Genomic DNA, 57,037 nt, shown 5'->3' with positions numbered 1-57,037 from the left:
CGATCTGGAGCGCGGCCTCGTAGGCGGTCTTGGCACGGTCGACCACGGCGGCGTTCGCCTGGTAGCCGCGCTGGGCCATGATGAGGTCCGCCATCTGCGTCCCGAGGTCGATGTCGGGCATCCGCACGTAGCCCTCGGCGTTCGCGAGCGGGTTGGACGGGTCGTAGGTGACGCGCCCCGCGGCACTGCCGAACGCGGCGCCCTTGACGTACGCGCCGGAGGTGCCGGCGCCCTCCTGGACCTCGACGTAGCGGGCCTGGAACGCGGTGTCGTCCATGGACTTGACGGTGTTGACGTTGGCGATGTTGTCGGAGATGGCGTCGAGCCACTTGCGGTGCACGGTCATGCCGGTGCTCGCGATGCCGATCGCGTCGAAGGTCGTCATGAGTTCGTCCGCATCGCCGCACGGACCGCGGTCAGCTCGGAGTTCATCGCCTGGGTCGCGAACTGGTACCGGAGGACGGTGTCGATGTTCGAGAGCGTCTCCTCGTCGAGGTTGACGTTGTTCCCGTTCGTGTTCGTCGGCTCGAGGCTCCGCTTGGTGGTCGCCGTCGCCGCCCCGTGGCCCTCGTCCACCGACTTCGCGAGCGCGTCCTCGAACTGGACCTTCTCGGCGTGGTAGTTCGGCGTGTTGATGTTCGCGATGTTGTTCGCGATCGTCCTCTGCCGGAGCGAGAGACCGTCGAGCGCGCTCTGCAGCGCCGAGGTCGTCACGGATTCGAGCATGGCCAGCCGTTCCACGTGCCGACGGCCACCTGCGGGGTGGACGCCTGGGGCGAGGGCCGATCCGTGGCCGGGGACGAGCGATCCGTGCTCAGAGTGCGCTATCGGCCTCGGGTGCGCGGGGTGTTAGTGGTCGCCCCGAAGTGGGGACAGCTGTCGCGGGGCGGGGGTGCGGCGCGGGGCGGGGCGGTGCGGGGCGGCGCGGTGCGGCGCGGCGACATCCTCGCCGAGAAACGACGTCGCCCCAGGCAGGAGATGTCGCCTCATGCACATGCAGACGATGCATCGGCATGGAGCGACATGTTCGCCGAAATCCGACGTCGCTCCTGGCGGAAGATGTCGCTCGATGCGCGGTCATCAAGCGGCCACCGCACGGAACGCACCGGCACGGCACCACCGCCGCGATGGCACCACCACTCGCATGCACTTGCATGGAGCGACATCTTTGCCGAGAAACGACGTCGCCTCCGGCGCGAAATGTCGCTCGATACGTAGTCATGATGCGGCAACCGCATGCATCCGCATGGAGCGACATCTTCGCCGAGAAACGACGTCGTTCCCGGCAGAAGATGTCGCTCGATGCGTGGTCATGAAGCGACAGGCACACGGGACACACCTGCGCGACGAGAACTACGCCGCAGCAGCCCCCGCCGCCCCCGCAGCAGCCGCAGCCGCCGCCCCCGCAGCAGCCGCAACGTCAGCGCACTCAGCCCGTCACGTCGAGGTACACCGACCGCGACGGCCCGCGGGACTCCTCGACACTGCGGACGGCGCCGAGGTGTCCGAGCACGGCGCGGCGGGCCTCGTCGACGCGGACGATCGCGTCCCGCTGCGCGGCCAGCAGCCGGGCGGCTCGTCCCGCGAGCGATCGCGGGAGCGGACCGAGTCCGGCAGGTGGGGACCACCGGACGGGAGGCGCGGGAGACGCCGCCACGGGCCTCCCGTCCGTCGCACGGCTGTTCGCGACCGCGTCCCGGGCCGCGACCGGGGCGATGCCTGCGGCGGCCTCGAGCTCGGCGAGGGCCGCCTGCCACGCGGCGAGGGTCTCCCCCGCGTCACGCGACACCGAGCGCTCCGCCCTGGTGTGCACCCTGCTGCTGGTAGCCCGGCGCGGGGATGGTCGCGGCCGCCTCGTGCCACGCGGCGCGGAGGGGCTCGAGGATCCGGATGGTGTCGCGGGTGGCGTTCACGTCCCGGTGCACGTTCGCCGTGACGAGCGACGTGGACGCGTAGTTGTAGATGGCGAGGAGGCCCTCGCCACCGTCCCACAGGTCGATGCGGAGCGTGCTGGAGAGCTCGCCGACGATCGCCTGCGCGTGCATGAGCTGGTCACGGGCGGCGGCCCAGTCGGCCGTCTCCTGCGCGGCGACGGCACGGTGCAGGTCGAGCATCAGCCGGTCGTAGAGCATCGTGACGAGCTGCGCGGGCGTCGCGGACAGCACGGCTTCGGCGTTGTACTGCGCGCGGCGCTGCTCGGCGACGGCAGGAGGCTTGGCGGCGGCGCGGAACGCGGCGGCGCTCGCGAGGTCGAAGGTGTTCATCGTGGTCGGTTCCGTCAACTGCTGGAGGTGGAGAGCCCGGACAGTGCGCTGGTGAGCCAGCTCGACTGGGACTTGAGGGTGGACAAGCTCGTCTCGAGGTTCGTGTAGACGGCCTGCAGCGACGCCTTGCGCGCGGCGAGCCGGTCGTCCCAGTCCGAGATCTGCTTGCTGAGGTCCGTGACGACCGACTGCTGCCCGGTGATCGCCGTGGTGATCGATCCGGTGTACTTGTCGGACATGGCGTTGGCGGCGTCGGCGACGTTCTGCGCGATCCCGGAGAGCATCGACTGCACGCCGGCCGGGTCTGCGGCGAGGGCGGTCTGGAACGCGTTCGAGTCGAACGTGAACGTGCCGTCCTTGTTGATCGACATCCCGATCGACGACGGCGACTTGCCGTTCACCGGGGTGGACATCGCACTCGAGAGCCGCTGCATCGCGGACCGCGTCGTGGCGTCGCCGGTGAGCGTGCCGCTCGTCGTGGTGGTGGCTCCGGTCGTGGAGTCCGTCGACGTCGTGACCGCGGTCGCCGTGCCGTAGTACGACGTGATCGCGTTGAACTGGTCGACGAGTCCGGACGCCACCGCCGCCGCCGCGGTCGTGTTCCGACCGACGGTGACGGTGACCGGGTCCGTGCTCGTCGCGCTCACGGTGATGTTGAGGCCCGGGAGCAGGTCGGTGAACGAGTTCGACTTGCTCGTGATCGTCTGCTGGGCGTCGGTCCCGGCCCAGAGCGTCACCGCGGCGTCGGACGCCTTCGTGACGATGCCGGCGCCGGGTTCCGCGAGCACGTTCGTCGCGGTCCCGGCGTCGACCTGGTCGGCCGTCCCCTGGTAGACCGAGAACGCGCCTGCGGCACCGGTCGTGGTGGACGTGAGCTGCAGTCGGTACTGCTTCGTGCCGTCCGATGCCGTCCCGGACGCCACCTTGACCGCCTTGACGCCCGCGGCGGATCCGTTGATCGCGCTCGCGACGTCGTCGAGGGAGGTCGACGCCGCCGTGACGGCGGTCTTCGTGCCGTCGGCGGCGACGAGGGTGATCGCCGGCGCGGTCGTCCCGTCGGCGTTCGCGGGCCACGTGCTCATCGCGGCGGTGACGCCGATCTGGGCCGCGGCCGTCGAACCGACGGTGAACGAGATCGCACCCGGGGTCGCGGAGACCGTCGCCGTCGCGGACACCGACGGAGCGCTGCTCGACGCGGTCCAGAGGTTGAGCGACGTCTTCGCGGCGGCGGTGGTCGCCTTCGTCGCGAGGTTCTGGATCTGGCCGTTGATCGTCTGGAGGGACGAGATGAAGGACTGGGTCGTGGTGACCTTCGACTTCAGCAGGGTCTGGGGTTGCTGCTCGATGGTCATCAGCGAGTTGATGAGACTCGTGGTGTCGAGTCCGCTGGCGAGTCCGTCGATGGCGAGCGACATCGGGTGCTCCTGTCCTCGTCGGTGTTCGTGAGGGGATGGTCACCGCGCACAGCGCGCGGACGGTGCCGCGCACACCCGGCGCGGGCGGCGCCGCGCGTACCCGGCGCGGACGGCGCCGCTCGCACAGCGCGCGGACGGTGCCGCTCGCACAGCGCGCGGACGGTGCCGCCGCCACCGAGGACACCCGAACGGTTCCCGGTGGCGGCGACGGAGCATCGCGGGGTCGGGGCGGGCCGCGACCGGCCCGCCCCGTCTCCGGCTAGCGGAGGAGCGAGAGGACGCCCTGCGTGCTCTGGTTCGCCTGCGCGAGCATCGACGTGCCGGCCTGGCTGAGGATGTTGTCGCGCGTGTACTTGACCATCTCCTCCGCCATGTCGACGTCGGTGATGCGGGAGCCGGCCGCGGTCAGGTTCTCCTTGGCCACGTTCGTCACGTTGATGGCGTGGTCGAAGCGGTTCTGGATCGCGCCGATCTTGGAACGAGCGGTCGAGACGGCCGTGATCTGGTCGTCGATCGTCTTGATCGCTGCCTGCGCGTGCGCGGCGGAGTCGAACTGCAGACCCGTCGTCGCGGCGGCACCGACGGTTGCGGCGCCGAGGCCCGCACCCGTGATCGTCGTGACGTCGGTGCCGTCCTTGGCCGTGACGAGGATGCCGTTGCCGGCACCGTTCGCGTCGGTCTGGACGGTCACGTCGAAGTTCGCCGAGAAGGTGGCGTCCTTCTTGAGGTCCGCCGCGTAGTCCGCGACGCTCGCGTAGGTGCCGGCGGCACCCATCGAGGTGACCTTGACCGACGTGCCGGCGGTCGCGAAGGTGACGTCGCCGCCGAGCTTCGTGACGTCGGCGACGGCCGAGGAGGTCCCGGTGCTGCCGGTGCCCGAGGTGAGCTTCGCCGCGATCTTGGCCACGTTCGCACCCGAGAGGTCGACCGTGATCTGGCTGTTCGCGTCGCCGTTCGCGCCGACCTGGAAGTTCAGGACGCCGTTCTTGCCGGTGCCGGCGGTGCCGTCGAGCAGGTTGATGCCGTTGAAGTTCGTCGAGCCCGCGATGCGGGTGAGCTCCTTCTGCAGCGAGTCGACCTCGGTCGAGATCGCGGTGCGCGAGTCGGCGTTGTTCGAGTCGTTGCCGGCCTGGACGGCCAGGTCACGCATGCGCTGGAGGATCGAGTGGGTCTCGGTGAGGCCACCTTCAGCGGTCTGCACGACGGAGATGCCGTCCTGTGCGTTGCGGGCTGCGACCGTGAGGCCACCGACCTGCGACTTCAGCCCCTCGGAGATCGACAGGCCGGCCGCGTCGTCGGCAGCACGGTTGATGCGGAGGCCGCTCGAGAGCTTCTCGAGGGACTTCGACAGGTCGTTCTGCGTCGAGTTGAGGTTCCGGTACGTGTTGAGTGCCGAGAGGTTGGTGTTGATGGACATACCCATGATGAATTCCTCCGTGAAGTGTGGGTGTGGTGCGTCTGCCCGTCCGTGGGCTGACAGTGAGGACTCTCGACCGGATGGCCGAGACCGTTAGGAGTTCGCCGAGGTTTTTTCCGGCGATGTGGTCATCCGGCCGCCGCCGCGTTGTGCGGGAGCGGTTCGTGCATGACGCGTGCGATGCCGACCGCGGCGTTCGCGGCGACACGGGCGAGGTAGACGCTCCGGCGGGCGGGGGTGGTCCGAGACTGCGGTTCGACCTCGGCACCGGGCTCGTCGGCGTAGTGCGTGGCGAGTCCGTCGCGGAGCAGGCGCATCGCCTCGGACCGCTGCTGCGACACGGCGGAGTGGGTGATCCCGAGCTCCTCGGCGACCTCGGTGACGGTGCGGTCGCCGAAGTACACCGACTCGACGATGAACCGCATGCGCTCGGGGAGGGCCTCGACCGCAGCGCGGAGGTAGCGCACCCGTTCGGTGGCGAGCAGGTCGTCCCCGGGCAGCGGGAGCTCGGTGGCGAGTGAGTCGTGGACGGTGTCGTCGATGGTGCCGACGGTGCGTGCGGCATCGGTGAGGGCGTCGGCCGCGGTCTGGCGGTCGACGCCGAGCGTGTCGGCGATCTCCTTCACGGACGCGTGCCGGCCGAGCTGGGCGGTGAGCGTCTCCTGGACGGCCATCGTCTCCTTGATGCGCTTCCGCGTGCCTCGGCTGGCCCAGTCCCCGGCGCGCATGTCGTCGGCGAACGCACCCATGATGCGGGTCCGGGCGTAGGCGCCGAACGGGACACCGAGGTCCGGGTCGAACGCGTCCGCGGCGGTGACGAGGGCGAGCGCCCCGACCGATGCGAGGTCGTCACGGGACAGGTGGGTGGCGCGTGCGCAGACCTCGGCGACGAGGTACCCGACGAGCGGGAGGTTCTCGACCACCATCGCGTTGCGTGCCGTGCGCTCCATGTGCCTGTCCCCTGGTCTGGTCCGGTCGGTCGACATCGGCTGTCCGATGCCGTGCTCACCCGTCCGTGGGCGCGACGGATCTCCGGCGCACTGGCACGCCGAGGAGACCCCTCGAAGACCGCCCGGTTCCGTCCGGGCGGTGCATGGGTTGTCCGGAACCGTGAGTCCGGGCCCGGCGGAGGACGTCCCCCGCCTGCACAGGAAATCTATCGAGACGCCGAGTGCTGTACAGCCCCTCATCCGTCCCCAGTCCGGGGGTTCCCGCCGTGGTTCCGGGGCATTCCGCCCCCGAGTGGGGGTCCCCCGTTCGGCGGACCGGCCCGCGTTCGTGCCCCGAACTGGAGGTGTGGAGCACCTTGTCGACGGATGATCGGCCGGGTAGGCGGCCGGGTCGGGATCCCGGCCTAACGGACGGGGCCGGACCGCCGATAGTGCTCCTCGACGACACGAGACGGACGCGGCACCTGCTGCGTCGACGTGGAGGGAGGAGACCTTGGGCGTGAACGAACTGTCTGCCGTGCTGTGGCGGGAGCGCGAGCTGCTCGAGCTCCTGACCTTCAAGCTCGAGGAGGAGCAGCTGCTCCTCACCGCGGGACGCTCGCGCTGGATCGACCACGCGAGCCGCGAGGTCGAGCAGGTCCTCGAGCGCCTCCGCGCCGTCGGGCTCGAGCGCTCGATGGAGTCCGCGGCCATCGCCGAGGAGTGGGGCACCCCGTCGGACGCGCCGCTCCGCGAGATCGTCGCCGCCGCACCCGCCGGGCCGTGGGGCGACATCCTCGGTGCACACCTCCGCGCGATGATCGAGCTCACCACGCAGATCGCGGGCCTCCGCGACGAGAACGACCGGTTCCTCCGTGCCGCCGCCCGCGCGACGCAGGAGACCCTCGCCGGTGCCGTCGGCGACACCGCGACGTACGACGTGCGCGGGACCTCCGGGGTCGGCTCGACCGGCGCCCGCATCTTCGACGGGAACCTCTAGACCATGGTCAGCACCTTCGGCGGACTGAGCGTCGCGTACTCCGGCCTCACCGCAGCGCGGACCGGGCTCGACGTCGTCGGGCAGAACATCGCGAACGCCGGGACCGAGGGCTACACCCGTCAGCGCGTGACCCAGTCGTCGGTGCCCCCGGTCGCACAGACCGGCTGGCTGCACGGCACGAACGCACTCGTCGGGCAGGGTGTCTCCGTGGACGGGATCGCACGCCTGTCGAACATGACCCTCGACGCGCAGGTCCGCGCGTCGTCCGCCGCCTCCGGGTTCGCGACGGCCCGCTCGTCGGCCCTGTCGACCCTCGAGGGGTCCCTGAACGAGCCCGGTGCCAACGGGTTGTCCGCACGACTGGACACGATGTGGGCGGCCTGGACGGGCCTCCAGAACGATCCGTCCGACCCGGCCTCGGCCGGTGTCGTCCTGAGCACCGCCGCACAGGTGGCGACCACCCTGCAGACCGGCTCGCAGGCGATCGACACGCAGTGGACGTCCGCGCGCCGGTCGGTCGACACGTCCGTGTCCGAGCTGAACAGCGCGGCGTCGCAGGTCGCGGACCTCAACGCGCAGATCCGGACGACGAAGGCCGCCGGCGGTTCGGTCAACGAGCTCTCGGACCAGCGCGACGTCCTGACGAAGCAGATCGCGACGCTCTCCGGGGCGACCGTCCGCGACAACGGCGACGGCACGGTCGACGTCGTCGTCGGCGGGAACGCGCTCGTGCGCGGAACGTCTGCCCGGTCGATCGCCGTGTCCGGCGCGGGCCGGCTCGCCGACGCCGCCGGTGCGCCCGTCACGCTCTCCTGGGTCGGGGGTTCCGGGTCGGCGGTCTCGCTCGACGGCGGCAGCATCGCCGGGACCCTCTCCACGATCGCCCCCGCGAACGCCACCGGCACCGGCGGCGCCCTCGCCGAGGCGTCGGCCGGCTACGACCGGGTCGCGACCACCCTCGCCGCCCAGGTGAACGCGCTGCACCGGACCGGGTACACCTCGACCGGGGCCACCGGCGTCGACTTTTTCGGGACCACCCCCGGCGTCCCCGCGGCGCAGGGCCTCACGGTGCTCGCCACCGACGGGTCCGGGCTCGCGACCCGCGACGCCTCGGGTGCCTACTCCGGCAAGGTCGCCGACGCCATCGGGCAGCTCACGACGAGCACCACCGGCGCCGACGCGGCATGGTCGAACCTCGTCACCGGGATCGGCACGGTCGCGAAGGCGGCCGCGAACGCGACGACGCTCACCGGCCTCGCCGCGACGAGTGCCGCGACGCAGCAGCAGTCCGGCGCGGGCGTCGACCTCGACGAGGAGAACGTCAACCTGCTGACCTACCAGCACGCGTACCAGGGCGCCGCCCGGGTGCTCACCGCGGTCGACGAGATGCTCGACACGCTCATCAACCACGTCGGACTCGTCGGGAGGGGCTGATCGTGCTCACCAGGGTCACCACGCAGATGTCCATGGCCGCCGCCCAGCAGCGGCTCCAGGCCGGCGCCGCCAAGCTCGCGCAGCTGTCCGACCAGGCGACGTCGCTGAAGAACATCACCGTCCCCTCGGACGACCCCGTCGGCACCGGCCGGTCGATCGCGGTCCGCAGCGAGCAGGCGCAGAACGCGCAGTACGCCCGGAACGCCGACAGCGGCGCCGGGTGGCTCGACACCACCGACTCGACGCTCGCGGGCGTCTACTCGGTGATGAACACGTTCCGCGACCTCACCGTGCAGGGTGCGAACGACGGCACCCTCGGTCCCACCGACCGCGATGCGATCGTGACGCAGCTGCAGGGCCTCAAGCAGAGCCTGCTGCAGGACGCAAACGCGACGTACGCCGGGCGACCGGTGTTCGCCGGCAGCACGGACTCGTCGGCTGCCTTCGACGACGACTTCACCTGGAACGGGACCGCCGACGCGACGGTCACCCGCCGGATCGCCTCGGGGACGACGGTGCGCGTCGACACCGACGGCAGCGCCGTGTTCGGCACCGGCGCCGACTCCGTCTTCACCCTCATCGACAACGTCGTGAGCGACCTGCAGAAGGGCGTCAACGTGAACCCGCGGCTCAACGAGATCGACAGCCGTCTGAGCGCCCTCCGCGGCGTCCAGGCGGACGTCGGGACGCGACATGCCGCCGTCCTGTCGGCGAAGGAGACCCTCGCCTCGCAGAAGGTCACCCTCGAGGGCCAGCGCGCCCAGGTCGAGGACAAGGACGTCGCGAGCGCGATCCTCGACCTGCAGATCCAGCAGACCAACTACCAGGCAGCACTCGCCGTCACGGCGAAGACACTGCAACCGACCCTGATGGACTACCTCCGATGAGCATCCACCTCGCATTCGCGATCGCCCCGTTCGGCCTCGAGCCGCTCTCGCGGTTCACCCTCGACGAGGTCCCCGGTGCGGACGGACTGTTCGCGCTCGTCGGGACCGGGACGACCGAGTCCGGCACCACCGACCCGCGGCTCTACGTCCTCGACGCGGCGGTGCACCTGTCGTCGTACGCGCCGGTGATCTCCGACGAGCAGACGACGATCCTCGACCTGCGGGACGCTGCCGAGGCGATGCTCCTCGTCGTCGCGAACCCGGCCGAGGCGGAGACCACGGTCAACCTGCTCGCGCCGATCGTCGTCAACGCGCGGACCGGCATCGGGGCGCAGTTCATCCTCGAGGACCAGGAGTTCCCGCTCCGTGCGGTGCTGACGCGGAGCTGACGCGGCGGCGGTCCCTGCCGGGTGTCCGGTCCACGTTCTGGGACACTGTGCCGATGAGCGACTCCGAAGTCCTGTTCATCGGCGGCCGGTCGGGTGTCGGCAAGACCTCGGCGGCCGCGGCACTGCACGTCCTGCTCACCGGCCTCGACGTCCGGCACGCCGTGATCGAGGGCGACACCCTCGACCTCGCACACCCCGCCCCGTGGGAGCACGGTCACGACCTCGCAGCACGGAACCTCGCGGCGATCTGGGGCAACTACCGCGCGATCGGCCACCGTCGGCTCGTGTACACGAACACCGTCGCCGTCCTGGAGGCCCACCACCTGTCCGCAGCGATGGGGGACGACCCGCAGGTGGTCGGGGTGCTGCTGCTCGCGGACGACACGACCGCGGCGCGACGACTGTCCGGGCGGGAACAGGGCGCCGAGCTCGAACGATCGATCGCGAAGAGCGCTGCGGCTGCCGCCCGTCTCGACCGCGACGCCGGTGCGGACGTCCATCGACTCGACACCAGCGGCCGGACGCCGGACCAGGTCGCGGTCGAGCTCCTCGCACTCACCGGGTGGGCATCGACGGGGCAGGTCGGACCCCGACGAGACCCCACGCACTGACGCGGCTCAGCGTCCGAGGTCCGACGCCAGACGCCCGACGCCCGACGCCCGGCCCCCGACCCCCGACGATCACCGTCCGTCGAGCGGCAGCGGCCGCACGCGGACCGGCCCGAGCCACCGCGTCAGCACCACCGCGACGACGGCACCGGCCCCGATGATCGCCGCGAGCACGACGATCTGGAACCGTCCGGCCTCGAGCGGCGACACGCCCCCGAAGACCGCGCCGACGAACGCGCCGGGCAGCGTGACGAGCCCGGTGGTCCTCGTCTGGTCGGTCGTCGGCACCATCGCCGCGTGGATCGCCCGCCGCACGAGGTCCGCCGTCGCTCGACGCGGCGTCGCCCCGAGTGCGAGCCACCCCTCGACCTCCTCCCACCGGTCGTCCGCGAGCTCGACGAACCGCCGCCCGCTCAGCGTCGCGATCGTCATCGCGTTCCCGATCACGATCCCCCCGATCGCGAGCACGTACCGGGGCGAGAACGCGATGGCCCCCGTCGCGAACACGAGCAGGAGCGCGACGACGACACCCGTGCCCATCGCGCACGTCACGGGCCACAGGTGGGTGCGGACGGTCCCGAGCCGCCGGGTGGCCGTCCACGTCGCGACACCGAACATCACCGCGAGTGCGAGCGCGATCCACCACGGATCCCGGATCACCCCCGCGAGCACCAGGCTGATGGCCGCGAGCTGCAGCGTCCCCCGGAGCACGGCCAGGGCCGGCGCGAACGGGTGCGGGGCCCGGACGGCGAGCAGCACGCCCGTCGCGAGCGCGACCAGCACGGACACCCCGAGGAGCGTCGAGACGACGACCGGGAGTGTGAGCACGGGTCCACCCTGCTGCACATGGCCCCGGAACCCCCGGACGACACCGCGTAGGGTGCACCAATGGCGAAACGTGGAACTCCCGACGACGGCCGGGCGATCGTCCCCGTCCCCGACCTCACCCCCGCTCCCGACACCGACGGCGCACGCGTCGCGAACGAGAAGACCCCCCGCTGGCTCGGGACGCTCGACCGGGTGATCAGCGTGCAGCGTCCCGTGGTGGTGGCCCACGTCGATCGGCTCCGCCGCGCCCACCCGGACGCGTCGCCCGCCGACATCATCCGCATCCTCGAACGCCACTACCTCACGGCGGTGACCTCGGGCGGCGCGGCGGTCGGCGCGAGCGCCGTGATCCCCGGCGTGGGCTTCGCCGCGAGCCTCGGCCTGACCGGTGCCGAGACCGTCGGGTTCCTCGAGACGAGTGCGTTGTTCGCCCAGTCCGTCACCGAGGTGCACGGCATCGCGATGACCGACCCGGACCGCGCCCGGACGCTCGTCATGGCGATGATCCTCGGCGCACCGGGGACCTCGCTCGTCAAGCAGCTCGCTGCTCAGGCCGGCGGCGGACCGGCCCGGGACAAGTTCTGGGGCGAGATGATCACCTCGAGCATCCCGCGCTCGGCGATGGGCGGGATCGCGAACCAGCTCCGCGACACGTTCGTCAAGCGGTTCGCCCTGCGTCAGGGCACGAGCGTCATCGGCCGTGCGATCCCGTTCGGCATCGGTGCGGTCGTCGGCGGCATCGGCAACCACGCGCTCGGTCGCAAGGTCGTCGACAGCTCCCGCTCGGCGTTCGGCACGCCGCCGTCGTCGTTCCCGTACCCGATCGAACCGAAGCGCGGACGGACGCCGCGGACCGTGACGGCACCCGGCGAACGTCGCGCGCTCCCGTGGCGCCGGAAGCACGCGGGCGACGACCAGCGGGGCCAGGACCGCGAGGTCTGAGTCCCGACGACCCGACACGAGCCGGTCTGGAGGCGCGGGGCGGCCCGGACCGCGCCTCCAGTCCGGGTCGCGACCGCGACCGGCGTCGTCAGCGTCTGGTCGGGGTGGTGATCACCTGGCCGGCGTGCGTGAACCCGCCGCCGAAGCCGAACAGGAGCGCGGGGACGCCCTCCGGGAGGTCGCCGCGCGCCCACGCCTTCGAGAGCCCGAGCGGGACGCTCGCCGCCGACGTGTTCCCGGAGTCGACCACGTCGGCGAGGACGAACCGGTCCTCCGCGCCGAGCGCCTTCGCGAGTGGCTCGATGATGCGGAGGTTCGCCTGGTGGAACGCGAAGACCTGGATGTCGTCCATCGTGAGTCCGGCCTTCTCGACGACGGCGCGGGCGTGCCCCTCGGCCTCGGTGATCGCCCAACGGTAGATCGACCGGCCCTCCTGTGAGAAGCGCTCCGGGTCGCCCTCGACCAGGACGGCGCGGAGCAGGTGCGGCACGCTCCCCCACGAGACCTGCCCGATCTCCGGTGTCTCGCTCCGCTGGACGACCGCGGCGCCCGCCCCGTCGCCGATGAGCACGCACGTCGACCGGTCCGTCCAGTCGACGATGCCCGAGATGAGTTCCGACCCGATGACGAGGCTGGTGGTGGCGGACCCGGTGCGGATCGACATGTCAGCGAGGGCGACCGCGGACTCGAAGCCGCTGCACGCCGTGTTGACGTCGAGCGGCATCGCGGTGCCGACCTCGAGGCCGACGGCGACGCGACCCGCCGAGTACGGTGCCCGGTCGCGGTGGCTCGTCGACGCGACGATGACCTGGTCGACCTCACCCGCGTCGATCCCGGCGTCGGCGAGGGCGGCCCGCCCGGCCTCGATCGCCATGCTCGTGACGGTGTCCGACTCGCCGCCGATGTGGCGCGTCCGGATGCCGGTGCGGGTCCGGATCCACTCGTCGTTCGTGTCGACGATCTCCGCGAGGTCGTCGTTGGTCATCACGCGCTCTGGCTGGTAGTGCCCGAACCCGACGATGCGGCTGCCCGGAGCTCCCTGGATCTTCACCCGAGCGACGTTACCGGCTGACCGGGAACCGCATCGTCACGTCCTCTCCAACGATGCCCGTGGCAACTTGTCGGGTCTGTTGCCATCGTCTGAGCGGGTGTCCGTGGCCGGGGCGTAGACCGGGACCATGGAATACACACACCTCGGCAGGACAGGGCTGTCCGTCTCCCGTGCGGTCCTCGGCACGATGAACTTCGGACCACAGACCAGCGAGGACGACTCGCACGCGATCATGGACCGGGCGCACGAGCTCGGCGTCAACTTCTTCGACACCGCGAACGGCTACGGCGGATCGGTCGGCAAGGGCGCGACCGAGGAGATCATCGGGCGCTGGTTCGCCAAGGGTGGCGGGCGACGCGAGAAGACCGTGCTCGCGACGAAGGTCTACGGCGACATGCTCGACTGGCCGAACGGCGGCAAGCTCTCGGCGGTCAACATCCGACAGTCCCTCGACGCGTCGCTCCGTCGCCTGCAGACCGACCACATCGACCTCTACCAGATGCACCACGTCGACCGGGACACGCCGTGGGACGAGATCTGGCAGGCCATGGAGCTCGCTGTCCAGCAGGGCAAGATCCTCTACGTCGGGTCGTCGAACTTCGCCGGGTGGCACATCGCCCAGGCCCAGGAGGCCGCGCGTTCGCGCAACTTCCTCGGGCTCGTCAGCGAGCAGTCGATCTACAACCTCGTCGTCCGTGACGTCGAGCGCGAGGTCCTGCCTGCCGCGCAGCACTACGGCCTCGGTGTGATCCCCTGGTCGCCGCTCCAGGGCGGACTCCTCGGCGGCATCATCGAGAAGACCGAGGAAGGATCGCGCCGGCTCGAAGGTCGGAGCGCCGAGTACGTCGACAGCCACCGTGAGCAGCTCACCACGTACGAGGGCTTCGCGAAGGAGCTCGGGCACACCCCGGGCGAACTCGCGCTCGCGTGGCTCCTGCACCAGCCGGGCGTCACCGGGCCGATCACCGGTCCGCGGACGATGGAACAGTGGGAGTCCGCCGTCCGCTCGGTCGACATCCACCTGGACCAGGCGACACTCGACCGCCTCGACGAGATCTTCCCGGGGCACAAGACCTCGCCGGAGGACTTCGCCTGGTGAGCTGCGACGGCCGCGAGGTCGATCGGCCGGCGGCTACAACCGATCGACCTCGCGGTCGCTCAGACCGATCCACCGGAGGTACCCGCGCACCGACCCGTAGCGCTCCTCGACCTGCTCGACGACGTGGACCGCGACCTCCGGGACGCAGCGCTGCATGATGCGGGAGATCCGCGCCGCCTCCGGACCGGACTGCTCGGCGACCGACCGCTCGCGCGCGAACCTCTCCGCCAGCGCGTCCGCCGTCGCCCCGTAGTCCGCGCCGACCCGGTCGAGGTCCGCACCCCACAGTCGTGCGAGCAACGCGCTCACCACGCCGGTGCGGTCCTTGCCGGCCGAGCAGCACACGAGCACGTCGCCCGGTGTCCCGGACAGCGTGCGGAACACCTCGGCGATCGTGCCGCGATGTCGGACGAGCCAGTCGAGGTACTGCGCTTCGAGGGGTGCCGACATGTCCGCGGTCTCGACCTCGGACGGGTCGAAGAGCGGGACGGACCGGTACCCGGCGGAGTCCCGGAGCGGGTGGGGGACGGCGTCGAGTTCGTCGTCGCGGCGGAGGTCGACCACGGCGCTGAGTGACGTCGGGTAGGCGTCGGCGTCGACGCCCGGCTCGGTGTTCGACCGGAACACGGTCCGCGGCCGACCGACCTGCAGTCCGGGTCCCCCGACCTCGCGGAGGTTGGTCAGCGTCGACGTCGTCATGCGCCCAGTCTTGCGCTCCCTCCGCCCTCCTCCTCCGCGGAACACGAAGTCGGCCGGTTCTCGCAGGGTTGTCTCCCTGCGAGAACCGGCCGACTTCGTGTCTTCCGGAAGACTCCGGCGCCGGAGCTACCGCCGGGCACCGACCGTGATCGGCGTCCGGTCCTCCTCCTCGAAGAGGACGTAGCCCTCCTCGCCGTGGACGGCGGTGTCGATGCCCGCGACCTCGTCCTCGGTCTTCACGCGGAAGCCCATCGTCTTCTCGAGGATCCAGCCGATGACGAAGGCCAGGACGAACGAGTAGACGAGCACGACGCCGGCCGCGGTGGCCTGCTTGCCGAGCTGGACGAACGAGCCGGAGTAGATCAGGCCGGTGCCGTTGGCGAAGATCCCGAGGAACAGCGTGCCGAAGATGCCGCCGACGAGGTGCACGCCCACGACGTCGAGCGAGTCGTCGAAGCCGAGCTTGTACTTCCAGTCGATCGCGAAGCAGCAGAGGATGCCGGAGACGAACCCGAGCAGCAGGCCCCAACCGGGCGTCAGTGCGGCACACGCCGGGGTGATCGCGACGAGACCGGTGACGGCGCCGGACGCGGCACCGATCGACGTGGCCTTGCCGTCACGGATCTTCTCGATGAGGAGCCAGCCGAGGACGGCCGCGGCGGGTGCGGCGAGCGTGTTCACCCAGGCGAGCGAGGCGATGCCGTCGGCGTTGCCCTCGGAGCCCGCGTTGAAGCCGAACCAGCCGAACCAGAGGATGCCGGCGCCGAGGAGCACGAAGGGCGGGTTGTGCGGCTTGTGCGCACCCTTGGCGAACCCGACGCGGCGACCGAGGACGATGGCGAGCGCCAGGCCGGCCGCTCCGGCGTCGATGTGCACCGCGGTGCCGCCGGCGAAGTCGATGACGCCCCAGGTCGCGAACATGCCCGAGGTGAGGTTGAACACCCACGAGGCGACCGGGAAGTAGCAGACCGTGACCCAGATGCCCGCGAAGACCATCCAGGTGCCGAACTTCGCGCGGTCCGCGATCGCGCCCGAGATGAGCGCAACGGTGATGATCGCGAAGGTCGCCTGGAACCCGATGAACGCCATGTCGGGGTACGTCGCGTTCAGGGTGTGCGCCGTCGCCTGCTCGAACGCCTGCCCGAGGCCGATCTCGTTGAGGTCGATGCTGAAGAAGCCGACCTTGCCGATCACGTGGCTGCCGGGGGTGTCGTTCGCGAACGAGATCGCGTAGCCGTAGAGCACCCAGAGGACGCTCACAAGACCGATGGCACCGAAGGACATCATCATCATGCTGATGACGCTCTTGGCCTTGACCAGACCGCCGTAGAAGAACGCCAACCCCGGGGTCATGAACAGCACCAGGGCCGCCATGATCAGGATGAAGCCGGTCTGACCGTGATCGATCATCTGAACACCTCTCGCTCGCACTGCTGGGACACGTCGGGCGGTGCTGCTGCGTTCGGTGCGTGTCGACGCGTCCGCCTCGGGTGCACCCAGTGTCGCGAGGTGACGTTTCGCTCCGGCACTCGGGGTGTTTCGGCGGTGTAACACGATTCGTCCGGATGTAAACGTCGTGTTTCGTCAGCCCGGCGGTCCTCTGGACAGGGGCTGCGCGAGCGCGGCGACGGTCAGGAGGCGCGGGTGAGGGCCACGACGCGGCTCGCGGCGCGCAGGTACTTCTTCCGGTAGCCGCCGTCGAGCATGGTCGCCGGGTACACCTGGTCGAGCGGCGTGCCGGACGCCACGATGCGCACCTGTCCGTCGTAGAGCCGGTCGACGAGCGCGACCCACCGGAGCGCGTCCGTCTGGTCGGTGAACGGCGCGACGTCCGTGAGTCCGACCGCGTCGAGTCCCTCGACCATCGCGACGTACCGGGACGGGTGCACCGACGCCAGGTGCCCCACCACGGCACGGAAGTCGTCCTGGGTGACGTTCCCCGGGCCTCCCGGGCGGGCGCCGGACGGCAGGGTCTGCAGGACCGCGGCGACGTCGTCGACCGTGGCCGCGGACTCGTCCGTGGACCGACGGCGGAAGTCCAGACCGTCGATCCGCATCGTGTCGAACCGGTCCGACATCGCCTGGATCTCCCGGAGGAAGTCCTGCGCCGCGAACCGGCCCTCGCCGAGCGCGCCCGGCGGTGTGTTGGACGTCGCCGCGAACCGGGTGCCGTCGTCGGCGAGCTCCTTGATGAGCCGGGTCATCATCATGGTGTCGCCCGGGTCGTCGAGCTCGAACTCGTCGATGCAGACGAGCGCGGTCCCGCGGAGCAGGTCGACGGTCCCTCGGAACCCCAGCGCGCCGACGAGGGCGGTGTACTCGATGAAGGTGCCGAACGTCTTCCGTCCGGAGGCGGCGTGGTAGGCCGCGGCCAGCAGGTGGGTCTTGCCGACGCCGAACCCGCCGTCGAGGTACACGCCCGACGTCGCGGCGACCTCGGGCGCCCGGCGCCGGCCGAAGAGACCGCGTCGGCCCGTCGGTGCCGACGCCACGAACGCCGCCACCGTGTCGCGGACCGCGGCCTGCGAGGGGAAGTCCGGGTCGGGCCGGTACGAGTCGAACGACGCCGACTCGAACTGCGGCGGCGGGACGAGCGCGGCCGCCATCTGCTCGGGGGTGACGCTCGGGTCCCGGTCGACGAGGTGCGGGAACGGGGCGTCGGGCATCCAGGAGCCTCTCCGGTGGGGAACGAGCACGGCGACGACGCCCGATGTCTCGGTGCAGCTGTCACAGCGCCACTGTCACAGCACAACTGTCACAGCACAACTGTCACAGCGCCGCTGTCACGGTGCAGCGGGAACACGGTGCGTCCGCGTACCGTTGACCTGGCGCCGCAGTCGATCTTAGCCGCGCGCCCTCGTCATCCCAGCAGGAGGTACCCATGACCGCCCCGGTCGACCCGTCCGACAAGTTCGCCGCCTACGCCCACCCCGAGCGGCTCGTCTCGACCGAGTGGCTCGCGTCGCAACTCGACGCCGGGAACGCGGACCTCGTCGTGGTGGAGTCCGACGAGGACGTCCTGCTGTACGAGACCGGCCACGTCCCGGGCAGCGTCAAGATCGACTGGCACACCGACCTCAACGACCCGGTGCAGCGCGACTACATCGACGGCGAGGCGTTCGCTCGACTCGTGGGCGGCAAGGGCATCGGCCGTGACACCACCGTCGTCCTGTACGGCGACAAGAACAACTGGTGGGCGGCGTACGCACTGTGGGTGTTCTCGCTGTTCGGCCACGAGGACGTCCGTCTCCTCGACGGCGGCCGGACGAAGTGGATCGCCGAGGGGCGCCCGCTCACGACCGACGCCACCACCGTCGCCGCGGTCGACTACCCGGTGGTCGAGCGCTCCGACGACGCGATCCGCGCGTTCCGCGACGACGTCGTCGCGGGGCTCGGCTCGTCGCCGCTCATCGACGTCCGGAGCGCCCCGGAGTACTCCGGCGAGCGCACCACCGCCCCCGACCACCCGGAGGAGGGCGCGCTCCGCGCCGGGCACATCCCGACCGCCGTGAACATCCCGTGGGCCACCGCCGCGGACACCGACGGGACCTTCCGGCCGCGCGCCGAGCTCGAGACGATCTACCGCGACGGTGCCGGCCTGTCCGACGACGACGCCGTGATCGCGTACTGCCGGATCGGCGAGCGGTCGAGCCACACGTGGTTCGTCCTCCAGCACCTGCTCGGACTCGCCGACGTCCGGAACTACGACGGCTCGTGGACCGAGTGGGGCAGCGCGGTTCGGGTCCCGATCGTCACCGGGAGCGAGCCCGGGAGCGTCGCCACCCGATGACCGACGAGCTCCCCGCGGCCCTCGCCGGGATCCGGGACGACTTCCTGGCGCTCGGGGTGCCGGACCGACTGCAGCTGCTCCTCGAGTTCTCGAACGAGCTCCCCGCGCTCCCATCGGAGTACGCGGACCACCCGGACCTGCTCGAGCGCGTCGAGGAGTGCCAGTCGCCGGTGTTCGTGTTCGTCACGGTCGGGGCCGCACCGGACGCGTCCGACGTGGTCCGGATGCACGCGACGGCGCCGGCCGAGTCCCCGACGACACGCGGGTTCGCGAGCATCCTCGCGCAGGGGCTCAGCGGTCTCAGCGTCGAACAGGTCCTCGGGGTTCCGAACGACTACCCGCTGACACTCGGTCTGAGCGAGGCGGTCAGCCCGCTCCGGATCCGCGGCATGGTGGGGATGCTCGGCCGGGTCCAGCGGCAGGTGCGCGCGAAGGCCGCCGAGACCGCCTGACCACGCGGTCGGTCGCGGTTCGCCCCCGTCAGGTCCGCACCCGTCAGGTCCGGACCCGCCGGCGGACCACTTCGGTCAGCCACGCCATGATCCGCGCGTCGAACCAGTCGGCGTCGTGGTTCCAGAGCTTGGTGTGCCGTGCCCCGGTGGTGACCTCGAGGCGGACGATGTCCGGACGGGCCGCCGCCAGCGCGTGCGAGGCGGTCGACGGGACGAAGCCGTCGTCGTCGCTGTGCAGCACGAGCACCGGCACGTCGAGTTCGTCCGCGCGTGCGACCATGTCCAGCTCACGGAGGTCGATCGTCCGCTCGGACCCCGCCATGCGGTGCAGGAACGGCGTCCGGAGGAGTCGCTCGACCGCGGGCCGGACGAAGCGGGGCAGTCCGATCTCCGCGCTCTGCGAGCGGAGCACGGCGTCCCAGTCGACGACCGGCGACTCGAGGACGATCCCGTCGACGACGTGGGCGAGCTGCGAACGGACGAGGGTCTGCAGCACGACCGCGCCGCCCATCGACCAGCCCATCAGCACGACGCTCGTCGCACCCTGGTCGACGACCCACCGGAGTGCCGCGTCCACGTCCTCCCACTCCGTCGACCCGAGGCCGTACCGGCCGTCGTCGGTCCGGGGTGCCACGCCGTCGTTCCGCCACGATGCGAGGAGGACCGAGTACCCGGCGGCGCGGAACACCGGGAGCGCTCGGATGGTCTCGGCACGCGTCACCCCGCGCCCGTGCACGAGGACCGCCCACGGCGCCGTCGGGTCCGCGGCGCGCACCGCCCACGCCGGCGCCGGACCGATGGGCGTGCGGACGTCGACGTCCTCGACCGGCACGTCGAGCTCCGACGGGTGGAGGTAGAACCACCCACCCCACCTGCCGCGGACGGCGCCACGGGGATCCCCGGTGTCGACGGCGAGGATGCGGCGGGTCACGGTGGTCGGGCTCGTGCCGAGGACGTCGCCGACGCGGAGGTGCCCTGTCCCGGCACCGAACCACAGGCTGTACCGCCCGGACAGCTCGGTGTCGGCCGATCGCCCGAGCGTGACCGTCATCGCGTGGAGGTCCACCGCGTGGATCCGGACGCGCTCGGTCCGTCGGCGGTCCGGCGTCACCACCACCCTCGCCATCGCCGCGACGAGTCCCGCCGCCACGGCACCACCGAGCAGCGTCGCACCGACCCCGATCCCGGCGACGGTCCTCACCGCGGCATGGCGTTCCATCCGGCTCCCGTCCGCCGCGGCCTCCAGGCAGCACGGCGCTCGTCCTCGCACGGCGTCGGCGTGCCGCCGCTTCGCGCAGTTCTCCCGGAGCCTAGTCTGCAGGGGTGTCAGACACCCCACAGCCGACCGCGGAGCCCGAGGCCTTCAGCCGCCTGCGCGCGTTCGTGTCCGCCGGGGCGATCCGCCCCGAGACGACGCTGACCGAGATCCCCTCGCCGAGCCGCATCGCGCCGCATTCCCTCGCCCTCGCCGCGGACGTGTCCGGTGTCGCCCACGGCGTGGACTCGGACCTCGGCACCGGACGGTTCATCGCGCTGTACGACCCGCGTGAGCCCGACGAGTGGAACGGGCCGTTCCGGGTCGTGTCCTTCGCGCAGGCACCCCTCGAACCGGAGATCGGCGTCGACGAGTTCGTCGCGGACGTCACGTGGAGCTGGCTGGTCGACGCGTTGTCGTCCCACGGCGCCGGGTACTCGCACGCGTCCGGGACGGCGACCAAGATCATCTCCCGCGGCTACGGCGAGCTCAGTGCGCAGGGCGACGGCGCCCAGCTCGAGCTCCGTGCCTCGTGGACACCCACCGACGACGACCTCGTCCCCCACGTCGAGGCGTGGCAGGACATCGTCGCGATGCTCGCCGGGCTGCCACCGGTCTCGGACGGCGTGACGCTGCTCGGTCCGCGGCGGCTCGCCAAGGAGACCCCGGAGGTCATCCCGTGACGGCTCACCAGCCCGTTCCCGATCCGTTCACCGTTCCCGAGCACCTCCTGCGGGCCGAGCCCGCCGCGCCCGAGCCTGCCGCGCCCGAGCCCGACGCCGCGCCCTCGCCCGAGCCAGCCGCGCCTGAGCCAGCCGCGCCCGAGCCCCCGTCCACCAGGACCCCGGCCACGGCGCCGGCCGCCCCCCGCCGCTCCCGCAGCCGCCGCGCCAGCCGCGCTGCCGACGACTCCGCCCCGCGCACCGGACACCCCCGCGTCGCACCCCCGGCCCCGGCCCCGGCCCCCACGGAGGAGGCCGGCGTCGAGGACGCGCACGCGACCGTCCAGGTCATCGAGGACCGTCCGACCTACCTGGCCGCGGTCGCCGCCATCGCTGCCGGGACCGGTCCGATCGCGGTCGACGCGGAACGGGCGAGCGGCTTCCGGTACTCGCAGCGCGCGTACCTGATCCAGGTGTTCCGGCGCGGTGCCGGTGTGTTCCTGTTCGACCCCGTCGCACTCACCGCCGCGACGGACTCCGGCCTGCCCCGCGACGCCTTCCCCGAGCTGCAGGCCGCGATCGGCGACGAGGAATGGGTGTTCCACGCCGCCAGCCAGGACCTGCCCTGCCTCGACGAGGTCGGACTCGTGCCCGCCCGGATCTTCGACACCGAGCTCGGCGCACGCATCGCCGGACTCCCCCGTGTCGGCCTCGGTGCCGTGGTCGAGGAGCTCCTCGGCGTCCACCTCGCCAAGGAGCACTCGGCGGCCGACTGGTCGACCCGCCCGCTCCCCCAGGCCTGGCTCGTCTACGCCGCGCTCGACGTCGAGCTGCTCGTCGACCTCCGGGACGCGATGGCGGGACGTCTCGCCGCGGCCGGCAAGACCGAGATCGCGGCCCAGGAGTTCGACGCCGTCCTGCACCGCGCCCCGAAGCCCCCGAAGGCCGAGCCGTGGCGGAAGCTGTCCGGCATGCACACCCTCCGCGGGCAGCGCGCACTGGCGATCGCCCGCGCGATGTGGCTCGCACGGGACGCCTACGCCCAGCACGCCGACATCGCCCCGGGCCGCACGATCCCGGACGGCGCGATCGTCGCCGCCGCGGCCGCGAACCCCGCCACCCGGAAGGAGCTGGCGAGCATCAAGTCGTTCACCGGCCGGGCGAGCCGCAGCGAGATCGACCGCTGGTGGTCCGCGCTGGAGGACGGCCGCGCGACCACCGACCTGCCGAGCATGCGCGGTTCGGGTGAGCCGTCCCTCCCGCCCGCTCGTGCGTGGGCGGACCGCAACCCGGCCGCCGATCGCCGGTACAAGGCGGCGCGGGCCGCTGTGACCGCCAGGGCGACGGAGATGGACATCCCGGTCGAGAACATGCTCACGCCGGACACGCTCCGGCAGGTCGCGTGGGAGCCGCCGGCGACCGTCGACGCCGCGTCCGTGGGCGCTGCCCTGACCGCGCTCGACGCCCGCCCGTGGCAGGTGGCGGAGCTCGCCGCGCGGATCGCGGACGCCTTTGTCGCAGCGGCACAGCCCGACGCGTCGGGCGCCGAGTCGACCTCGTAGGAAGTCCCCAACCGTTGTGCTCGCACGGAGTGCGGGCGGATAGCGTCGCACCCGATCGAGGAAGATCTGGAGGCACTGTGACCAAGGCATCAGACGTCGTGTTCGTCGACGGCGTACGCACCCCGTTCGGCCGAGCCGGCGAGAAGGGGGTGTTCTGGAACACCCGGGCCGACGACCTCGCCACGCACGCGATGCGCGGCCTGCTCGACCGGAACGCGTCGCTCGACGGTGCCGCGGTCGACGACGTCGCCGTGGCGGCGACCACGCAGCAGGGCGACCAGGGGCTGACGCTCGGCCGGACCGTGGGGATGCTCGCGGGCCTCCCGAAGTCGGTGCCCGGGTACGCGATCGACCGCATGTGCGCCGGCGCGATGACGAGCGTCACCACCCTCGCCGGCGCGATCGCCTTCGGTGCGGCGGACATCGCCATCGCCGGCGGTGTCGAGCACATGGGACGCCACCCGATGGGCTTCGGTGCCGACCCGAACCCGCGGTTCCTCGCCGAGCGCATGGTCGCCGGTGACGCCCTCGTGATGGGCAACACCGCCGAGCGGCTGCACGACCGGTTCCCCGCGATCACGAAGGACCGGACGGACGCGTACGCGCTCCGCTCCCAGCAGCGCTACCAGGCGGCCTGGGAGGCCGGGAAGCACCAGCCGGACATCATCCCGGTCGCGACCGCGACCGACAGCGGGTGGGACGTCATCGACCGCGACGAGCCGCCGCGCCCCGGCACCACCCTGGAGGCACTGGCCGCGTTGAAGACGCCGTTCCGGCCCCACGGACGGGTCACCGCCGGCAACGCCGCGGGACTCAACGACGGATCGACGATGGCGCTGCTCGCGTCCACCGCCGGGGCGGCGGAGCACGGGTTGGGCGTCAAGATGCGGATGGTGTCGTTCGCCTTCGCGGGTGTGGACCCCGAGGTCATGGGCGTCGGGCCGGTCCCCGCCACGGACAAGGCCCTGCGGAAGGCCGGTCTGACCATCGACGACATCGGGCTGTTCGAGATCAACGAAGCGTTCGCGGTCCAGGTGCTCGCGTTCCTCGACAACTACGGCATCCCCGAGGACTCCCCGGACGTCAACCCATGGGGCGGTGCGATCGCGGTCGGCCACCCGCTGGCGTCGTCCGGTGTCCGGCTGATGTCGCAGCTCGCGGCGGAGTTCGCCGAGCGCCCGGACGTCCAGTACGGCATCACGACGATGTGCATCGGCCTCGGACAGGGCGGCACCGTCATCTGGGAGAACCCTCACCACTCGCGAAGTGCGGCGCGTGCTGCGCGTTCCGCACGTCCGGCACGTTCGTCGCGGAAGGCGGCCTGACCATGACCGACACCACCACCACGCCGTCCGACCGCCTCGAGGAGCTCTCCGCGGACGAGGTCGTCACGAATGCCTTCGTCAAGCACGTCTCGCTCCCCTCGGGCGGCACGCTCGCGCTCATCACGCTCGACAACGGCAAGGACTTCAAGCGCCCGAACACCCTCGGTCCGCGCTCCCTCCGTGCCTTGTCCGACACCCTCGACCAGGTCCGTGCCTCGGCGTCGCGCGGCGAGATCCGGGCCGCGGCGATCACCGGCAAGCAGTACTGCCTCGCTGCCGGCGCCGACCTGTCGCAGGCCTCGCAGGTCCCCGACCGCGCAACGGCGCTGGCCCTGGCGCAGCTCGGACACGCCACGCTCCGCAAGCTCGGCGACCTGGGTGTGCCGTCGTTCGCGTTCGTGAACGGCATGGCGCTCGGCGGCGGCCTCGAGGTCGCGCTGCACTGCACCTACCGGGCGTTCTCGTCCGCGGCGGCCGGCATCGGCCTGCCGGAGGTGTTCCTCGGCATCATCCCCGGCTGGGGCGGGGCGACCCTCCTCCCCCGGCTGATCGGCCCCGAGCGGGCGCTCAAGGTCATCGTCGAGAACCCACTGAAGAACAACCGACTCATGACCGGGCCGCAGGCCGTGGAACTCGGGATCGGCGACGAGCTCATCGGGTCCGCCATGTTCCTCACCGACGCTCTCGCATGGGCCGATCGTGTCCTGACCGGCGCGGTCAAGGTCGCGCGCCCGTACGAACCCGGCATCGCGCAGAAGGCCACGTGGTCCACGGTCGTCAAGGTCGCGCGCTCGCAGGTGGCCGAAAAGATCGGCACCGTGCCGACGTCCCCGTTCCGCGCGCTCGACCTCGTCGCCGGTGCGCGGTCGGGGTCGCTCGACGACCGGTTCGCCGACGAGGACGAGGCACTCGCCGACCTCATCACCGGCGACCAGTTCGCCGCGTCGATGTACGCGTTCGACCTCGTGCAGAAGCGTGCGAAGCGGCCCGTCGGCGCACCGTCCGCCGAACCCCGGACGATCACGAAGGTCGGCGTCCTCGGCGCGGGGCTCATGGCGTCCCAGTTCGCGGAGCTCTTCGCACGGAGGCTCGGCGTCCCCGTGGTGATCACCGACCTCGACCAGGACCGCGTCGACGCCGGTGTGGCACGCATCCACGCCGCGATCGACGCCCTGCTCGCCAAGGGCCGCACGAGCCCCGACGACGCGAACCGGTTCAAGGCGCTCGTGTCCGGGTCGGTGTCGCTCGAGCCGTTCGCCGATGCCGACTGGGTGATCGAGGCGGTGTTCGAGGAGCTCTCCGTCAAGCAGGAGGTCCTCGCCCGCGTCGAGCAGATCATCGCACCGGACGCGATCCTCGCCACGAACACGTCGTCGCTGTCCGTCGACGCGATGGCGTCCGCGCTGTCCTCGCCGGACCGGCTGGTCGGGTTCCACTTCTTCAACCCCGTGGCCGTGATGCCCCTGGTCGAGGTCGTCCGCGCTGCGGCCACCTCGGACGAGGCCGTGTCGACAGCGCTCTCGGTCGCGAAGCTCCTCAAGAAGACGGCGATCATCACCGCCGACCGCCCGGGCTTCGTCGTGAACCGGGTGCTCGCCCGGGTCCTCGGCGAGGCGATGCGCGGCGTCGAGGAGGGCACGCCGTTCGATGTCGTCGCCGCGGGAGCCGCCCCCCTCGGCCTGCCGATGTCGCCGTTCGAGCTGCTCGAACTCGTCGGGCTCCCCGTCGGCGCCCATGTCCTCGACTCGCACCACGAGGCCTTCCCGGACCGCTACCACCCGGGCGACGGTCTGAAGCGGCTCGCGTCGTTCGGGCACATCACCACGCGGGACAAGAAGGGCAGGGTCACCGGGTACGACCCCGCCGCGGTCAAGCTCGTCGCCCCGTCGAAGAAGGACGCGTCGCCGGTCGACGCTGCCGAGATCCAACGCCGGTTCGAGGACGGCCTCGCGGACGAGCTCCGACGGATGCTCGACGAGGGGGTCGTCACCGCGGTCGAGGACATCGACCTCGGGATGGTCCTCGGTGCGGGGTACCCGTTCCACTCCGGTGGGATCAGCCCGTACCTCGACCGGACGGGAGCGTCCGAGCGTGCGGCGGGTGGGCCGTTCCACACCCCGAAGGTGGTCGGTCCCGCGTCGCGCTGACGCATCGGCGCGGCCTGTCCCGCCCCGGCCGCCCCGTGCCGCCCCGGCCGCCCCGTGAGTGAGCAGGAATCGTCGGGTCAGGCCGCCGCACTCGACGATTGCTGCTCACTCATCGGCGGCGGTGGCCCTCAGGCACGGCGCGCGGCGGACTCGCGCGACGACGTCGGCACGGGCTTCGCCTTCGGGAGCTTCGTCCCGACGACCTGGTCGATCACGTCGCGGGCGATCGCCTGCGCCGAGAGCCCGACGTCGGCCAGGATCTCGGACCGCGAAGCATGGTCGATGAAGGCGTCCGGCAGGCCGAGTTCGTTGACGCCGGTGTCGACGCCGGCGGCTCGGAGGTCTTGGCGGAGCCGCGTCCCGACACCGCCGACACGGACGCCGTCCTCGATCGTGATCACGAGCCGGTGGTCGCGGGACAGGTCCACGACCGACCCGGGGATCGGCACGACCCACCGCGGGTCGACGACCGTCGCGCTGATGCCCTGGCCGTCGAGCAGCGTCGCGACCTCGAGCGCCGTCGGCACCATCGACCCGACTGCGACGATGAGCACGTCGCCCGCTCCCGAGGCGTCAACGGCGTCGCGCAGCACGTCGACGCCGTCAGGGAGTCGCCGGACCGCGGGGATGTCCGGGCCGACGGACCCCTTCGAGTACCGGAGCACGGTCGGAGCATCGTCCACCACGACGGCCTCGGCGAGCTCCTCGCGCAGCGTCGCGGCGTCCCGCGGCGCGGCGAGTCGGATCCCGGGGACGACCTGCAGGATCGCGAGGTCCCACATCCCGTGGTGCGACGGCCCGTCCGGCCCGGTGACCCCCGCGCGGTCGAGCACGAACGTGACCCCGGCTCGGTGCAGCGCCACGTCCATGAGCACCTGGTCGAAGGCCCGGTTGACGAACGTCGCGTAGAGCGCGACGACGGGGTGGAGCCCTCCGAACGCGAGCCCGGCGGCGGTCGTCACGGCGTGCTGTTCCGCGATCCCGACGTCGTACACGCGGGTGGGGTGCCGCTCCTGGAATCGGTGCAGCCCGGTCGGCCGGAGCATGGCCGCGGTGATCGCGACGATGCGCTCGTCGGCGTCCCCGAGGCGTGCGAGCTCCTCGGCGAACACACCGGTCCACGTCGCGCCGCCCGCGGAGTCGAGTGACTCCCCGGTCTCCGGGTCGATGTGCCCGACGGCGTGGAACTGGTCCGCCGTGTCGCGGAGCGCCGGTTCGAAGCCGTGCCCCTTCTCCGTGATCGCGTGCACGATCGTCGGCGCGCCGTAGTCCTTGGCCTGCCGGAAGGCTGCTTCGAGCGCCTGCTCGTCGTGGCCGTCGACCGGCCCGATGTACTTGATGTCGAGGTTCGAGTACAACGCCTCGTTGTTCGTGAAGCGGGAGAGGAACCCGTGCATCCCGCCGCGGAGCCCTCGGTAGACAGCGCGCCCAGGGTGCCCGAAGTGGCTCGCGAACCGCTGCGTCCGCTCGTACATCTCGCGGTACTCGCGTCTGGTCCGCACCTGGTTGAGGAACCGCGCCATCCCGCCGATCGTCGGGGCGTAGGAGCGGCCGTTGTCGTTGACGACGATCACGAGCCGACGGTCGTTGTCGTCGGAGATGTTGTTGAGCGCCTCCCACGTCATCCCGCCGGTGAGCGCGCCGTCGCCGACGACCGCCACGACGGTCCGGTCGGCCTGGCCGGTGAGCTGGTACGCCCGCGAGATCCCGTCGGCCCACGAGAGCGACGACGACGCGTGCGAGGACTCCACGATGTCGTGCTCCGACTCGCTCCGCTGCGGGTACCCGGCGAGACCGCCCCGCTCCCGTAGGTGCGAGAAGTCCTGCCGCCCGGTGACGAGCTTGTGCACGTACGACTGGTGCCCGGTGTCGAACACGAACGGGTCCCGCGGCGAGTCGAAGACCCGGTGCATCGCGAGCGTCAACTCGACCACGCCGAGGTTCGGGCCGAGGTGCCCGCCCGTCTTGGCGACCGCCGACACGAGGAACCGCCGGATCTCGGCAGCCAACTCCACCATCTGGGTGTCGGAGAGACGCTTCAGGTCGCGTGGCGACCGGATGCTCGACAACAGACTCACGGACGCTCCTTTCGTGCGGCAGGGAGGTTCAGTGTATGCGCGCGACCGTGGGACGGACGGGAGGCGCGGGCCGGGCCCGCCACGCGTGTTGCAGTCCGCAACCGGCGGACGGACGGGAGGCACGGTGCCAGCTGGCACCGTGCCTCCCGTCCGTCAGGTGGTGGCGGTCCGCCGCCTACACGAGCGACCGCAGCACGTACTGCAGGATGCCGCCGTTGCGGTAGTAGTCGGCCTCGCCGGGGGTGTCGATCCGCACCACGGCGTCGAACTCGACGGCGCTCTTGCCGGCCGGCGAGTGCTCGGACGGCTCGGCCGTGACGTGCACGGTCTTCGGCGTCGTGCCCCCGTTCAGCGCCTCGAGGCCCGTGATGGACACGGTCTCGGTGCCGTCCAGTCCGAGCGAGTCCGCGGACTCCCCGGCCGGGAACTGCAGCGGGACGACGCCCATGCCGATCAGGTTCGACCGGTGGATCCGCTCGAAGCTCTCGGTGATGACCGCTTTGACGCCGAGCAGGTTCGTGCCCTTCGCCGCCCAGTCGCGCGACGACCCGGAACCGTACTCCTTGCCGCCGAAGATGACGAGCGGGATGCCCGCGGCCTGGTAGTGCTCGGAGGCGTCGTAGATGAACGCCTGGTCGCCGTCGGCGGTGGTGAAGTCACGGGTGTACCCGCCTTCGACCCCCGCCCCGCCGTTCTCGCTCGCGAGGAGCTGGTTGCGGAGCCGGATGTTCGCGAACGTGCCGCGGATCATGACCTCGTGGTTGCCGCGGCGGGACCCGTAGGAGTTGAAGTCCTTGCGGTCGACGCCGTGCTCGGCGAGGTACTGGCCGGCCGGGCTGTCCGCCTTGATCGACCCGGCGGGCGAGATGTGGTCGGTCGTGACGGAGTCGCCGAGCTTCGCGAGGACGCGAGCGCCGGTGATGTCCGTGACCGGGGTGGTCTCGATCGTCAGGCCCTCGAAGTACGGGGGCTTCCGCACGTAGGTGGAGTCCTCGGACCACTCGAACGTGTCGCCCACCGGGGTCGGCAGGGACTTCCAGCGCTCGTCGCCCTCGAACACCGACGCGTACTCGTGCGTGAACATGCCGGTGTCGATTGAGGTGTCGATGACCTGCTGGACCTCGGCCGCGTCCGGCCAGATGTCCTTGAGGTAGACGTCCGCACCCGCGTCGTCCTGCCCGAGGGCGTCGTTGTCGAAGTCGAAGTGCATCGACCCGGCCAGTGCGTACGCGATCACGAGGGGCGGCGACGCCAAGTAGTTCATCTTGACGTCGGGGTTGATCCGACCTTCGAAGTTGCGGTTCCCGGAGAGGACCGCGGTGACGGCGAGGTCGTTGTCCTGGACCGCCTGCGAGATCTCGTCGGGCAGCGGGCCGGAGTTCCCGATGCAGGTCGTGCAGCCGTAGCCGACCGTGTAGAAGCCGAGGTCCTCGAGGTACCCGGTGAGCCCGGCCTTCTCGTAGTAGTCGGTGACGACCTTGGACCCGGGCGCGAGCGTGGTCTTGACCCACGGCTTGCTCTTCAGGCCCTTCTGCGACGCGTTGCGCGCCAGGAGTCCGGCGGCGAGCATGACGGACGGGTTCGACGTGTTCGTGCACGACGTGATCGCGGCGATCGCGACGGCACCGTGGTCGATCGTGAACGGGTCGCCGTCGGTCAGCGCGACCTCGACCGGCTTCGAGGCGGTGGCGGGGGCACTCGATGCGAAGCGAGCGGCGTGCGCGGGCTTCGCCGACTCGGTGTCGGAGAGGGTCTCCTCGTCGCCCGGGGACGCCGCCACCGGGTCGGACGCGGGGAAGGTGTCGGCGATCGCCTGGTCCTCCTCGCTGTGGTCGGCACTCGCGTAGTTCTCCAGGTCGACCTCGAACTGGGACTTCGCGCGGTCGAGCTCGATCCGGTCCTGTGGGCGCTTCGGGCCGGCGATCGACGGGACGACGGTGCCGAGGTCGAGCTCGAGGTACTCCGAGTAGTTCGGCTCGACGGAGGGGTCGTGCCAGAGACCCTGGAGCTTCGAGTAGGCCTCGACCAGCGCGATCTGCGACTCGTCGCGCCCGGTGAGCCGCAGGTAGTCGAGAGTGACGTCGTCGACGGGGAAGATCGCCGCCGTGGAACCGAACTCCGGGCTCATGTTGCCGATCGTGGCGCGGTTCGCGAGCGGCACGGCGGCCACGCCGTCACCGTAGAACTCGACGAACTTGCCGACCACGCCGTGCTGCCGGAGCATCTGCGTGATGGTGAGGACGACGTCGGTCGCCGTGACCGCGGCGGGGATCGAGCCGGAGAGCTTGAACCCGACGACCTTCGGGATGAGCATCGACACGGGCTGACCGAGCATCGCGGCCTCGGCCTCGATGCCGCCGACGCCCCAGCCGAGCACGCCGAGGCCGTTCACCATCGTGGTGTGCGAGTCGGTGCCCACCAGCGTGTCCGGGTAGGCGAAGAGCTCGCCGCCGATCGTCCGCGTGTAGGTGACCCGGGCCAGGTACTCGATGTTGACCTGGTGCACGATGCCGGTCCCCGGCGGCACGACCTTGAAGTCCTCGAACGCGGTCTGGCCCCAGCGGAGGAACTGGTAGCGCTCCCCGTTCCGCTCGTACTCGATGTCGGTGTTGCGCTGCAGGGCGTTCGCCGTGCCGAAGAGGTCGGCGATGACGGAGTGGTCGATGACCAGCTCGGCCGGGGCCAACGGGTTGATCTTCGTCGGGTCGCCGCCGATGTCCGCCATCGCCTCGCGCATGGTGGCGAGGTCGACGATGCACGGCACGCCGGTGAAGTCCTGCATCACGACGCGGGCCGGCGTGAACTGGATCTCGGTGTCGGGCTCGGCGGCCGGCTGCCACGACCCGAGCGCACGGATCTGCGACTCGGTGACGTTCGCGCCGTCCTCGGTGCGGAGGAGGTTCTCGAGCAGCACCTTGAGGCTGTACGGGAGCGTCTCGTGGCCGGGGACGGTGTCGATGCGGTGCACCGCGTAGTCGACGTCCCCGACGGTCAGCGTGTCCTTCGAACCGAAACTGTCCGGATGTTGTTCTGCAGCCACCGTGCCGCCTCCTTGCTGATCGGGATGCCCTCGTCGTCGTGGGCCGCGGATGGTCCCACCAGCGAGACGAGCCTAGGCCGGGCGCGGGGTGCGCGCGCGACGAAGTGTCTTGATGTCGAGATAGATCCTACACCGCGTCCGGCCCGGCAGGACCGTTCCGCGGAGGCGCGTCCTCGGGGGCGGTCGACCGGAAGACGGCGCGCACGAGCAACCACGTCACCCACAGCAGCCCCGCGTAGAGCGGGACCCCGGTGATGAGCTTGATCCCCGCCAGCAGCTCGACCTCGGCGGCCAGGTACAGCGGGATCTCGATCGCCAGGCGGAGCGCGAAGAGCCCGGCCCAGAGCCAGGTCGCGACCGTCAGGACCCGTCGCTGGGCGGCGTCGTCGCGCCAGTCGTCGGCATCGGGGAGCAGCAGGCCGACGACGATCCCGATGAGCGGTCGGCGGATCGCGAGCGTCACGAGCAGGACGAGCAGGCTGACCGCGTTGATCACGATGCCCGGGATGAAGTTGCTCTCGGCCCGCCCGGTGATGAGCGACAGCCCGGCCGAGATCGCGACGCCGAGGATCCCGGCGAGCGACGTGGCGAGCGACTGGCGCTGCAGCAGCCGGACCGCGACGAACACGAGCGCGACGACCACCGGGATCACGACACTCGGCACCAGCTCGTGGGTGATCGCGTAGACCACGAGGAACGCGAACCCCGGCAGGATCGACTCGGCGAGACCCCGGACGCCCCCGACCGCAGTGAGGAGCGCTCGACCGGACGGCGCCTCCCCGGGTCGCACCTGGGCGATCCCGGCGCGGGACACCGCGTCGCGGAGCTGGGCGCCGATCGACAGCGGCTCGGCGTGCTCCGCCGCTCGCGGGTCCGCCGCCCGCCGGTCCGCCGCCCGCCGGTCCGCCGCCCGCCGGTCCGCCGCCGGGGTGCCGGACGCACCGGCCGTGTCCGGCGCGTCGTCGTCGGGTACCTGCACCGTGCCTCCAGTCCGGATCGTCCGTGTGTGCCGCGCCGCGCCGGGTCAGACGCCCGACGTGGGCGTCGACTTCGGCATGTGCAGTGGGATGAGGTCGCGCGGCGGCATGGCGGTCTCGCCGCGGACGACGACGACGCTGCGGAACAGTTCCTCGATGTCGTCGGCGGCGCTCGGGTCCTCGGCCGCCCGGCCGGCGATCACGCCGCGCAGGAACCAACGGGGGCCGTCGACGCCGATGAACCGCGCCGGACGGGTGTCGTTCGTCACCCCGTCCTCGCCGACGACCGGGACCGCGGCGTGGAGCTCGAGCCCGAACGGACCGTCGACCTCGGTGGCCACGCCGCCCTGACGCTCGATCTGCTCGGCGATCTGGGCGCGGATCTCGTGCCAGAGGCCGGTCGAGCGCGGTGCGGCGAACGGCTGGACCTGGAGGGTCGACTCGTCGTAGTCGAGACCGACGGCGACGACCCGCTGGGTCTCCTCCTCGACCTCGAGGCGCAGGTGCAGGCCTTCGCGCGGCAGGATCTTGACGCCGCCGAGGTCGACGTACGGGCGGACCGGGTTGGCCTCGGTCTCGTCGAGCGGCCCGAGCTCCTCACGGTCCGCCGGCGCCGACTTGTCGGTCGACACGATCGCGGTCGACCCGTCGAGTTCCGCGTCGGCCTCCGTCGCGATGTCGACCTCGGGTGTCGTCTCGGCGAGCTCGACCTCCTCCGACGGCGCGGTGCCCTTCTTGCCTCTGCCGATCCTCATGCCTGGTTCCCTTCGTGGTCCTGGTCGCGCGCCGCACCGCGCTGGTCGTCGCGCGCCGCACCGCGCTGGTCCTCCGGCGTCGCTCCGCGCTCCGGGGTCGCCCCGTAGCCCGACGAGCCGAATCCGCCGTCACCACGGACGCTCTCGGGGAGCGCGTCGACCGGGACGAACCGGACGCGCGGCACGGGCAGCACGATCATCTGTGCGATGCGGTCGCCGACGGCGATCGTGTACGGCTCGGTCGCGTCGGTGTTCAGCAGCGCCACCTTGACCTCGCCACGGTAGCCCGCGTCGATCGTGCCCGGCGCGTTGACGATGGTGATCCCGTGCTTGGCCGCCAGCCCGCTCCGGGGCACGACGAAGGCCGCGTGGCCGTCGGGAAGGGCGATCCGGAGTCCGGTCCCGACGAGCCGACGCTCCCCCGGCGCGAGCACGAGGGACTCGGCCGACACGAGGTCGGCGCCGGCGTCCCCGGGATGGGCGTAGTCGGGGGCGTTCTGCCCGGTCCAGAGCACATCGACGGTCTCGGTCACGTGACGAGGGTAGTGCACGCGGCGTGGAGGTCCGCGGGATGCTCGAGCACCCGTGGAGAACCGTCCCGGGAACCCGTGGTCGAATAGGGGCGTGACCGTCTACCGCGAACGCCTGTGGGCGCCTTGGACCCTCTACCTCGCCACCGCTCTGGTGATCCCCGCGAGCCTGCTCGTGTTCCTCCCGATCAACCGGACGGTCGGCGTCGTGGTCGCGATCGGCATGTACGCGGGTGCCGTCGTGCTGCTGCAGCTCTTCGCGTCCGTCATCGAGGTCACCGACACCGAGTTCCGCGCCGGACGCGCCCGGCTCCCCCGGTCGGTCGTCGGCGAGGTCGTCGGCTACACCGGACCGGCCGCGACGACCCAGCGCGGCCCGTCGCTCGACGCCCGCGCGTGGGTCCTCTTCCGCGGGTACGTCCGCGACGTCGTCAAGGTGCAGGTCGTCGACGACCAGGACCCGACCCCGTACTGGCTCGTGTCCGTCCGGCACCCGGAGCGGGTCGTCGAGGCCCTCCGTTCCTGAGACGAGGTGCCGTCCGGTCGCCGCGGACAGCCGGGAGGCGTCGGTGCGGACACGACGACGGCGCCGGTCCCCGAGTGGGGAACCGGCGCCGCCGTCGTGTGAGGGTGGTTGCGCTAGAGGGACGCGCACTCCACGCAGATCGGTCCGAGCTTGGTCTCGTGGTCGAGCTGCGAGCGGTGCTTGACGAGGAAGCACTCCACGCAGGTGAACTCGTCGACCTGGGGCGGGAGCACCACGACGTCGAGGTCGACGTCGGAGAGGTCCTGCCCCGCGAGCTCGAAGCTGCCGGGGTTGTCGGCGTCATCGACGTCCACGACCCCCGACATCTTGTCGGGGACGCGCTCCTTGAGAGCCTCGATCGACTCGGAGTCGGAGTCGTCGGTCTTCCGAGGGGCGTCGTAGTCGGTGGCCATGCCCATCCGTTCTTGAAGTGAGGGGGGTCGTCGCCGGAATCGGCGGCGACAGTTTGCATCACCGGGACGCTATTCGCAAACCGGGTTTCCAGCCCGGATGCGATCCGGTGTCGCTGGCGGTGCAACCCCCGTCACGCCGCTGCCATTCCCAGGTCGCGATCGGCGCTCATCCGCGCGGCGCGCCCACGATCTCCCGAGGAACACGCCCTCGGTGAGGCACACTTCCGACGGTACGCACGCAGCGGAAGGCGGACAGATGCAAGACGTCAGAGTCATCGGTGTGGAAGCCGGAGCGCTCCTCCTGGCGACCGATCAGGGCAGCGAGTTCCGGCTCGGGGTCACCTCGTCCCTCCCGGCGCAGGTCCGTCAGGCGAACCCGGACGCCGGACCGCAGAAGCGGGTGTCCCCGAAGGACGTCCAGGCGCGGATCCGCGGCGGGCTCTCCGCCGAGCAGGTCGCCGAGACGATGGACGTCGACGTGGAGTACGTCCGCCGGTTCGAGGGCCCGGTCCTCGCCGAGCGCGCGTTCATCCTCGACGCCGCCGGCCGCGTCCCGCTCGCGCCGCGCGCCACCGGACGCCACGGCGAGGAACCGGGTCCCGGCACGTTCGGCGAGGCGATCGCCGATCGACTCGCGGCCGGGGACGCCACCGACATCGCGTGGACGAGCTGGAAGCACCCCGAGACCGGCTGGCAGATCCGGGTCGCGTTCACCGCGGCCGAGGTCGACCACGAGGCACAGTGGCGTTTCGACCCGAAGACGTCGATGCTGACGCCCGAGAACCCCGACGCGCACCGCCTCACCCACGACGACGAGGACGAGGGCCTCACCCCGCGGCTCCGCGCCGTCGAGTACGGCGACGACGACACCGACTCGACCCGGTTCGACTCCGGTGCGTTCCACGTCGACGGACCTGAGGACCGCGAGCGCGCCGACCGCGTGCTCGATCCGGAGGTCGCTCCGGACCGCGGCGGGGCCGAACGTCCCCCGGTCGACCGGCACCTGCGCGCCCCCCTCCCCCGCATCGGGACGGCTCCGGTCGAGGAACGCGCGCCGGGCAACGAGACGGCGGACCTCCTCGAGGCACTCCGTCGTCGTCGTGGCGAGCGGGAGTCCGCGACCTTCGCGGAGCACTCCGACGGCTCCGGTCGGATCGACGGCCGACGCGGATCGGTCACCGTCGTCGACATCCCCCTCGACATGGGTGAGGACGACGTGTCCGACACCGCCGAGCACCCGACGCTCGACGACCGCTCCGCCGCCCCCGCATCGGCACCCGAACCCGGGTCGGACGGTCGGCCCGAGCGCCGGAAGCGCGCACGTCGGTCCATGCCGAGCTGGGACGAGATCGTCTTCGGCACCCGCTCGGACGACGACCTGGCCTGACCCCGACACACCGGCCTGACCCCGACACACCGGGCTGACCCCGACCCACCGGGCTGGCCCGGACCTTCCGGGCTGACCCCGACCTACCGGGCGAAGGCGCCGGCCAGCACGAGCGGGACGAACGACTCGTCGTCGGACATCCCGCCGTGCTGGCCGATCATCCGCTTCGGTGTGCCCGTGACCGCCCGGTCGTCGTTGTGCGCCCATGCGCCGCGCGACACGACGACGACGTCGCCGATGCGCGGCACCACGCGCGGGTCGACGGCGCCGAACCACCCGGCGTCGATCGCCTCGGCCCGCGACGCGGTCCACGCGCGTCTGCCGGCTCGTTCCCGCCACCGGGCGACGAGGGCATCGACGTCGGTCCCCGGTGCGACCGTGAGCTGTCGGCACCGCGGGTCACCGGCGACGGCGACGACGCCCTCGAGCAGGTCGTCGTCGATCGCCACGTTCGACTCCTCGGGCACGTCGAGGATCCCGTGGTCGGCGGTCACGAGCATCCCGACGTCCGTCGGGAGCGTCCGGGCGAGCCGCTGCAACTCCGCGTCGAGCGACTCGAGGGCGCGCGTCCACCGATCGGACTGCCAGCCCTGCTTGTGCGCGATGCTGTCGAGCTCCGGGACGTAGAGGTACACGAGCGTCGGAGCCGACGTCGACACCGCGTCGAGCGCCGCATCGACCCGCGCCGGGACCGAGTCGGCGTCGACGTAGGTGGAGCCGCCCAGCACGCTCCGGGTGAACCCCGACGAGTGGTAGCGGGCCGGACCGACCGCACGGACTGCGACTCCGGCCTCGGACGCGGCCGAGAACACCGTCGGGCGGAGCAACCAGCCCGCGGGGACCTGGTCGTCCCACCCGCCGAGCAGGTTGACGACCGTCCCGGACTCCGGCTCGAAGCCGCTGTAGCCGACCACGCCGTGCTCCCCGGGCGACGCCGACGTGGTGAGGGTCGTGAGCGCAGCGGCGGTCGTGGTCGGGAACCCGCTCCGCATCCGCCGACCGCCTGCGGCCAGGAACCGGGCGTGCCCCGCGCGTGCGGCCAGCGCGTTCGCGCCGAGGCCGTCGACGAGCACCACGACCGCCGAGCGCGCGGGACGGAGCGCGATCCGGGCCTCCCGTCCGAGCATCGCGGTGGCGACCGCGCCCTGCCCCATCGCCACGAGGCAACTCGGCAGGACGTCGGCGAGGTTCGCGGCGTCGTTCGGGACGCTCGGTACGATCGAGGGCATCAGGAACAGTCTCGCAGACGGCCGGGGCTGGCTCGTCGGCCGGATCCCGGCAGAGAGGTGCCATGGCACGCACGGACACAGTCGGCCTCCCCGACGGCGAACGGATCGAGGACGTCGACGTCTCCGACGAGATGCAGGGATCGTTCCTCGAGTACGCGTACTCGGTCATCTACTCGCGGGCACTCCCGGACGCCCGCGACGGCCTGAAGCCCGTGCAGCGACGCATCCTCTACCAGATGGCCGAGATGGGCCTCCGGCCGGACCGCGGTCACGTCAAGTCGGCCCGCGTCACTGGCGAGGTCATGGGCAAGCTGCACCCGCACGGCGACGGCGCGATCTACGACGCACTCGTGCGCCTCGCACAGGACTTCACGATGCGCGTCCCGCTGATCGACGGGCACGGCAACTTCGGGTCGCTCGACGACGGCCCGGCCGCCGCCCGCTACACCGAGGCCCGGCTCGCCGAACCCTCGATGTCGATGACGGAGGGCCTCGGTGAGGACGTCGTCGACTTCGTCCCGAACTACGACAACCAGCTCATGCAGCCCGGCGTGCTCCCGGCCGCGTTCCCGAACCTCCTCGTCAACGGCGCGTCCGGCATCGCGGTCGGCATGGCCACGAACATGGCGCCGCACAACCTCGGCGAGGTCGTCGAGGCCGCGAAGCACCTCCTGCAGCACCCGGACGCCACGCTCGACGAGCTCATGGAGTTCGTGCCGGGGCCGGACCTGCCCTCCGGCGGCACGATCGTCGGGCTCTCCGGTGTCCGGGACGCCTACGCCACCGGCCGCGGCACGTTCCGCACCCGCGCGAAGGTGAGCGTCGAGAGCATCACGCCCCGGAAATCCGGACTGGTCGTCACCGAGCTGCCCTACCTCGTCGGTCCGGAGCGGATCATCGAGAAGATCAAGGACGGCGTCCAGAACAAGAAGCTGTCCGGCATCTCCGACGTCAACGACCTCACCGACCGGAACCACGGACTGCGGCTCGTGATCGGCATCAAGACGGGGTTCAACCCGACCGCCGTGCTCGAGCAGCTGTACAAGCACACCCCGCTCGAGGACGGCTTCGGCATCAACAACGTCGCCCTCGTCGACGGCAGGCCGCAGACCCTCGGGCTGAAGGAACTGCTCGAGGTCTACGTCGCGCACCGACTGTCCGTCGTGACACGTCGGTCTCAGTACCGGCTGGCGCGCCGACGGGAACGGCTGCACCTCGTCGAGGGACTGCTCATCGCGATCCTCGACATCGACGAGGTCATCGAGGTCATCCGCTCGTCCGACGACTCCGACGCGGCCCGACGACGCCTGCAGGAGGTCTTCGACCTGTCCGAGGTGCAGGCCGAGTACATCCTCGAGCTGCGGCTCCGTCGCCTCACCAAGTTCTCCCGGATGGAACTGGAAGGCGAACGCGACGACCTGCTCCGGCAGATCGCGGCCCTCGAGGAGCTGCTCTCCTCGGACGCGCGGCTCCGCACCCAGGTCGCGACCGAGCTGACCGAGGTGTCGGACCGGTTCGCGACCCCGCGGCGCACCCTGCTCACCGAGGCCGACGCCCCGGTGCGCGGCGGCCGCAAGGCCGCGGTCGAACTCGAGATCGTCGACGCCCCGACCCACGTGCTGCTCTCGACCACCGGGCGACTGGTCCGGGTCGACGTCGCGCCGGTCACGGACGGCTCCGACCGGGTGGCCCGGACCCCCAGGCGGTCGAAGCACGACGCCGTCCGGTCCGCCGTCGCGACCACGGTCCGGTCGTCGGTCGGGGCGCTGACGAACCGGGGACGGATCGTCCGGTTCTCCCCGGTCGACGTCCCGGCGGTCCCACCGGCGTCGATCCGACTCGATGCCGGGGTGCGCGTCCGCGACTACCTCGGCCTGCCGTCCGGCGAGACCGCCGTGGCACTCGTCGACTTCACCGCCACCGACTCGCTCGCGATCGGCACCCGGCAGGGCGTCGTCAAGCGGGTCGTCGCCGACGCATGGCCCGACAGACCGGACTTCGTCGTGATCGGCCTGAAGGACGGGGACGAGGTCGTCGGCGCCACGCAGGGCTCCGAGACCGACGACGTCGTGTTCGTCACCACGAACGCGCAGTTGCTCCGGTTCCCTGCCGGCGCCGTGCGCGCGCAGGGTCTGCCGGCCGGCGGTGTCGCCGGGGTCGCCCTCGCCGCGGGGGCGACCGTCATCTGGTTCGGGACCGTCGCACCGACGGACGACGTCGTCGTCACCACGGTGTCGGTGTCCTCGTCGACGCTCCCCGGGACCGATCCCGGACGTGCGAAGGTGTCGGCGTTGTCGGAGTTCCCGACGAAGGGCCGCGCGACGATGGGGGTCCGCGCACACGCGTTCCTCAAGGGCGAGGACGCGCTGTCGGTCGCCTGGGCCGGGGTCGCACCCCCGCACGCGGTCGGGCCCGACGGCGCGGCGCGGACGCTGCCGGACTGGCTGTCGAAGCGGGACGGTTCCGGGAGTCCGCTCGAGAACGTCGTCGGGAGCATCGGCGCGGCACCGTCGTCGGCCGGGTCGCCCGGGTCGCCCGGGTCGCCCGGGTCGGCTGGGTCGGCCCTGTCGCCCGTCGAGTGAGCAGCAATCGTCGAGTCGCGGCACGTCACCCGACGATTCCTGCTCACTCATGGGCGCGCACGGGCCGGGGCGCTACGTGTCGATGCGCTCCAGGTCGAGGCCCTGCCCGGCGAGGATGAACTCCTTGCGCGGCGCGACGTCGTTCCCCATCAGCAGCTCGAACACCCGCGCGGCGTTCTCCGCGTCGGAGACCCTGACCCGCCGCAGCGTGCGGTGGGCGCGGTCCATCGTCGTCTCGGCGAGCTGGTCGGCGTCCATCTCGCCGAGACCCTTGTAGCGCTGGATCGGCTCCTGGTACTTCTTGCCGGCCTTCTCGAGCTTCTTGAGCACGCCCTGCAGTTCCTGCTCGGAGTACGTGTAGACCATGTCGTTCGCCTTGCCGCGGTTCAGCACGACGACACGGTGCAACGGCGGGACGGCGGCGAACACGCGGCCCTCCTCGATCATCGGACGCATGTACCGGAAGAACAGCGTCAGGAGCAGCGTGCGGATGTGTGCGCCGTCGACGTCGGCATCGCTCATGATGATGACCTTGCCGTAGCGCGCCTGGTCCAGCTCGAACGAGCGGCCCGAGCCGGCGCCGATCACCTGGATGATCGACGCGCACTCGGTGTTGCTGAGCATGTCGCTCACCGAGGCCTTCTGCACGTTGAGGATCTTGCCGCGGATCGGCAGGAGCGCCTGGTACTCGCTCGTCCGGGCCAACTTGGCGGTCCCGAGCGCGGAATCGCCCTCGACGATGAACAACTCGGTCGACGCGACGTCGTTCGACCGGCAGTCCGCGAGCTTGGTCGGCAGCGACGAGTTCTCGAGCGCGTTCTTCCGGCGCTGCGTCTCCTTGTGGGCTCGGGCGGAGATGCGGGACTTCATCTCCGCCACGATCTTGTCGAGCAGCACGGCGGACTGCGCCTTCTCGGTGCGCTGCGTCGACGTCAGGATCTCGGTGAGCCTGGTCGACACGACGTTCGCCACGATCTGTCGGACCGCCGGCGTGCCGAGGACCTCCTTGGTCTGGCCCTCGAACTGCGGCTCCGGCAGGCGGACGGTCAGCACTGCGGTCATCCCGGCGAGGACGTCGTCCTTCTCGACCTTGTCGGTCCCGACCTTGAGCTTCCGGGCGTTCGCCTCGACCTGGGCGCGGACGGCCTTCATCACGCCGTTCTCGAACCCGGCCTGGTGCGTGCCGCCCTTCGGCGTCGCGATGATGTTGACGAAGCTCCGGAACACGGTCTCGTAGCCGCCGCCCCAGCGCAATGCGAGGTCGACGTCGCACGAGCGCTCGACCTCGGTGGACACCATGTGCCCCTTCGTGTCGAGCACCGGCACGGTCTCGGTGAAGGTGCCCGTCCCCTGGATCCGCCAGACGTCGGTGACGGCGGTGTCGGGCGCCAGGTGGTCGACGAATTCGCTGATGCCGCCGTCGAACCGGAACCGCTCGACGACCGGGCCGCCGTCGCCGCGCTCCTCCGCCGGTCGGTCGTCGGTGATCGTGATGCCGAGCCCGGGCACCAGGAACGCGGTCTGTCGTGCCCGGTTCGTCAGCCCGTCGATGCTGAACGCGGCGTCGCGCGTGAAGATCTGCCGGTCGGCCCAGTACCGGACCCGCGACCCGGTGACGCCCCGCTTGACCTTGCCGACCACGGCGAGCGAACTCCCGGACGTGAAGGGCGCGAAGGGCGAGTCCGGGCCGACGCCGTCCGAGTCGTCGAAGGTCCCCGGCTCGCCGCGGTGGAACGACATGGCGTACGTCTTGCCGTCGCGGTCCACCTGCACGTCGAGCCGCTCGGACAGGGCGTTCACGACCGAGGCGCCGACACCGTGCAGTCCGCCCGACGCCGCGTAGGAGCCGGACCCGAACTTGCCGCCGGCGTGCAGCTTCGTGAACACGACCTCGACGCCCGTCAGTCCGGTCTTCGGTTCGATGTCGACCGGGATCCCGCGGGCGGTGTCCCCGACCTCCACGGACCCGTCGGCGTGGAGCCGGACGGTGATCTCGTCGCCGTGTCCGGCGAGGGCCTCGTCGACGGAGTTGTCGATGATCTCCCAGAGGCAGTGCATGAGCCCGCGCGAGTCCGTCGACCCGATGTACATGCCCGGCCGCTTGCGCACGGCCTCGAGGCCTTCGAGCACGGAGAGGTGGCGGGCGTTGTAGTCGGAACTCACCTCCCGAGCGTACCCAGCACGCCGGACACTCCCCCGGCAACACCCCGTCCGCGGGCCGTGCCGGGCGGACGGCACCCCGGCACTGGGGGTGCGCCGTCCGCGGTGAGCGAAACAGACCGTCCGCGATGCATGGTTCTCAGGTCGGCCGTGTTCAAATGGGGACACCAACACCGGCACCGCCTCCGATCAATGAGGAGCACAGCAATGACCCAGACCGTGCAGGACCTCTCCATCGACGAACTCTCCAGCAACCAGCTCACGGCTGCCGACCGCTGCGACAGCTGCGGAGCGCAGGCGTACATCCGCGCCACCATGGCCAGCGGCGAGCTCCTGTTCTGCGCCCACCACGGTGCGCAGTTCAAGGACAAGCTCGCGGCGACCGCCATCGAGTGGCACGACGAGACGAGCAAGCTGTACGACGACGCTCGCTGACACAGCAGCAGCGCGCCCTCCGACAGCCGAGGCACGAGCGGCCGGTTCCCCACCAGGGAGCCGGCCGCTTCGTCGTCCCGACGCTCGAGGATGCGCGATGCGGACAGACGGACGGGAGGCGCGGGGCCAGCCCGGCCCAGCGCCTCCCGTCCGTCGCGGGCGAGCGCCGTCAGATGCGCTTGAAGGCCTTGTCGACGTACCGCTCGATCGTCGCGCGCGCCTTGGCGGCGTACTCGTCGACCCGGCTGGTCTGCGTCCGGTCGGGGTGGTACTCCACCCCGAGCCGGGTCGTGGCGGCACGGAGCACGGCATCGGTGAGGTGCGGGTTCAACGGCAGCAGTGGGCCCTGGGTGTGCGTGCCGAACGACACGGCAGCGACGGAGCCCTCGGTCGTCGAGCCGTCCTGGTTGCCGCCCCCGGAGACGACATCGGCGAACACCGCATCCGGGTCGGTGTTCTCGATCGTCGTCGCGTGGTCCTCGAACCCGGCGACGCGACGGTCCGGTCCGACGCCCGGGTAGCGGGTGTCGAGCAGGAAGTAGTTCACCCGACGTGCGGCACCGCGGACCGCGCGCGCATCGAACACGCCGAGCCCGGACACGACGGTGCCGTCGGTCGCGACGACCTCGCGGGTGGCGAGGTCGTAGCCGCCGCCGACGGCCACCACCGGGACGCCGCTGCCCCGCATCGCGCGGAGCGACTCTGCGATCCGCGCCGGGTCGTCGCCGAGCGACCGCATCGCGCTGAGCGGGCCGTTGCCGATGACGACGAGGTCGGCGTCGGTCGGTACCGGATCGCCCGGTGCGTACGTCTGGACCGTGCTGTCGATGCCGGCGGCGGCGGCCCGGGCGACCAGCGCGGTCACGTTGCCGCGGTCCCCCGACACACCCATCTGGCGCGGGTACACGTGCAGGATCGTGAGCCGGTCGGCGCTCATGCCGTCTTCTCCAGATCGGGGTGGCCGAGGGCCTTCCGCGCGATCATCATGATCTCGTAGTTGACGATGAAGTTCTTCGTGCCGCGGGACGTGCGACCGAGGGCCTGCATCGCCCGGATGGCCTTCTCGACGTCCGGCTCGACCGTGCCGATGCGGACTCCGGCGTGCTCGAGCGCCAGGGCGATCTGCCAGGCCTTGTCACCCGACACGACGTCGACGTGGTCGAGCGCCGAGAAGTCGATGTCGTAGATCCACGAGATGTCCGGCGTGCCCTCGTCGATGGCCATGAGGACCTGCTCCGGCGCAGCGTCGAAGGCGTCGAGGTTCAGCTGCAGGCTCGCGGCGTTCTTGAACATCGTGAACTCCGCGGACTCGTCGCCGATCGGCAGACGTTCGCCACGGCCGTACGCGGGCTTCATGCTCCGGAACGCCGAGGTCACGGACGCCGCGGAGAACCGCGCACCGAGTGCCGCACTCGCCGTCGCGGTCGCCGCGGCGGCGTCGACCGCGTAGTGCAGTCCGCGTGCGGGGAGCCGGACCGGGATGTCGGTGCCGTCGAACCGGATGACGGCCCCGTCGCCGCTGTGCTCGACGACCTCGGCGTCGGCGGACGTCGCGCCGGGGGCGTCGACGCCGGCATCCTGGCTCGGTCCGGCGAAGTCGTCGGCGTTCTGCAGGCCGTTCGGAGCGGCTGCCACGATGGCCTCGCTCGCGCCGAACCGGAGCACGCGCTGGCTCGGACCGCCCACGTAGGCGTCGAGGAACTGGTCGTCGTGGTTCGTGACGACGGTGCGGCTGCTGGTCGCCGCCGTGTCGAGCATCATCGTCGCGACGCGCTCGGTCTCGAAGAACCGGTACAGCTGGTCGACCTGGACGTTCAGCATCGTGACCGTCGACGGGTGCAGGATCCCGGAGAGCTCGACCGCGAAGGCCTCGTCGACCTCGAGGATGCCGATGTCCGCCTTGAGCCGACCCGTCAGTCCGACCTCGGAGAGCAGCGCGGACGCGATGCCCTGCGGGAGGTTCGCGCCGGACGGGTTCGTGAAGACCCGGAGTCCGTGCGCCCGCATGATGTCGGAGATCATGTGCGTCGTCGTCGACTTGCCGTTCGAGCCGAGCACGAAGACGATCCCGTTCGGGAACTGCTTCGTGACGTGCTGGAGGAAGTCCGGGACGAGCTTCATGACGATGAAGCCCGGGTAGGCGGACCCGCCGCCCCGCGCTCTCGCGAGGGCACGGAGGATCCGCCCGATCAGGATCGGGATGACGAAACGCATGCCGGCTTACTCGAGGTAGTCGCGGAGCGACTGCGACCGCGACGGGTGGCGCAGCTTGGCCATCGTCTTTGACTCGATCTGACGGATGCGCTCGCGCGTGACGCCGAACGTGTCGCCGATCTGGTCGAGGGTCTTCGGCATGCCGTCACCGAGCCCGAAACGCATCCGGATGACGCCGGCCTCGCGCTCGGACAGGGAGTCGAGGAGGCTCTCCAGCTGCTTCTGCAGCATCGTGAACCCGACCGCGTCCGCCGGCACGACGGCCTCGGTGTCCTCGATGAGGTCGCCGAACTCGCTGTCGCCGTCCTCGCCCAGCGGGGTGTGCAGCGAGATCGGCTCGCGCCCGTACTTCTGGACCTCGACGACCTTCTCCGGGGTCATGTCGAGCTCGCGGGCGAGTTCCTCGGGCGTGGGCTCCCGACCGAGGTCCTGGAGCATCTGGCGCTGGACGCGAGCGAGCTTGTTGATGACCTCGACCATGTGTACCGGGATGCGGATGGTGCGCGCCTGGTCCGCCATGGCACGGGTGATCGCCTGACGGATCCACCACGTGGCGTAGGTGGAGAACTTGAAGCCCTTGGTGTAGTCGAACTTCTCGACGGCACGGATCAGGCCGAGGTTGCCCTCCTGGATCAGGTCGAGGAACTGCATGCCGCGGCCGGTGTAGCGCTTGGCCAGGGACACGACGAGCCGGAGGTTCGCACCGAGGAGGTGCGACTTGGCCCGCTGGCCGTCGCGCGCGACCCACTTGAGCTCGCGTTCCTCCTGCTTGGAGAGCCCGGTGACGTGGGAGAGCTTGTCCTCGGCGAACAGGCCGGCCTCGATCCGCATCGCGAGCTCGACCTCCTCGGCGGCGTTCAGCAGGGCGACCTTGCCGATCTGCTTGAGGTAGTCCTTGACCGGGTCCGCTGTCGCACCGGTGATGGTGGTCGAGTAGACCGGGACCTCGTCGTCGTCGTCCTGCGAGATGACGAGCGCTCCGGCCGGGGCAGCGGCTTCGGGCGTGGCCTTGTCGTCGTCCTCGGTGTCGTCGGCGTCGGACGCGACGTCCTCGGGCTCGACCGCGTCGGTCGGCTCGACGGCGTCGTCCGCGTCGTCGCCATCGGCGCCCGAGGCCTTCTTGCCGCGGGTGGCCTTCGGCGACGCTGCCTTCGGTGTCGCCGCCTTCGTTGCCGACGCCTTGGGCGCAGCCGCCTTCTTGGCGGCGGGCTTCTTCGTCGCGGGCGTCGTGGCGGTCTCGTCGGCGGCGGTCTCGTCGGCGCCGGTCTCTTCGGCGGCGGTCTCGCCCGCCGTCCCGGCCGCCTCGGTGGCGCTGGCCTTCGAGGCGCGCTTCCTGGGGGCGGAGGCGCTCGATGCGGGCGCGTCCGTCTCAGCGGCGTCCGTCTCGGCCGTCGTCGTGGTGTCCTTGGTGGGATCGATCGTCGTGCTCCGGGCAGCCATTGCGATCACCTCTCTCGTCATGTCACGTTCACGGGTCGTGACGCCCCTTCGGACCCGGCCCCCACCCCGCTCGGTCTGGCGCTCCGGGCAGCATGAGGACCCATGTCAAGTCCCCTGCGATCGGCGCGGTCGGATCGACCTTGCGATGTGCGGGGCCCAGAACGGGTCCATACGACATTATTGCACGTCTCCGTCCCGCGATCGTCCTCCGGTCCGGAGTCTTCGTACCCCGACCGTGGATCGGTCGGGAGTCTCCGTCCCGCGATCGTGGATCGGTCGGGAGTCTCCGTCCCGCGATCGTCCGTCGGTCGGGATCAGGGCCGCGATCTCCGTCGAAGCCGTGCAACGAGTGCAACCCACAGCGGACCGACGCGTATTCCCTCCTCGGCGTGCATCCGGGCCCGTGTCCGGCGCCGAGTGTGCAGCAACATGCCGACACCGAACCCGACCACGACGTACTGCACCAGCAAGGCGATCCGGAACGAGGACCATGCGAAGACCGGCGCCCCCGTCACCGTGTGGGCGGCGTCGAGGATCGTCCCGATGCAGAACATCATCACGAACGCTGCGAGGAACCCACCGACGTTCACCACCCCGTTCGCCGACCCGAGCGACCCGACCGGGTTGAACGTCCTGGCGAAGTCGAACCCGATGAGCGAACCGGGTCCCCCGATCCCCATCGCCACGACCAGCAGCACGAGCAGCCACGTCGGCGGGTGCCCCGGCCACAGCAGCACCGCCGTCCACACCACCCCGAGGAGGACCACGATCCCGAGCACGAGATTCGAGCGACGGAACGGGAACCGCGCACACAGCACGCCGATCAGTGGCCCGGCGACGAACCCGACGACGACGATGACCGTGAGGAACGAGGCCGCGACCGGAGCCGGGTAGCCGAGGCCCTTCTCGAGCATCGGCACGCCCCAGAGCAGGCTGAACACGGTGCCGGACGACTGCGTCACGTAGTGCGACCAGAACCCGAGCTGGGTTCCGGGTCGCCGGAGCGCCTGCCGGAAGGTCGAGAACGCGCCGCGCCAGGACCCCGGCAGCGGGATGGCGTCGGTCCGCACGACGATCGGACCGTTCCGGACGAACACGGCGACGAGGACGATCCCGACCGCCCCGACCGCTGCGGCGACACCGAACGCCGGCGTCCACCCCGCCGCGTGCAGCAGCACCGCGAACGGGAACGCGGAGAGGATCTGCCCGACCTGGCCGAGGTTGCCGGTCCACTGCGAGATCTGTGGGAGGAGCGGACCGGAGAACCACATGGGCAGCAGCCGGATCACCGAGATGAACGTCATCGCGTCGCCCGCGCCGACGAGGACCCGGCCCGCGATGGCCGGACCGATCGAGGGTGAGAGCGCGACGACCGCCTGGCCGAGCGTCAGCAGGACGGCGCCGCTGAGGACGAGGCGGCGGGGACCGATCCGGTCGAGCATGATGCCGACCGGGACCTGCAGGGCGGCGTACACGGCGATCTGCACCACCGCCAGGGTCGAGAGCACGGCCGCGGTGACGCCGAACCGCTCCTGCGCGTCGACCCCGGACACACCGAGGGATGTGCGCTGCAGGATCGCGAGGACGTACGCGAGCACGGCGACGCCCCACACGATCCAGGAGCGGCGGGAGTTCATCGCGTCCAGCGTATCCACACACGAAGGGGAGGCACGGAGCACGTCCGGCGCACGGCCTCCCGTCCGTTGAGCGGTCCGCGTCGCTGTTCTCTGCCCGTCAGCTGGTGGGCGGTGTCGGACGCGGCGCACGGCCTCCGGTCCGGTGGGCGGTGCCGGACGCGGTGCACGGCCTCCGGTCCGGTGGGCGGTGCCGGAGGCGGCACGCGGCGTCGGGTTCGCGCGCGGCGCACGGCTCCGGGTCTGCGCGCGGCTCCGGGTCTGCGCGCGCCGGTCTGCTCGGAACCCGGTCCGGGTGCGTCGGCCAGTTCGCATCTGGCTCGTCCGACCGCCGATCAGTCCGCGTCGGTCCCGTCCGGCCGTCGGTCCGCCAGGAATCGCTCGAGTTCCGCCGCGATCGCGTCCGCGGTCGGGACCTGGCCGTCGACGCCGGTCAGCGGGGAACCGATCGGGTTGCCGGCCATGTACGTGTCATGGCGTTCCTCGAGCGCTGCGACGAGATGCCCCAGCTCGTCGTTGCCGCCCACCTGTTCGTCCACCCGCGCGAGGAAGTCGCGCCCCGACTCGCGGAGTCGGTCCGTCGGGAACACCAGACCGGTCGCAGCCGCGATGCCTGCCAGGGCAGCGACGGCGGCGTCCGGGTACTCGGTGTCCGACAGGTAGTGCGGCACGAGCAGGACCAGTCCGGTGACCGACCGGTCGAGCTGGGCCATGCGGTGCTCGACGAGGTGGAGGACGTTCGCCGGGGCCTCGGTCTCGGGCTTCCAGACGCTCATCGACTCGACGAGGTCCTTCCGGGTCCCGCTCACCGTGATGCCGATCGGGCGGGTGTGCGGCACCGGCATCGGGATCGACTGCACCCACGTGGTGTCCGCCACCTGCAGGTCCTCGGCCAGGTCCACCACCGCCGTGACGAACCGGTTCCACTGGAAGTCGGGCTCGTACCCCGAGAGGAAGAGGAACGGCTGCCCGAACTCGTCCTGCATGAGCTGGAGGGTGAGCCTGGCTGGTGCGACGTCGCTGATGTGGTCCCGCTCGAAGGTGATGACCGGGCGGCGCGCCCGGTAGTCCAGGAGCACGTCAGGGTCGAACTCGGCGACGAGCCGAGCTCCCGGCGCCGCGCCCAAGGACTCGGTGATCTGCGCGACGGCGCCGCCGGCATCCGCGAACCCGGTCAGCCCGGCCACGAGGTGCAGCCCGGGCGGGACCTCGGAGCCGGACGCATCGAGCGTGTAGAGGTCGTCGGGATGGTTCATCGTGTCCATGCTAGAGGGGCCGACTGACGCCCCCGCGCGCACCGTGCACGCCGTCAGCGAACAGCGCCTGGATAGGCTTGCCGCATGGTCCGACCGACGCTCTCCACCTCCTCCGAACCACTCACCGAGATCACCGCCGACGTCCTCGTACTCGGCGTGCTGCCCGGTGCCGACGGCTCGCCCGCCGTCCTCGCGCCGGCCGCGGATGGCACCCCGATCGATGCTGCCGCGGTGTTCGGCCAGGATCTCGACCTGGTCTCGCTGGGCGTCAGGGGTGTCAAGGACCAGCTCGTCCGGATCCCGGCTCCCGGTGTCTCGGCGTCGAGCGTCGCACTCATCGGACTGGGCTCCGGAGGCGATGACGACGACACCACGACGCGGGTGGCCGCGCTCCGGTCGGCCGCAGGCAGCGCGGTCCGCCAGCTCTCGGACGCATCGTCGATCGTCCTCGCGCTGCCCGTCGAGAGCTCGGCGTCGGTCGATGCCGTGCTCGAGGGTGCCGCGCTCGGCAGCTACACGTTCACGCGGCACCGCGGTACCGGCACGACCGGTCCGACGCGCGGTGACCAGCACATCACCGTCCTGAGCGGCGCCGCGCGACCGGACGCCACCGAGCGACCCGGCGTGGTCGCGGATGCGGTGTCGCTCGTCCGGGACCTGGTGAACACCGCCGCCGCGGACATGGCACCGGAGGACGTCGCCGCTGCCGCCGTCGACGCAGCTGACGGTCTTCCCCTCACTGTCGAGGTGCTCGACGAGAACGCCCTGGAGGAGCAGGGCTTCGGCGGCATCCTCGGAGTCGGCCGCGGGTCGGTGAAGCCGCCGCGGCTGGTCGTCGTCCGGTACTCCCCGGCCGGCGCGTCCCGTCACCTCGCGCTCGTCGGGAAGGGGATCACCTTCGATTCCGGCGGACTCTCGCTGAAGCCGGCCGCGGCCATGAACGGGATGAAGGACGACATGACCGGTGCGGCCACGGTGCTCGCCGCGACGGTCGCCGCCGCGCGTCTCGGCCTCGCCGTCCGCATCACCGCCTGGCTGTGTCTCGCCGAGAACATGCCGTCCGGCTCGGCGATCCGCCCCGGCGACGTGCTCACCCTGAAGAACGGCAAGACCGTCGAGGTCACGAACACCGACGCCGAGGGGCGGCTCGTGCTCGGGGACGGTCTCGCCGCCGCGTCGCTCGAGCACCCGGACGCCATCGTCGACGTCGCCACGCTCACCGGCGCACAGGTCGTGGCGCTCGGGGACCGGACGACCGGGCTGATGGGTTCCGACGACCTCGTCGCGCAGGTCCGCGCGGTGGCCGCGTCTGTCGCGGAGACCGTCTGGCCGATGCCGCTGCCCGAGGAGCTCGACGCGCGGCTCGCGAGCGAGGTCGCGGACATGGTCAACGCGACCCCCGGGCAGCCCGCCGCCGGCATGCTGCTCGCCGGTCGGTTCCTGGCTCGGTTCGTCGGGACCGCCGAGGACGGCACGACGATCCCGTGGGCGCACCTCGACATCGCAGGGCCCTCGGAGAACAAGGGCGGCCCCTACGGTTGGCTCGGCAAGGGCCCCACCGGTGTCATGACGCGGACACTCATCGCACTCGCAGAAGAGCTCCAGTCCAAGTAGTAGGGTCGACCCGGCGGGGCAGATCGACGAGGTCGCCCGCCGGCAGACTGACGGGACGGGACCGGAACCAGGTGGTCCGACCGTCGGACGTCGACAGCGACGTCCACGAGGACCCGATCGGTCCTCTCGCGCACGAGGGAGTTGCACCAGGTGACGGAACAGACCTATGACGTCGTGGTGCTCGGGGGCGGCAGCGGCGGGTACGCCGCAGCGCTCCGGGCCGCCGAGCTCGGCATGAGCGTGGCGCTCGTCGAGGGCGACAAGCTCGGAGGGACCTGCCTGCACCGCGGGTGCATCCCGACCAAGGCGCTCCTGCACGCCGCCGAGATCGCGGACGGGGCGCGCGACGCGGAGCAGTACGGCGTCATCGCTGCGTTCACCGGCATCGACATGCCGAAGGTCATCGAGTACCGCGAAGGCATCGTCAGCTCGAAGTACAAGGGTCTGCAGGGGCTCATCAAGGCTCGCAAGATCGACGTGATCGAGGGCTGGGGTCGTCTGAGCTCCCCCACGACCGTCCAGGTCGGCGACCGCACCGTCACCGGCAAGAACATCGTGCTCGCGACCGGGTCGACGTCGAAGAGCCTCCCGGGGCTCGAGATCGGCGGACGCGTCATCACCTCCGAGACCGCACTCCAGATGGACTACGTGCCGAACAAGGTCGCGATCCTCGGTGGCGGCGTGATCGGCGTCGAGTTCGCGAGCGTGTGGAAGTCGTTCGGCGTCGACGTCACCATCATCGAGGCCCTGCCGCACCTCGTCCCGAACGAGGACGAGTCGATGTCGAAGCAGCTCGAGCGCGCCTTCCGCAAGCGCGGCATCGCGTTCTCGCTGGGTGTCCGGTTCCAGGGTGTCGAGCAGTCCGACAACGGCGTGCACGTCACGCTCGAAGACGGCAAGACGTTCGACGCGGACATCTTGCTCGTGGCCGTCGGGCGTGGACCCGTGACCCAGAACCTCGGGTACGAGGAACAGGGCATCACGATGGACCGCGACTTCGTGATCACGAACGAGCGACTCGCGACGAACGTCCCCGGCGTCTACGCCGTCGGCGACATCGTGCCCGGGCTGCAGCTCGCGCACCGTGGGTTCCAGCAGGGCATGTTCGTCGCCGAGGAGATCGCCGGCCTGGACCCGGTCATCGTCGAGGACAAGAACATCCCCAAGGTCACCTACAGCGACCCCGAGGTCGCGTCGGTCGGACTGTCGCAGGCCAAGGCGGAAGAACAGTACGGCGCCGACAAGGTCGACTCCTACGACTACAGCCTCGCCGGCAACGGCAAGAGCCACATCATCGGGACCACCGGGTCGATCAAGGTCGTCCGCGTGGTCGACGGCCCCGTCGTCGGCGTCCACATGATCGGTGCCCGCGTCGGCGAGCTCATCGGCGAGGCCCAGCTCGCCGTGAACTGGGAGGCCTACCCGGAGGACGTCGCCCCGCTCGTCCACGCGCACCCGACGCAGAACGAAGCGCTCGGCGAGGCGTTCCTGCACCTCGCCGGCAAGCCGCTGCACGCACTCTGACCCGGAGCGCTCCCGGCCTCCGGTCCGGGAGCGCTCACCGGACACCGCGCGGCCGTGCCCGCGCACCACAGACACCACCACAACGAACACAGCCTGCGAATAGGAGCCCACCTGATGAGCGAATCCGTCAACCTCCCGGCGCTCGGGGAGAGCGTCACCGAGGGCACGGTCACCCGATGGTTGAAGAACGTTGGTGACCGCGTCGAGGTCGACGAGCCCCTGCTCGAGGTCTCGACGGACAAGGTCGACACCGAGATCCCCTCGCCGATCGCGGGCGTGGTCGAGGAGATCCTGGTCGCCGAGGACGAGACCGTCGAGGTCGGCACCGCACTCGTGAAGATCGGCGACGGCAACGCGTCGTCGGGCGACCAGGGCGGCTCCGACTCGTCGTCCTCGGATGACCAGGGTGACGCGAACGCCGCGGCCGCGGACGCGGAGGCTCCCGAGGCAGCGCCGAGCACCGAGCAGGACGAGGAGACCCCGGCTCCCGAGCCCGAGGCGCCCGCTGCACCAGCCGAGGAGCCCATGCCCGCAGCGGCGCAGGCACCGGCCGCTCCCCCGGCAGCCGCTCCTGCACCGGCTGCGGCTCCCGTCCCGCCGCCGCCCGTCACCGCTCCGGCACCCGCGGCCACCCCCGCACCGGCGGCTGCGCCGGCACCTGCTGCCGCTCCCGCAGCGTCCGGCGCTCCCGCGTCCGCACCGTCGGCCACCGTGCCGAACCCCACGAACGCCGCAGTCTCGGGGTACGTCACCCCGCTGGTCCGCAAGCTCGCGAACGAGCAGGGCGTCGACCTCTCGACGGTCTCCGGCTCGGGTGTCGGCGGCCGGATCCGCAAGGAGGACGTGCTCGCCGCCGCCGAGAAGGCCTCGGCCACAGCAGCCACCGGGAACACGACCGGGTCGGCGGCGTCGTCCGGTCCGTTCGTCGCCGAGGTCTCGCCGCTCCGCGGGACGCGCGAGAAGATGACGCGTCTCCGCAAGGTCGTGGCGGAGCGCGCCGTGCAGTCGATGCAGTCGACCGCGCAGCTCACGAGCGTCGTCGAGGTGGACGTCACGAAGGTCGCCCAGTTCCGGGACGCGAACAAGGCCGAGTTCCAGGAGAAGACCGGCGCCAAGCTGAGCTTCATGCCGTTCTTCGCCCTGGCAGCGTCGGAAGCACTGAAGGCGCACCCGAAGCTCAACGCGACGGTCGACGGCGACGAGATCGTCTACCCCGCGAGCGAGAACCTGGCGATCGCCGTCGACACCGAGCGTGGCTTGCTGACCCCGGTCATCCGCGACGCCGCCGACCTCACCTTGGCCCAGTTCGCACAGGGCATCGCCGACCTCGCCGGTCGGACCCGCGACAACCAGCTGAAGCCGGACGAGCTGTCCGGTGGCACGTTCACGCTCACGAACACGGGCTCCCGCGGGGCGTTGTTCGACACCCCGGTGGTGTTCCTGCCCCAGTCTGCGATCCTCGGCACCGGCATCGTGTTCAAGAAGCCGGCGGTCGTGACGGTCGACGGAACGGACGCCATCGCGATCCGTTCGTCGGTGTACCTCGCACTGTCCTACGACCACCGGATCATCGACGGCGCGGACGCTGCCCGCTACCTCGTCGCGGTGAAGAACCGGCTCGAGGACGGCAACTTCGGTCCGAACCTCGGGTACTAGTCGCCGAGGTCCGTCCGACCGATCGGCCCCGCTCCTCGTCACGAGGTGCGGGGCCGATCCCGTGTGCGGTGCGGGAGTCGTCGCATCTGACGTGTCCGTCACCGTGTCCGAGATGCCGACCGTCGCTCGCTCACCGCCGCCACCACCGACTGCGCCGAGCAGCACGAGAGCACCCACCACTGCACTCACGACCACGATCGCGGCGGTCGACGCCTTGCGCACCGAGAGGCGCCCCGCTCGTCCGAGGGGAACACCGTGTCGGAGGACGGTCGCCACGACCGCCGCCGATCGTTCGATGAAGCCGTCGGGCTCGGAGAGGTCCGCAGGTTCTGACGTCGACGCGCCGACGCCCGCTCCGGGCAGCGGCGTCCACCGGACCGGTCTCGGTGCGCCGGCAGCGAGGATGCTCGCGTGCACAGCGGGGACGCCCGCAGCCGGCCGCGGAGCCATCCGGGCCGTCATCAAAGTGGCCTGGACATCGTCATGGGCGGGCTCACGAGGGTCGACCCGGTCCCACACGGTCCGACATGCCGTGAGGACGGCCCGCGTCGGTTCCTGGTCCCGCCCGGGCGGATCGGTGCTCCAGATCTCTGTCCCCGGTGGCCGGTCCGCCACGAGCACGGCCCCGTCCGGTGCGACGAGGACGGCATCCTCCGCAACGGTCCCGAGCGGAACGTCCTCCGCCTGGACCGCCACGAGCGACTCGAGCATGGGCAACGTGAGCGTCACGGCAACGCCCACGGACATTGAGCCGATCCGGTCGAGAGCGTCTCGGAGCGGGATCGCGTCTCGGGGGTCGAGTAGGACACACGGCAGATCGTCGTCGTCCCGCGCGATGGCCAGCACCGCGGCGAGATGTGGCATCGGCGAACGAGCACGTCGGATCGCCCAGGCGAGGAACGCGCCGACTTGAGCGGGGTCCGCGCACGCGGTCCAGCTCGGGTTCGCCCCCGCCGTGCACGGATCTGACCCCGTTGCGCTCGGGCCTGACCCCGGTGCGCCCGGGTTCGGGCCGACGCTGCTCGCGGTGTCCTTCTCGGTCATGGTGACGAGCGTGACTGTCCAGCCCAGCGCCTCCCGCCCGAGGTTCGTGTCCTGTGGACGGATGCCGCGTCGGCGGCTCTGTGGAGGGATCCCGGTCCTGCACCTCGGCCGGCGGGCGGGCGGTGGCCGTTCGTCCACAACGGGACGCTCGCGGCAGCGGTCCCCCCCAAGAAGCCGTATCCTTGACGGCATGGCACGCAGCACGACCACTGAGAGCGCGGCGAAGGAGCCCGGACGTCTGAAGCAGATGTTCCAGGTCTTCCAGATGACCCGGCGAGCGGATCCGACCTCGATCGGCTGGTTCGCGCTGGCGTTCGGCATCCCGGTCATCGCCGGCGTCATGCTCGCCCTGCTCCTGCCCGATCAGGGTGTGTTCGGCATCGTGCTGTGGATCGTCGCCGGTGTCATGCTCGGCATCCTCTTGTTCCTCATCGTCCTCGGACGGCTTGCAGAACGAGCCGCCTACTCCCAGATCGAAGGACAACCCGGCGCTGTCGGAGCGGTGCTCAAGAACTCGCTCCGCCGCACCTGGCGGTCGAGCGAGATGCCCGTCGCGGTCCACCCACGCTCGCAAGCTGCCATCTACCGTGCCGTCGGAGCGCCGGGCGTCGTGCTCATCACCGAAGGCCACACCGGGAACTTGACCCGACTGCTCGAGGACGAGAAGCGCAAGGTGCACCGGATCGTGCCCAATGTCGCCATCAACGTGCTCGGTGTGGGCGACGACAAGGGACAGCTCGTGTTGCACAAGCTGCCGCGGGCCATGAACAAGTTCAAGAAGACGCTCAACCGCAACGAGGTCCTGGCGGTGTCGAACCGCCTCGACTCGATGACGCAGAACCCCGCCGCATCGATCCCGAAGGGCATGGACCCGATGCGGGCTCGCGCTGGCCGCCCGCGCTGATCGGCCCCTTGCTGCGTGCCGAGTGAGCAGAAATCGTCGGGTGGGGACGCCGCAGCCGACGATTCCTACTCACTCGGCGGACGAGCCCCGGTCGGGCAACCTCAACCGGGCCCCGCTGCGCGACGAGTGAGCAGAAGTCGTCGGGTGGGGACGCCGCATCCGACGATTCCTACTCACTCGGCCAACGAGCCCCAGCCGGGCAGCCTCGGGAGTCCGCGCTGCGCGGCGAGTGAGCAGAAGTCGTCGGGTGGGGACGCCGCGGCCGACGATTCCTACTCACTCGGCCATCGAGCCTCGGCCGGGCAGCCCCGGCCGGCCCCCGCTGCACGATGAGTGAGCAGAAGTCGTCGGGTGGGGACGCTGCAGCCGACGATTCCTACTCACTCGGCCAACGAGCCCCAGCCGGGCAGCCTCGGGAGCCCCCGCTGCGCGACGAGTGAGCAGAAATCGTCGGGTGGAGATGCCGCAGCCGACGATTCCTCCTCACTCGGCAGATGAGCCTCGGCAGACGAGCCCCGCCCGGCCACCGCTGCACGACGAGTGAGCAGAAATCGTCGGGTGGGGACGCCGCAGCCGACGATTCCTACTCACTCGGCGAACGAGCCTCGGCCGGGCACACGCTACCGACGGACGAGCACCGTTCCGGCAGCCCGGTCGTGCAGCCCACGCTGGTCCCTGTCGAAGATGACCGCCGGGATCACGACGCACAGCAGGACCGTCCGGACGATCGGCCGCACGACACCGATGTAGCCTCCTCGGAGCGGGACGACCCGGAGCCCCACGCAGACATGCCCGAACGAGCCACTCAGCAACGCCTGGAAGACGATCTGCAGCACGGCGAAGACCGCCAGGGTCACGAAGCCGCCGAGCTTCGTCCCGTACTGGCCGATGAGCACGCAGATCAGTGTCGCCATCGCCCAGTCGATCGCGATCGCGCCGACACGCCGACCGATCCGCCCCACGCTCCGCGGGCCCGTCGCCGGCAGGCCGAGCTCCCGACCGGGCCATTCCGACGCCGGCGGGACCGAGGATGCCGGAGATCGTGGTGCCATGCTCCCAGGGTAGTTGACCCCACCCACGCGCCAGCCGCACCCCGCCCACACCGCACCCGCGCCACCCGCACCACCCCGCCCACCGCACCCCACCTGCACCGCCCCACGGCTGCACACCGGCCGCGTAACACGCCGGAAACACCGCAGTCACGTCCGGGAAACCGCGGGTCAATAGCCTCGTCGGAGGCAGCCTCCTGGTTCCCTCCCCACCACCCGCCATTGGAGAACGACCACATGTTCAGTGATTCCAGCGAGGTGCTCGCGTTCATCAAGGACACGGATGTCAAGTTCCTCGACATCCGGTTCACGGACCTCCCCGGGGTCCAGCAGCACTTCAACATCCCCGCCTCGACGGTCGATGAGGACTTCTTCGCCGTCGGCCAGCTGTTCGACGGTTCGTCGATCCGCGGGTTCGCGTCGATCCACGAGTCC

The 57,037-nt window shown here is 71.1% G+C and carries 49 protein-coding genes (2 of these 49 only partly in view); 22 read left to right on the top strand and 27 right to left on the bottom strand.

What is annotated here, in order from left to right; all coding sequences use genetic code 11:
- The 7 genes from ACO0E0_RS07500 to ACO0E0_RS07470 form a co-directional block, all read right to left on the bottom strand.
- Positions 1-385 carry the 5' portion of a flagellar basal body rod protein FlgC gene (locus ACO0E0_RS07500; protein WP_422870776.1) on the bottom strand. 11 nt of this gene lie to the left of the window's left edge, so 385 of the gene's 396 nt are visible here — the first part of the coding sequence; it begins with the start codon at positions 383-385; its stop codon lies beyond the left edge, outside the window.
- A complete protein-coding gene (gene flgB, locus ACO0E0_RS07495) occupies positions 382-726 on the bottom strand; it encodes a flagellar basal body rod protein FlgB (protein ID WP_422870775.1) in 345 nt (114 codons plus the stop codon). Before flgB ends, ACO0E0_RS07500 begins: the two co-directional genes overlap by 4 nt.
- 703 nt (positions 727-1,429) lie before the next feature.
- Positions 1,430-1,789 (bottom strand): hypothetical protein, encoded by a 360-nt coding sequence (locus ACO0E0_RS07490; RefSeq protein WP_422870774.1) that lies wholly within the window; start codon positions 1,787-1,789, stop codon positions 1,430-1,432.
- Complete coding sequence (locus tag ACO0E0_RS07485; protein WP_422870773.1) at positions 1,779-2,264, bottom strand: flagellar export chaperone FliS; 486 nt, start codon at positions 2,262-2,264, stop codon at positions 1,779-1,781. The genes ACO0E0_RS07490 and ACO0E0_RS07485 overlap by 11 nt, the downstream gene beginning before the upstream one ends.
- Positions 2,265-2,278: 14 nt before the next feature.
- Complete coding sequence (gene fliD / locus ACO0E0_RS07480) at positions 2,279-3,679, bottom strand: flagellar filament capping protein FliD (RefSeq protein ID WP_422870772.1); 1,401 nt, start codon at positions 3,677-3,679, stop codon at positions 2,279-2,281.
- A gap of 259 nt (positions 3,680-3,938) precedes the next feature.
- Positions 3,939-5,102: a flagellin N-terminal helical domain-containing protein gene (locus tag ACO0E0_RS07475; RefSeq protein WP_422870771.1), complete on the bottom strand. Its 1,164-nt coding sequence runs from the start codon at positions 5,100-5,102 to the stop codon at positions 3,939-3,941.
- A 122-nt stretch (positions 5,103-5,224) separates the two neighbouring features.
- A complete protein-coding gene (locus tag ACO0E0_RS07470) occupies positions 5,225-6,046 on the bottom strand; it encodes a sigma-70 family RNA polymerase sigma factor (protein ID WP_422870770.1) in 822 nt (273 codons plus the stop codon).
- Positions 6,047-6,539: 493 nt separating this feature from the next.
- On the opposite strand from ACO0E0_RS07470, the gene ACO0E0_RS07465 reads away from it, so the two are divergent.
- The 5 genes from ACO0E0_RS07465 to ACO0E0_RS07445 are packed head-to-tail and all read left to right on the top strand — an operon-like array spanning position 6,540 to position 10,346.
- Entirely contained in the window at positions 6,540-7,025 is a 486-nt protein-coding gene (locus ACO0E0_RS07465; RefSeq protein WP_422870769.1) for a flagellar protein FlgN, read from the top strand.
- 3 nt (positions 7,026-7,028) lie between these two features.
- The gene (gene flgK, locus ACO0E0_RS07460) at positions 7,029-8,459 is read left to right on the top strand and encodes a flagellar hook-associated protein FlgK (protein WP_422870768.1); all 1,431 of its coding nucleotides are present in this window, start codon (positions 7,029-7,031) and stop codon (positions 8,457-8,459) included.
- A gap of 2 nt (positions 8,460-8,461) precedes the next feature.
- On the top strand, positions 8,462-9,346 hold the full coding sequence (flgL, locus tag ACO0E0_RS07455) for a flagellar hook-associated protein FlgL (RefSeq protein WP_422870767.1): 885 nt from the start codon (positions 8,462-8,464) through the stop codon (positions 9,344-9,346).
- Positions 9,343-9,735, top strand: coding sequence for a flagellar assembly protein FliW (gene fliW / locus ACO0E0_RS07450; protein ID WP_422870766.1), 393 nt, complete (start codon positions 9,343-9,345; stop codon positions 9,733-9,735). Before flgL ends, fliW begins: the two co-directional genes overlap by 4 nt.
- Positions 9,736-9,788: 53 nt before the next feature.
- Positions 9,789-10,346, top strand: coding sequence for a DEAD/DEAH box helicase family protein (locus tag ACO0E0_RS07445; protein WP_422870765.1), 558 nt, complete (start codon positions 9,789-9,791; stop codon positions 10,344-10,346).
- A 69-nt stretch (positions 10,347-10,415) separates the two neighbouring features.
- Here ACO0E0_RS07445 and ACO0E0_RS07440 read toward each other — a convergent pair whose 3' ends face one another.
- A complete protein-coding gene (locus ACO0E0_RS07440) occupies positions 10,416-11,171 on the bottom strand; it encodes an ABC transporter permease (protein WP_422870764.1) in 756 nt (251 codons plus the stop codon).
- Between the two features lie 60 nt (positions 11,172-11,231).
- Here ACO0E0_RS07440 and ACO0E0_RS07435 point away from each other — a divergent pair, with 60 nt between their 5' ends.
- Complete coding sequence (locus tag ACO0E0_RS07435) at positions 11,232-12,113, top strand: hypothetical protein (protein ID WP_422870763.1); 882 nt, start codon at positions 11,232-11,234, stop codon at positions 12,111-12,113.
- A gap of 88 nt (positions 12,114-12,201) precedes the next feature.
- On the opposite strand, the gene ACO0E0_RS07430 is transcribed toward ACO0E0_RS07435, so the two are convergent.
- Positions 12,202-13,164 carry a beta-ketoacyl-ACP synthase 3 gene (locus ACO0E0_RS07430; RefSeq protein WP_422870762.1) on the bottom strand — a complete coding sequence of 321 codons (963 nt, stop codon included), beginning with the start codon at positions 13,162-13,164 and terminating at the stop codon, positions 12,202-12,204.
- Between the two features lie 127 nt (positions 13,165-13,291).
- On the opposite strand from ACO0E0_RS07430, the gene ACO0E0_RS07425 reads away from it, so the two are divergent.
- Positions 13,292-14,263, top strand: coding sequence for an aldo/keto reductase (locus ACO0E0_RS07425; RefSeq protein WP_422870761.1), 972 nt, complete (start codon positions 13,292-13,294; stop codon positions 14,261-14,263).
- Between the two features lie 33 nt (positions 14,264-14,296).
- Here ACO0E0_RS07425 and ACO0E0_RS07420 read toward each other — a convergent pair whose 3' ends face one another.
- The 3 genes from ACO0E0_RS07420 to zapE form a co-directional block, all read right to left on the bottom strand.
- On the bottom strand, positions 14,297-14,962 hold the full coding sequence (locus tag ACO0E0_RS07420; protein ID WP_422870760.1) for a tyrosine-protein phosphatase: 666 nt from the start codon (positions 14,960-14,962) through the stop codon (positions 14,297-14,299).
- 126 nt (positions 14,963-15,088) lie between these two features.
- Complete coding sequence (locus ACO0E0_RS07415) at positions 15,089-16,369, bottom strand: ammonium transporter (protein WP_422870897.1); 1,281 nt, start codon at positions 16,367-16,369, stop codon at positions 15,089-15,091.
- A gap of 224 nt (positions 16,370-16,593) precedes the next feature.
- Complete coding sequence (gene zapE / locus ACO0E0_RS07410; protein ID WP_422870759.1) at positions 16,594-17,628, bottom strand: cell division protein ZapE; 1,035 nt, start codon at positions 17,626-17,628, stop codon at positions 16,594-16,596.
- A gap of 215 nt (positions 17,629-17,843) precedes the next feature.
- Between zapE and ACO0E0_RS07405 the strand changes: the two genes are divergently transcribed.
- Positions 17,844-18,752 (top strand): sulfurtransferase, encoded by a 909-nt coding sequence (locus tag ACO0E0_RS07405; protein ID WP_422870758.1) that lies wholly within the window; start codon positions 17,844-17,846, stop codon positions 18,750-18,752.
- Complete coding sequence (locus ACO0E0_RS07400) at positions 18,749-19,204, top strand: SufE family protein (protein WP_422870757.1); 456 nt, start codon at positions 18,749-18,751, stop codon at positions 19,202-19,204. The genes ACO0E0_RS07405 and ACO0E0_RS07400 overlap by 4 nt, the downstream gene beginning before the upstream one ends.
- Before the next feature lie 43 nt (positions 19,205-19,247).
- Here ACO0E0_RS07400 and ACO0E0_RS07395 read toward each other — a convergent pair whose 3' ends face one another.
- Complete coding sequence (locus ACO0E0_RS07395) at positions 19,248-20,423, bottom strand: alpha/beta hydrolase family protein (protein ID WP_422870756.1); 1,176 nt, start codon at positions 20,421-20,423, stop codon at positions 19,248-19,250.
- A 104-nt stretch (positions 20,424-20,527) separates the two neighbouring features.
- Between ACO0E0_RS07395 and ACO0E0_RS07390 the strand changes: the two genes are divergently transcribed.
- The 4 genes from ACO0E0_RS07390 (at position 20,528) to ACO0E0_RS07375 (ending at position 26,155) form a co-directional block, all read left to right on the top strand.
- Positions 20,528-21,142 carry a DUF3000 domain-containing protein gene (locus ACO0E0_RS07390; RefSeq protein WP_422870755.1) on the top strand — a complete coding sequence of 205 codons (615 nt, stop codon included), beginning with the start codon at positions 20,528-20,530 and terminating at the stop codon, positions 21,140-21,142.
- A 329-nt stretch (positions 21,143-21,471) separates the two neighbouring features.
- Positions 21,472-22,683, top strand: a complete 1,212-nt coding sequence (locus tag ACO0E0_RS07385) for an HRDC domain-containing protein (RefSeq protein ID WP_422870896.1) — start codon at positions 21,472-21,474, stop codon at positions 22,681-22,683.
- Positions 22,684-22,760: 77 nt separating this feature from the next.
- Positions 22,761-24,008 carry a thiolase family protein gene (locus ACO0E0_RS07380; RefSeq protein WP_422870754.1) on the top strand — a complete coding sequence of 416 codons (1,248 nt, stop codon included), beginning with the start codon at positions 22,761-22,763 and terminating at the stop codon, positions 24,006-24,008.
- A 2-nt stretch (positions 24,009-24,010) separates the two neighbouring features.
- Positions 24,011-26,155 (top strand): 3-hydroxyacyl-CoA dehydrogenase NAD-binding domain-containing protein, encoded by a 2,145-nt coding sequence (locus ACO0E0_RS07375; protein WP_422870753.1) that lies wholly within the window; start codon positions 24,011-24,013, stop codon positions 26,153-26,155.
- 128 nt (positions 26,156-26,283) lie between these two features.
- Here the strand turns inward: ACO0E0_RS07375 and dxs are convergent, their stop codons facing one another.
- The 5 genes from dxs to dut form a co-directional block, all read right to left on the bottom strand.
- Positions 26,284-28,233 (bottom strand): 1-deoxy-D-xylulose-5-phosphate synthase, encoded by a 1,950-nt coding sequence (gene dxs, locus ACO0E0_RS07370; protein ID WP_422870752.1) that lies wholly within the window; start codon positions 28,231-28,233, stop codon positions 26,284-26,286.
- A gap of 175 nt (positions 28,234-28,408) precedes the next feature.
- Positions 28,409-31,273 carry an aconitate hydratase gene (locus tag ACO0E0_RS07365; protein ID WP_422870751.1) on the bottom strand — a complete coding sequence of 955 codons (2,865 nt, stop codon included), beginning with the start codon at positions 31,271-31,273 and terminating at the stop codon, positions 28,409-28,411.
- 127 nt (positions 31,274-31,400) lie between these two features.
- A complete protein-coding gene (locus tag ACO0E0_RS07360) occupies positions 31,401-32,252 on the bottom strand; it encodes a DUF3159 domain-containing protein (protein ID WP_422870750.1) in 852 nt (283 codons plus the stop codon).
- A 45-nt stretch (positions 32,253-32,297) separates the two neighbouring features.
- Positions 32,298-33,005 carry a DUF3710 domain-containing protein gene (locus ACO0E0_RS07355; protein WP_422870749.1) on the bottom strand — a complete coding sequence of 236 codons (708 nt, stop codon included), beginning with the start codon at positions 33,003-33,005 and terminating at the stop codon, positions 32,298-32,300.
- Positions 33,002-33,538, bottom strand: coding sequence for a dUTP diphosphatase (dut, locus tag ACO0E0_RS07350; RefSeq protein WP_422870748.1), 537 nt, complete (start codon positions 33,536-33,538; stop codon positions 33,002-33,004). Before dut ends, ACO0E0_RS07355 begins: the two co-directional genes overlap by 4 nt.
- Positions 33,539-33,629: 91 nt before the next feature.
- Here dut and ACO0E0_RS07345 point away from each other — a divergent pair, with 91 nt between their 5' ends.
- Positions 33,630-34,061, top strand: a complete 432-nt coding sequence (locus tag ACO0E0_RS07345) for a DUF3093 domain-containing protein (protein ID WP_422870747.1) — start codon at positions 33,630-33,632, stop codon at positions 34,059-34,061.
- Positions 34,062-34,174: 113 nt separating this feature from the next.
- Here the strand turns inward: ACO0E0_RS07345 and ACO0E0_RS07340 are convergent, their stop codons facing one another.
- Positions 34,175-34,474 carry a DUF4193 domain-containing protein gene (locus tag ACO0E0_RS07340; RefSeq protein WP_422870746.1) on the bottom strand — a complete coding sequence of 100 codons (300 nt, stop codon included), beginning with the start codon at positions 34,472-34,474 and terminating at the stop codon, positions 34,175-34,177.
- Positions 34,475-34,730: 256 nt separating this feature from the next.
- Between ACO0E0_RS07340 and sepH the strand changes: the two genes are divergently transcribed.
- Entirely contained in the window at positions 34,731-35,861 is a 1,131-nt protein-coding gene (gene sepH, locus ACO0E0_RS07335; RefSeq protein WP_422870745.1) for a septation protein SepH, read from the top strand.
- 83 nt (positions 35,862-35,944) lie between these two features.
- Here the strand turns inward: sepH and ACO0E0_RS07330 are convergent, their stop codons facing one another.
- Complete coding sequence (locus ACO0E0_RS07330; protein ID WP_422870744.1) at positions 35,945-37,090, bottom strand: alkaline phosphatase family protein; 1,146 nt, start codon at positions 37,088-37,090, stop codon at positions 35,945-35,947.
- Between the two features lie 62 nt (positions 37,091-37,152).
- Here ACO0E0_RS07330 and ACO0E0_RS07325 point away from each other — a divergent pair, with 62 nt between their 5' ends.
- A complete protein-coding gene (locus tag ACO0E0_RS07325; protein ID WP_422870743.1) occupies positions 37,153-39,672 on the top strand; it encodes a DNA gyrase/topoisomerase IV subunit A in 2,520 nt (839 codons plus the stop codon).
- A gap of 72 nt (positions 39,673-39,744) precedes the next feature.
- On the opposite strand, the gene ACO0E0_RS07320 is transcribed toward ACO0E0_RS07325, so the two are convergent.
- On the bottom strand, positions 39,745-41,835 hold the full coding sequence (locus tag ACO0E0_RS07320; protein ID WP_422870742.1) for a DNA gyrase/topoisomerase IV subunit B: 2,091 nt from the start codon (positions 41,833-41,835) through the stop codon (positions 39,745-39,747).
- Positions 41,836-42,039: 204 nt separating this feature from the next.
- Here ACO0E0_RS07320 and ACO0E0_RS07315 point away from each other — a divergent pair, with 204 nt between their 5' ends.
- Complete coding sequence (locus ACO0E0_RS07315) at positions 42,040-42,267, top strand: DUF7455 domain-containing protein (protein ID WP_422870741.1); 228 nt, start codon at positions 42,040-42,042, stop codon at positions 42,265-42,267.
- A 169-nt stretch (positions 42,268-42,436) separates the two neighbouring features.
- Here the strand turns inward: ACO0E0_RS07315 and ACO0E0_RS07310 are convergent, their stop codons facing one another.
- From ACO0E0_RS07310 to ACO0E0_RS07290, 5 genes are all read right to left on the bottom strand, one after another.
- Positions 42,437-43,204: a hypothetical protein gene (locus tag ACO0E0_RS07310; protein WP_422870740.1), complete on the bottom strand. Its 768-nt coding sequence runs from the start codon at positions 43,202-43,204 to the stop codon at positions 42,437-42,439.
- On the bottom strand, positions 43,201-44,481 hold the full coding sequence (locus ACO0E0_RS07305; RefSeq protein ID WP_422870739.1) for a MurT ligase domain-containing protein: 1,281 nt from the start codon (positions 44,479-44,481) through the stop codon (positions 43,201-43,203). The genes ACO0E0_RS07310 and ACO0E0_RS07305 overlap by 4 nt, the downstream gene beginning before the upstream one ends.
- 6 nt (positions 44,482-44,487) lie before the next feature.
- Positions 44,488-45,921 carry an RNA polymerase sigma factor gene (locus tag ACO0E0_RS07300; protein ID WP_422870738.1) on the bottom strand — a complete coding sequence of 478 codons (1,434 nt, stop codon included), beginning with the start codon at positions 45,919-45,921 and terminating at the stop codon, positions 44,488-44,490.
- A 314-nt stretch (positions 45,922-46,235) separates the two neighbouring features.
- On the bottom strand, positions 46,236-47,558 hold the full coding sequence (locus tag ACO0E0_RS07295; protein WP_422870737.1) for an MFS transporter: 1,323 nt from the start codon (positions 47,556-47,558) through the stop codon (positions 46,236-46,238).
- A gap of 332 nt (positions 47,559-47,890) precedes the next feature.
- Positions 47,891-48,811 (bottom strand): proteasome assembly chaperone family protein, encoded by a 921-nt coding sequence (locus tag ACO0E0_RS07290; RefSeq protein ID WP_422870736.1) that lies wholly within the window; start codon positions 48,809-48,811, stop codon positions 47,891-47,893.
- A gap of 84 nt (positions 48,812-48,895) precedes the next feature.
- Here ACO0E0_RS07290 and ACO0E0_RS07285 point away from each other — a divergent pair, with 84 nt between their 5' ends.
- The 4 genes from ACO0E0_RS07285 (at position 48,896) to ACO0E0_RS07270 (ending at position 55,553) form a co-directional block, all read left to right on the top strand.
- A complete protein-coding gene (locus ACO0E0_RS07285) occupies positions 48,896-50,425 on the top strand; it encodes a leucyl aminopeptidase (RefSeq protein WP_422870735.1) in 1,530 nt (509 codons plus the stop codon).
- A 150-nt stretch (positions 50,426-50,575) separates the two neighbouring features.
- Positions 50,576-51,949, top strand: a complete 1,374-nt coding sequence (gene lpdA, locus ACO0E0_RS07280; RefSeq protein WP_422870734.1) for a dihydrolipoyl dehydrogenase — start codon at positions 50,576-50,578, stop codon at positions 51,947-51,949.
- 114 nt (positions 51,950-52,063) lie between these two features.
- Positions 52,064-53,605 carry a 2-oxoglutarate dehydrogenase, E2 component, dihydrolipoamide succinyltransferase gene (sucB, locus tag ACO0E0_RS07275; protein ID WP_422870733.1) on the top strand — a complete coding sequence of 514 codons (1,542 nt, stop codon included), beginning with the start codon at positions 52,064-52,066 and terminating at the stop codon, positions 53,603-53,605.
- 1,234 nt (positions 53,606-54,839) lie between these two features.
- Positions 54,840-55,553, top strand: a complete 714-nt coding sequence (locus tag ACO0E0_RS07270; RefSeq protein ID WP_422870732.1) for a DUF4191 domain-containing protein — start codon at positions 54,840-54,842, stop codon at positions 55,551-55,553.
- 620 nt (positions 55,554-56,173) lie between these two features.
- Here ACO0E0_RS07270 and ACO0E0_RS07265 read toward each other — a convergent pair.
- The gene (locus tag ACO0E0_RS07265) at positions 56,174-56,605 is read right to left on the bottom strand and encodes an RDD family protein (protein ID WP_422870731.1); all 432 of its coding nucleotides are present in this window, start codon (positions 56,603-56,605) and stop codon (positions 56,174-56,176) included.
- A gap of 234 nt (positions 56,606-56,839) precedes the next feature.
- Here ACO0E0_RS07265 and glnA point away from each other — a divergent pair, with 234 nt between their 5' ends.
- Positions 56,840-57,037: the beginning of a type I glutamate--ammonia ligase gene (glnA, locus tag ACO0E0_RS07260; RefSeq protein ID WP_422870730.1), read on the top strand. It continues 1,227 nt past the right edge of the window; 198 of the gene's 1,425 nt are visible here — the first part of the coding sequence; the start codon lies at positions 56,840-56,842; the stop codon falls past the right edge of the window.

The organism is Curtobacterium phyllosphaerae, from assembly GCF_049341865.1.
Classification (GTDB): domain Bacteria; phylum Actinomycetota; class Actinomycetes; order Actinomycetales; family Microbacteriaceae; genus Curtobacterium; species Curtobacterium phyllosphaerae.
Note: the sequence above shows the minus strand (reverse complement) of the source record. Positions and strands in the feature narration are given on the sequence as shown.

What these genes read in the sequence shown, in the direction of transcription:
- flgB (WP_422870775.1), bottom strand. Translation starts at nt 726, where the DNA reads ATGCTCGAATCCGTGACGACCTCGGCGCTGCAGAGCGCGCTCGACGGT.
- ACO0E0_RS07485 (WP_422870773.1), bottom strand. Translation starts at nt 2,264, where the DNA reads ATGAACACCTTCGACCTCGCGAGCGCCGCCGCGTTCCGCGCCGCCGCC.
- fliD (WP_422870772.1), bottom strand. Translation starts at nt 3,679, where the DNA reads ATGTCGCTCGCCATCGACGGACTCGCCAGCGGACTCGACACCACGAGT.
- ACO0E0_RS07475 (WP_422870771.1), bottom strand. Translation starts at nt 5,102, where the DNA reads ATGGGTATGTCCATCAACACCAACCTCTCGGCACTCAACACGTACCGG.
- ACO0E0_RS07470 (WP_422870770.1), bottom strand. Translation starts at nt 6,046, where the DNA reads ATGGAGCGCACGGCACGCAACGCGATGGTGGTCGAGAACCTCCCGCTC.
- flgK (WP_422870768.1), top strand. Translation starts at nt 7,029, where the DNA reads ATGGTCAGCACCTTCGGCGGACTGAGCGTCGCGTACTCCGGCCTCACC.
- fliW (WP_422870766.1), top strand. Translation starts at nt 9,343, where the DNA reads ATGAGCATCCACCTCGCATTCGCGATCGCCCCGTTCGGCCTCGAGCCG.
- ACO0E0_RS07445 (WP_422870765.1), top strand. Translation starts at nt 9,789, where the DNA reads ATGAGCGACTCCGAAGTCCTGTTCATCGGCGGCCGGTCGGGTGTCGGC.
- ACO0E0_RS07435 (WP_422870763.1), top strand. Translation starts at nt 11,232, where the DNA reads ATGGCGAAACGTGGAACTCCCGACGACGGCCGGGCGATCGTCCCCGTC.
- ACO0E0_RS07425 (WP_422870761.1), top strand. Translation starts at nt 13,292, where the DNA reads ATGGAATACACACACCTCGGCAGGACAGGGCTGTCCGTCTCCCGTGCG.
- ACO0E0_RS07420 (WP_422870760.1), bottom strand. Translation starts at nt 14,962, where the DNA reads ATGACGACGTCGACGCTGACCAACCTCCGCGAGGTCGGGGGACCCGGA.
- zapE (WP_422870759.1), bottom strand. Translation starts at nt 17,628, where the DNA reads ATGCCCGACGCCCCGTTCCCGCACCTCGTCGACCGGGACCCGAGCGTC.
- ACO0E0_RS07405 (WP_422870758.1), top strand. Translation starts at nt 17,844, where the DNA reads ATGACCGCCCCGGTCGACCCGTCCGACAAGTTCGCCGCCTACGCCCAC.
- ACO0E0_RS07400 (WP_422870757.1), top strand. Translation starts at nt 18,749, where the DNA reads ATGACCGACGAGCTCCCCGCGGCCCTCGCCGGGATCCGGGACGACTTC.
- ACO0E0_RS07395 (WP_422870756.1), bottom strand. Translation starts at nt 20,423, where the DNA reads ATGGAACGCCATGCCGCGGTGAGGACCGTCGCCGGGATCGGGGTCGGT.
- ACO0E0_RS07375 (WP_422870753.1), top strand. Translation starts at nt 24,011, where the DNA reads ATGACCGACACCACCACCACGCCGTCCGACCGCCTCGAGGAGCTCTCC.
- ACO0E0_RS07355 (WP_422870749.1), bottom strand. Translation starts at nt 33,005, where the DNA reads ATGAGGATCGGCAGAGGCAAGAAGGGCACCGCGCCGTCGGAGGAGGTC.
- ACO0E0_RS07340 (WP_422870746.1), bottom strand. Translation starts at nt 34,474, where the DNA reads ATGGCCACCGACTACGACGCCCCTCGGAAGACCGACGACTCCGACTCC.
- sepH (WP_422870745.1), top strand. Translation starts at nt 34,731, where the DNA reads ATGCAAGACGTCAGAGTCATCGGTGTGGAAGCCGGAGCGCTCCTCCTG.
- ACO0E0_RS07330 (WP_422870744.1), bottom strand. Translation starts at nt 37,090, where the DNA reads ATGCCCTCGATCGTACCGAGCGTCCCGAACGACGCCGCGAACCTCGCC.
- ACO0E0_RS07325 (WP_422870743.1), top strand. Translation starts at nt 37,153, where the DNA reads ATGGCACGCACGGACACAGTCGGCCTCCCCGACGGCGAACGGATCGAG.
- ACO0E0_RS07315 (WP_422870741.1), top strand. Translation starts at nt 42,040, where the DNA reads ATGACCCAGACCGTGCAGGACCTCTCCATCGACGAACTCTCCAGCAAC.
- ACO0E0_RS07310 (WP_422870740.1), bottom strand. Translation starts at nt 43,204, where the DNA reads ATGAGCGCCGACCGGCTCACGATCCTGCACGTGTACCCGCGCCAGATG.
- ACO0E0_RS07305 (WP_422870739.1), bottom strand. Translation starts at nt 44,481, where the DNA reads ATGCGTTTCGTCATCCCGATCCTGATCGGGCGGATCCTCCGTGCCCTC.
- ACO0E0_RS07300 (WP_422870738.1), bottom strand. Translation starts at nt 45,921, where the DNA reads ATGGCTGCCCGGAGCACGACGATCGATCCCACCAAGGACACCACGACG.
- ACO0E0_RS07295 (WP_422870737.1), bottom strand. Translation starts at nt 47,558, where the DNA reads ATGAACTCCCGCCGCTCCTGGATCGTGTGGGGCGTCGCCGTGCTCGCG.
- ACO0E0_RS07290 (WP_422870736.1), bottom strand. Translation starts at nt 48,811, where the DNA reads ATGAACCATCCCGACGACCTCTACACGCTCGATGCGTCCGGCTCCGAG.
- ACO0E0_RS07285 (WP_422870735.1), top strand. Translation starts at nt 48,896, where the DNA reads ATGGTCCGACCGACGCTCTCCACCTCCTCCGAACCACTCACCGAGATC.
- sucB (WP_422870733.1), top strand. Translation starts at nt 52,064, where the DNA reads ATGAGCGAATCCGTCAACCTCCCGGCGCTCGGGGAGAGCGTCACCGAG.
- ACO0E0_RS07270 (WP_422870732.1), top strand. Translation starts at nt 54,840, where the DNA reads ATGGCACGCAGCACGACCACTGAGAGCGCGGCGAAGGAGCCCGGACGT.
- ACO0E0_RS07265 (WP_422870731.1), bottom strand. Translation starts at nt 56,605, where the DNA reads ATGGCACCACGATCTCCGGCATCCTCGGTCCCGCCGGCGTCGGAATGG.